Annotated in this window: 50 protein-coding genes, 1 other RNA gene and 1 pseudogene (2 of these 52 cut by a window edge); 33 read left to right on the plus strand and 19 right to left on the minus strand. The window is 61.1% G+C overall.

The window, feature by feature from the left end; translation table 11 throughout:
* The 4 genes from ACUIAD_RS05295 to ACUIAD_RS05310 form a co-directional block, all read right to left on the minus strand.
* Positions 1–584: the 5' portion of an ABC-three component system protein gene (locus ACUIAD_RS05295; RefSeq protein ID WP_445342988.1), read on the minus strand. Its footprint begins 379 nt before the window's first position; the window shows 584 of its 963 coding nt (coding positions 1–584); its start codon is at positions 582–584; its stop codon lies beyond the left edge, outside the window.
* A gap of 837 nt (positions 585–1,421) precedes the next feature.
* Positions 1,422–1,820: a transfer-messenger RNA gene (gene ssrA, locus ACUIAD_RS05300) on the minus strand.
* Positions 1,821–2,063: 243 nt separating this feature from the next.
* Positions 2,064–2,963: a carbohydrate kinase family protein gene (locus ACUIAD_RS05305; protein ID WP_110451889.1), complete on the minus strand. Its 900-nt coding sequence runs from the start codon at positions 2,961–2,963 to the stop codon at positions 2,064–2,066.
* Positions 2,953–4,230, minus strand: a complete 1,278-nt coding sequence (locus tag ACUIAD_RS05310; RefSeq protein ID WP_445342989.1) for an ROK family transcriptional regulator — start codon at positions 4,228–4,230, stop codon at positions 2,953–2,955. The genes ACUIAD_RS05305 and ACUIAD_RS05310 overlap by 11 nt, the downstream gene beginning before the upstream one ends.
* Positions 4,231–4,834: 604 nt before the next feature.
* Between ACUIAD_RS05310 and ACUIAD_RS05315 the strand changes: the two are divergent.
* Positions 4,835–5,257: pseudogene (locus tag ACUIAD_RS05315) on the plus strand (hypothetical protein); the annotation flags it as partial.
* A 220-nt stretch (positions 5,258–5,477) separates the two neighbouring features.
* Entirely contained in the window at positions 5,478–8,708 is a 3,231-nt protein-coding gene (locus ACUIAD_RS05320; protein ID WP_445342990.1) for a glycoside hydrolase family 2 TIM barrel-domain containing protein, read from the plus strand.
* A gap of 354 nt (positions 8,709–9,062) precedes the next feature.
* Here ACUIAD_RS05320 and ACUIAD_RS05325 read toward each other — a convergent pair whose 3' ends face one another.
* Together ACUIAD_RS05325 and ACUIAD_RS05330 are read right to left on the minus strand one after the other, a co-directional pair.
* The gene (locus ACUIAD_RS05325) at positions 9,063–9,599 is read right to left on the minus strand and encodes an NUDIX hydrolase (RefSeq protein ID WP_445342991.1); all 537 of its coding nucleotides are present in this window, start codon (positions 9,597–9,599) and stop codon (positions 9,063–9,065) included.
* A gap of 2 nt (positions 9,600–9,601) precedes the next feature.
* Positions 9,602–11,152, minus strand: a complete 1,551-nt coding sequence (locus ACUIAD_RS05330; RefSeq protein WP_445343805.1) for an aminopeptidase P family protein — start codon at positions 11,150–11,152, stop codon at positions 9,602–9,604.
* A 206-nt stretch (positions 11,153–11,358) separates the two neighbouring features.
* On the opposite strand from ACUIAD_RS05330, the gene ACUIAD_RS05335 reads away from it, so the two are divergent.
* On the plus strand, positions 11,359–12,780 hold the full coding sequence (locus tag ACUIAD_RS05335) for a bifunctional folylpolyglutamate synthase/dihydrofolate synthase (protein ID WP_445342992.1): 1,422 nt from the start codon (positions 11,359–11,361) through the stop codon (positions 12,778–12,780).
* Positions 12,780–16,421 carry a chromosome segregation protein SMC gene (gene smc, locus ACUIAD_RS05340; protein WP_445342993.1) on the plus strand — a complete coding sequence of 1,214 codons (3,642 nt, stop codon included), beginning with the start codon at positions 12,780–12,782 and terminating at the stop codon, positions 16,419–16,421. Before ACUIAD_RS05335 ends, smc begins: the two co-directional genes overlap by 1 nt.
* Here the strand turns inward: smc and ACUIAD_RS05345 are convergent.
* From ACUIAD_RS05345 to ACUIAD_RS05360, 4 genes are all read right to left on the minus strand, one after another.
* Positions 16,354–17,097, minus strand: coding sequence for an aspartate/glutamate racemase family protein (locus ACUIAD_RS05345; RefSeq protein WP_445342994.1), 744 nt, complete (start codon positions 17,095–17,097; stop codon positions 16,354–16,356). The genes smc and ACUIAD_RS05345 overlap by 68 nt on opposite strands.
* A complete protein-coding gene (locus ACUIAD_RS05350; RefSeq protein WP_445342995.1) occupies positions 17,094–18,338 on the minus strand; it encodes a carboxylate--amine ligase in 1,245 nt (414 codons plus the stop codon). The genes ACUIAD_RS05345 and ACUIAD_RS05350 overlap by 4 nt, the downstream gene beginning before the upstream one ends.
* Positions 18,339–18,424: 86 nt before the next feature.
* Positions 18,425–19,993, minus strand: a complete 1,569-nt coding sequence (locus ACUIAD_RS05355; protein ID WP_445342996.1) for a Mur ligase family protein — start codon at positions 19,991–19,993, stop codon at positions 18,425–18,427.
* 171 nt (positions 19,994–20,164) lie between these two features.
* Positions 20,165–20,923 carry an exonuclease domain-containing protein gene (locus ACUIAD_RS05360; RefSeq protein ID WP_110451898.1) on the minus strand — a complete coding sequence of 253 codons (759 nt, stop codon included), beginning with the start codon at positions 20,921–20,923 and terminating at the stop codon, positions 20,165–20,167.
* A gap of 154 nt (positions 20,924–21,077) precedes the next feature.
* On the opposite strand from ACUIAD_RS05360, the gene ACUIAD_RS05365 reads away from it, so the two are divergent.
* Positions 21,078–21,677, plus strand: coding sequence for a sigma-70 family RNA polymerase sigma factor (locus ACUIAD_RS05365; RefSeq protein ID WP_110452277.1), 600 nt, complete (start codon positions 21,078–21,080; stop codon positions 21,675–21,677).
* 61 nt (positions 21,678–21,738) lie between these two features.
* Complete coding sequence (locus ACUIAD_RS05370) at positions 21,739–22,026, plus strand: hypothetical protein (protein WP_258333124.1); 288 nt, start codon at positions 21,739–21,741, stop codon at positions 22,024–22,026.
* 129 nt (positions 22,027–22,155) lie between these two features.
* Here ACUIAD_RS05370 and ACUIAD_RS05375 read toward each other — a convergent pair whose 3' ends face one another.
* Entirely contained in the window at positions 22,156–22,230 is a 75-nt protein-coding gene (locus tag ACUIAD_RS05375) for a 50S ribosomal protein bL37 (RefSeq protein WP_099327425.1), read from the minus strand.
* Between the two features lie 85 nt (positions 22,231–22,315).
* Positions 22,316–23,284 (minus strand): aldose 1-epimerase family protein, encoded by a 969-nt coding sequence (locus ACUIAD_RS05380; RefSeq protein WP_445342997.1) that lies wholly within the window; start codon positions 23,282–23,284, stop codon positions 22,316–22,318.
* Positions 23,285–23,456: 172 nt separating this feature from the next.
* Here ACUIAD_RS05380 and ACUIAD_RS05385 point away from each other — a divergent pair, with 172 nt between their 5' ends.
* Positions 23,457–24,548 carry a 4-hydroxy-3-methylbut-2-enyl diphosphate reductase gene (locus ACUIAD_RS05385; RefSeq protein WP_445342998.1) on the plus strand — a complete coding sequence of 364 codons (1,092 nt, stop codon included), beginning with the start codon at positions 23,457–23,459 and terminating at the stop codon, positions 24,546–24,548.
* On the opposite strand, the gene ybaK is transcribed toward ACUIAD_RS05385, so the two are convergent.
* On the minus strand, positions 24,534–25,040 hold the full coding sequence (gene ybaK / locus ACUIAD_RS05390) for a Cys-tRNA(Pro) deacylase (RefSeq protein WP_445342999.1): 507 nt from the start codon (positions 25,038–25,040) through the stop codon (positions 24,534–24,536). The two genes, ACUIAD_RS05385 and ybaK, sit on opposite strands and share 15 nt — an antisense overlap.
* Positions 25,041–25,120: 80 nt before the next feature.
* On the opposite strand from ybaK, the gene ACUIAD_RS05395 reads away from it, so the two are divergent.
* Positions 25,121–25,717, plus strand: a complete 597-nt coding sequence (locus ACUIAD_RS05395; RefSeq protein ID WP_110451902.1) for a DedA family protein — start codon at positions 25,121–25,123, stop codon at positions 25,715–25,717.
* Between the two features lie 73 nt (positions 25,718–25,790).
* Here the strand turns inward: ACUIAD_RS05395 and gap are convergent, their stop codons facing one another.
* The 5 genes from gap to ACUIAD_RS05420 form a co-directional block, all read right to left on the minus strand.
* The gene (gene gap, locus ACUIAD_RS05400) at positions 25,791–26,846 is read right to left on the minus strand and encodes a type I glyceraldehyde-3-phosphate dehydrogenase (RefSeq protein ID WP_110451903.1); all 1,056 of its coding nucleotides are present in this window, start codon (positions 26,844–26,846) and stop codon (positions 25,791–25,793) included.
* 189 nt (positions 26,847–27,035) lie between these two features.
* Complete coding sequence (locus tag ACUIAD_RS05405) at positions 27,036–27,461, minus strand: arsenate reductase family protein (protein WP_445343000.1); 426 nt, start codon at positions 27,459–27,461, stop codon at positions 27,036–27,038.
* 40 nt (positions 27,462–27,501) lie between these two features.
* Positions 27,502–28,269 (minus strand): thiamine diphosphokinase, encoded by a 768-nt coding sequence (locus tag ACUIAD_RS05410; RefSeq protein WP_445343001.1) that lies wholly within the window; start codon positions 28,267–28,269, stop codon positions 27,502–27,504.
* 41 nt (positions 28,270–28,310) lie between these two features.
* Positions 28,311–28,667: a branched-chain amino acid transporter permease gene (locus ACUIAD_RS05415; protein ID WP_110451906.1), complete on the minus strand. Its 357-nt coding sequence runs from the start codon at positions 28,665–28,667 to the stop codon at positions 28,311–28,313.
* The gene (locus tag ACUIAD_RS05420; protein ID WP_181414428.1) at positions 28,664–29,401 is read right to left on the minus strand and encodes an AzlC family ABC transporter permease; all 738 of its coding nucleotides are present in this window, start codon (positions 29,399–29,401) and stop codon (positions 28,664–28,666) included. Before ACUIAD_RS05420 ends, ACUIAD_RS05415 begins: the two co-directional genes overlap by 4 nt.
* A 169-nt stretch (positions 29,402–29,570) precedes the next feature.
* Here ACUIAD_RS05420 and msrB point away from each other — a divergent pair, with 169 nt between their 5' ends.
* The 14 genes from msrB to ACUIAD_RS05490 all read left to right on the plus strand — a co-directional run bounded on the left by msrB (position 29,571) and on the right by ACUIAD_RS05490 (position 44,076).
* Positions 29,571–30,551 (plus strand): peptide-methionine (R)-S-oxide reductase MsrB, encoded by a 981-nt coding sequence (msrB, locus tag ACUIAD_RS05425; RefSeq protein ID WP_445343806.1) that lies wholly within the window; start codon positions 29,571–29,573, stop codon positions 30,549–30,551.
* A gap of 140 nt (positions 30,552–30,691) precedes the next feature.
* On the plus strand, positions 30,692–32,581 hold the full coding sequence (gene asnB, locus ACUIAD_RS05430; protein WP_445343002.1) for an asparagine synthase (glutamine-hydrolyzing): 1,890 nt from the start codon (positions 30,692–30,694) through the stop codon (positions 32,579–32,581).
* 235 nt (positions 32,582–32,816) lie between these two features.
* Positions 32,817–33,530 carry a translation initiation factor IF-3 gene (gene infC, locus ACUIAD_RS05435; protein ID WP_110451909.1) on the plus strand — a complete coding sequence of 238 codons (714 nt, stop codon included), beginning with the start codon at positions 32,817–32,819 and terminating at the stop codon, positions 33,528–33,530.
* Entirely contained in the window at positions 33,511–33,705 is a 195-nt protein-coding gene (gene rpmI / locus ACUIAD_RS05440) for a 50S ribosomal protein L35 (protein ID WP_015021617.1), read from the plus strand. Before infC ends, rpmI begins: the two co-directional genes overlap by 20 nt.
* Before the next feature lie 48 nt (positions 33,706–33,753).
* Complete coding sequence (gene rplT / locus ACUIAD_RS05445; RefSeq protein WP_110451910.1) at positions 33,754–34,137, plus strand: 50S ribosomal protein L20; 384 nt, start codon at positions 33,754–33,756, stop codon at positions 34,135–34,137.
* Positions 34,138–34,255: 118 nt separating this feature from the next.
* Positions 34,256–36,019: a spermidine synthase gene (locus tag ACUIAD_RS05450; protein ID WP_258333125.1), complete on the plus strand. Its 1,764-nt coding sequence runs from the start codon at positions 34,256–34,258 to the stop codon at positions 36,017–36,019.
* Positions 36,020–36,125: 106 nt separating this feature from the next.
* Positions 36,126–37,076, plus strand: a complete 951-nt coding sequence (gene xerD / locus ACUIAD_RS05455) for a site-specific tyrosine recombinase XerD (protein WP_445343003.1) — start codon at positions 36,126–36,128, stop codon at positions 37,074–37,076.
* A 45-nt stretch (positions 37,077–37,121) separates the two neighbouring features.
* Positions 37,122–37,961, plus strand: a complete 840-nt coding sequence (locus tag ACUIAD_RS05460; protein ID WP_110451911.1) for a ParA family protein — start codon at positions 37,122–37,124, stop codon at positions 37,959–37,961.
* The gene (locus ACUIAD_RS05465) at positions 37,958–38,761 is read left to right on the plus strand and encodes a segregation and condensation protein A (RefSeq protein ID WP_445343004.1); all 804 of its coding nucleotides are present in this window, start codon (positions 37,958–37,960) and stop codon (positions 38,759–38,761) included. The genes ACUIAD_RS05460 and ACUIAD_RS05465 overlap by 4 nt, the downstream gene beginning before the upstream one ends.
* Positions 38,758–39,420, plus strand: coding sequence for an SMC-Scp complex subunit ScpB (gene scpB / locus ACUIAD_RS05470; protein WP_445343005.1), 663 nt, complete (start codon positions 38,758–38,760; stop codon positions 39,418–39,420). Before ACUIAD_RS05465 ends, scpB begins: the two co-directional genes overlap by 4 nt.
* A gap of 115 nt (positions 39,421–39,535) precedes the next feature.
* The gene (gene typA / locus ACUIAD_RS05475) at positions 39,536–41,455 is read left to right on the plus strand and encodes a translational GTPase TypA (RefSeq protein ID WP_110451914.1); all 1,920 of its coding nucleotides are present in this window, start codon (positions 39,536–39,538) and stop codon (positions 41,453–41,455) included.
* A 70-nt stretch (positions 41,456–41,525) separates the two neighbouring features.
* Positions 41,526–41,990, plus strand: coding sequence for an alcohol dehydrogenase (locus tag ACUIAD_RS05480; protein WP_445343006.1), 465 nt, complete (start codon positions 41,526–41,528; stop codon positions 41,988–41,990).
* Positions 41,987–42,973 (plus strand): prephenate dehydratase domain-containing protein, encoded by a 987-nt coding sequence (locus ACUIAD_RS05485; RefSeq protein ID WP_445343007.1) that lies wholly within the window; start codon positions 41,987–41,989, stop codon positions 42,971–42,973. Before ACUIAD_RS05480 ends, ACUIAD_RS05485 begins: the two co-directional genes overlap by 4 nt.
* Before the next feature lie 65 nt (positions 42,974–43,038).
* Positions 43,039–44,076: a prephenate dehydrogenase gene (locus tag ACUIAD_RS05490; RefSeq protein WP_445343807.1), complete on the plus strand. Its 1,038-nt coding sequence runs from the start codon at positions 43,039–43,041 to the stop codon at positions 44,074–44,076.
* On the opposite strand, the gene ACUIAD_RS05495 is transcribed toward ACUIAD_RS05490, so the two are convergent.
* Positions 44,066–44,338 carry a DUF6725 family protein gene (locus ACUIAD_RS05495; RefSeq protein ID WP_445343008.1) on the minus strand — a complete coding sequence of 91 codons (273 nt, stop codon included), beginning with the start codon at positions 44,336–44,338 and terminating at the stop codon, positions 44,066–44,068. The two genes, ACUIAD_RS05490 and ACUIAD_RS05495, sit on opposite strands and share 11 nt — an antisense overlap.
* A gap of 84 nt (positions 44,339–44,422) precedes the next feature.
* Here ACUIAD_RS05495 and ACUIAD_RS05500 point away from each other — a divergent pair, with 84 nt between their 5' ends.
* The 11 genes from ACUIAD_RS05500 to ACUIAD_RS05550 all read left to right on the plus strand — a co-directional run.
* Complete coding sequence (locus ACUIAD_RS05500) at positions 44,423–45,388, plus strand: tyrosine recombinase XerC (protein ID WP_445343009.1); 966 nt, start codon at positions 44,423–44,425, stop codon at positions 45,386–45,388.
* Between the two features lie 172 nt (positions 45,389–45,560).
* Positions 45,561–47,231 (plus strand): peptide ABC transporter substrate-binding protein, encoded by a 1,671-nt coding sequence (locus ACUIAD_RS05505; protein ID WP_110451919.1) that lies wholly within the window; start codon positions 45,561–45,563, stop codon positions 47,229–47,231.
* 129 nt (positions 47,232–47,360) lie between these two features.
* Positions 47,361–49,022 carry a peptide ABC transporter substrate-binding protein gene (locus ACUIAD_RS05510; protein ID WP_445343010.1) on the plus strand — a complete coding sequence of 554 codons (1,662 nt, stop codon included), beginning with the start codon at positions 47,361–47,363 and terminating at the stop codon, positions 49,020–49,022.
* 190 nt (positions 49,023–49,212) lie between these two features.
* A complete protein-coding gene (locus ACUIAD_RS05515; RefSeq protein ID WP_445343011.1) occupies positions 49,213–50,139 on the plus strand; it encodes an ABC transporter permease in 927 nt (308 codons plus the stop codon).
* Between the two features lie 31 nt (positions 50,140–50,170).
* Positions 50,171–51,160, plus strand: coding sequence for an ABC transporter permease (locus tag ACUIAD_RS05520; RefSeq protein ID WP_445343808.1), 990 nt, complete (start codon positions 50,171–50,173; stop codon positions 51,158–51,160).
* 11 nt (positions 51,161–51,171) lie between these two features.
* Positions 51,172–53,169 (plus strand): dipeptide ABC transporter ATP-binding protein, encoded by a 1,998-nt coding sequence (locus ACUIAD_RS05525; protein WP_445343012.1) that lies wholly within the window; start codon positions 51,172–51,174, stop codon positions 53,167–53,169.
* A 37-nt stretch (positions 53,170–53,206) separates the two neighbouring features.
* Complete coding sequence (locus tag ACUIAD_RS05530) at positions 53,207–54,055, plus strand: DUF3710 domain-containing protein (RefSeq protein WP_445343013.1); 849 nt, start codon at positions 53,207–53,209, stop codon at positions 54,053–54,055.
* Between the two features lie 4 nt (positions 54,056–54,059).
* Entirely contained in the window at positions 54,060–54,746 is a 687-nt protein-coding gene (locus ACUIAD_RS05535) for a DUF3159 domain-containing protein (RefSeq protein ID WP_445343014.1), read from the plus strand.
* The gene (locus ACUIAD_RS05540; RefSeq protein WP_445343015.1) at positions 54,739–56,025 is read left to right on the plus strand and encodes a class I SAM-dependent RNA methyltransferase; all 1,287 of its coding nucleotides are present in this window, start codon (positions 54,739–54,741) and stop codon (positions 56,023–56,025) included. Before ACUIAD_RS05535 ends, ACUIAD_RS05540 begins: the two co-directional genes overlap by 8 nt.
* Before the next feature lie 28 nt (positions 56,026–56,053).
* A complete protein-coding gene (locus ACUIAD_RS05545; protein WP_445343809.1) occupies positions 56,054–56,671 on the plus strand; it encodes a substrate-binding domain-containing protein in 618 nt (205 codons plus the stop codon).
* Positions 56,655–57,671, plus strand: the start of a protein-coding gene (locus ACUIAD_RS05550; RefSeq protein ID WP_445343016.1) for an HAD-IC family P-type ATPase. It continues 1,470 nt past the right edge of the window; 1,017 of the gene's 2,487 nt are visible here — the first part of the coding sequence; it begins with the start codon at positions 56,655–56,657; the stop codon falls past the right edge of the window. The genes ACUIAD_RS05545 and ACUIAD_RS05550 overlap by 17 nt, the downstream gene beginning before the upstream one ends.

Here is a 57,671-nt window from a genome sequence, read left to right on the forward strand (position 1 = left end):
CGAGATTCGATCAGAGTGTATGTGTTGTCATTTCCGATTCTTTCAATGGCTTCTACCACGTCTTGGAACTTAGTATCCTCAGCATGAGGGGCAGGAGGTAGAACCTGGGACAGTCTTTCATCATCCAACTTGCAGAGTATTTGCCACAGACTTTGAGAATTCCAAATTTGAATGTTTAAACGCTTTGAGATATCCGACTGGAAATGTTGCTTTAGTTCCTTGTATTTTTTTGCGGTTTTTGGTCCAATTGGAGCATTTGTAATGAAACACCAAGTCTGGATATCAGGCCAGTTTCTTACAGCTTTTGTCAGATCAATTTCCATTTTTTGCGCGGTGTAAGCGTCGCGACTGTTTTGAATTGTTTTTGCTGATTTGCCATAACAAGCATATAGCGTCTTTCCGTCACCGGAAAGACCATCACAGCCTTCATCGCCAAGACTACCCATCGGATCGGGATCAATGAACTCCGGATCTACAAGTTTTAGGACTTTTGATACGTAATCTTCAAAGCTATTGCCTTGACGAATGTTGAACTCACGCTCGTGCTCATTTTGATACCACTCTCTCCAAGCCGAATCAAGCATTGTAGGCTCCCTTTCAACGGCCACTTCGCCTCTATGCATCAGAGTAATGTCAAGAAATGACAATGTGAAACGCAGACTGTGATACCACCCCCACGATTAATTATCGTAACTTGGGTTTTCATTTCAATCGGTTTTCATGAATAAACTAATTTCTTACTAGAGTGTCTTTTTGTAGCAAGCATGGGAACCTATGAATCTTGCGGCCGCTGACTGTTTAGAGAAAAGGGTAGAGTTCACGCGACTTGTATTATTACTTAGAGAGGCAGCTTTTTTACTTTTACAAATAATAATTAAAAAATAAATAAGAAGTGCTGGTCTGTGAATGCTGCACAGAAGCAGGAAATCTATAAGTCTCAGGGGCTTAAAATGAACATAAGGTGGTTTCTACCGGATTCTATGCAGAAAGGTAGGGACGGGGTTAACGTCTAATGGCATGAGTTAGGATTTGGCAGGTCACATCAAATTAAAGCTAATACCAGTATTAGAATAATTCCTGGATGTAACTTACGTAATAAATATTGATTTATTTCGAAATTCGCACACAAAGAACAGCATCGCTGTATCTAATACTCTCAATTTCAGAGACAGGAGATAACAGTAGCAATCAGAGGATGCTTGCTTCGACTTAATTAATAATTAATCCAATCCGTACATATATATTAGGAGAGCGGAATTGGTTCTTGCTGCAAATCACAATAATCAAGGTCATGCAATCCATTATTATAGAACTTTTCTTAAATCCGGTCGACTCTGCTTACTAACTGACCGACAACCAGATTCCCAATAGTCTAAAATTCAATTATAGACGTCACACTATGCGGAATGACGTTTCATGTCTTGTGGAGCTGCGGGGAATTGAACCCCGGTCCGGTGACCGCACCCTCAGTCTTCTACGTGCGTAGTCTGCTGGCCTTTGTGGCTATCTGTCTGCCCCCACCTATGTCGCAGACAACCGGTGGCGGGCATAGCCGCAGAAAAAGTCCCCGAACCGCTCTGTGGCGCGGCAATTCAGGCAAGTCTTCTTAATGACGCTCAGCATCCCCCCGAAGGCGAAGGGGAGTGAACGGAGCAGCTGCTCACTGATTAATCCTGGCGCGAAGCTCAGGCAGCGAGAGCGAACTCAGTGCGGTTAGATTTAGCACTTGTTGTTTGCGGGAGGACATTAACGAGCGGACCCCCGCGTTCTCGGCACGCTTCCCTGCGACGAACAGGTCACCGTCGAAACCGATCAGCCCCAATCTTGAATTATCAAGCTCCGCTGGTGCCATTATGGACCAGCCTCGCCAGTATACAACAGATTGACGCTGCAGGTATTCCCGCTTCTCCCTCGGCATTGACTTGAATCCTGGTCAAGCCACGAAGCCCAGTCGACCAAGGCTCATCAGCATCTGGTAAATTCCCAATTCCGAAAATATAAGTTTGATCCCGTCCAGTCGACAGTTCAACAGGGCGGGACCAAATCATGCGCAAAGGTGAGGGTCACTGACCCTGCTGGCCTAGATAGTCGGGGATATGCTCGGGATATTCGGGCCAGGCGCCCTGCTGGGTGCAGACGAAGGCGGCGGTATTGACGGCGGCCCGGTGGGCCTGAGTCAGGGAGGCTCCCAGAAGGCGGTTGATGGCGAACGTCCCAGAGAAGGCATCGCCGGCTCCGACCGTGTCGGCCACAGTGATTTCAGGAGTGGGCAGATGCGAGGACTGGCCGTCCGCCAGATAGATCGTGCTATAGTCGCTGCCAGCGGTCAGCACGATGGTGTCCAGGTGCCACTGGTCCATGAACCAGCGGCAGAGCTCGTCGTCAGTGGCTCCGGGAACGTGGAACATATCGCGCAGGGTGACCAGCTCCTCGTCGTTGAGCTTGAAGACCGTGGCCATGTCCAGCAGCTCCTGGATCAGATCCTTGCTGTAGAAGGTGCCACGCAGATTGATGTCGAAGAAGCGCATGGCGTGGCTCTTGGTGTGGCGCAGCACCTGCAGGCAGGTCTCGCGGGATTTGCCGCTGCGCATGCCCAACGTGCCATAGCAGACCGCATCGGCCTTGCTGGCCAGCCCGGCCAGGTCATCCGTGTATTCCAGATGATCCCAGGCCACATCAGGCTTGAAGACGTATTGGGGGATGCCCTCGGTCAGCTGAACCTCGACGGTGCTGGTGGGGTGGTCGTTGTGCTGCAGGACGGCGTCGACCCCGGCCTTGTGAACAGCCTCCTCAAGCTCCCGGCCCAGGTCGTCCCGGCCCACGGCGCTGATGGCATAGCCTTCCGCTCCGTTCTTTGCGGCGTGATAGCTGAAGTTGACCGGTGCGCCTCCGGCCCGCTTGCCTGTTGGCAGGACGTCCCAGAGGATTTCGCCGATGCTGAGGACCACGGGTTTACTGGTCATGGTGTTCCTTTCCTGACGACGGGTGATGCGCCCGCCTTGTGCTTATTGATTTCACAGCTGTGCGACCCATGCTGGCCGGGTGCTCCAAAAATTGGCTGGCTGCTACCGCCGCAGCGCCGGTCAGCGTCGCATCTGCTGGAAGGCGGGAGAGCAGGATCTGCGTGTGCTCGCGCAGGCCAGGCAGGGCGCGCTGGGACACCATGGTCTGAACCCGTTCCAGCAGGCGGGTTCCGGCGGCGGCCACCATGTCTCCGATGATGATTTGGGCTGGATTGTAGGCGTTGACGATGGTCACACAGCCGTAACCCACGTAATCGGCTATCTGATCCACTAGGGTCCGTGCGGCTTGATGGCCCGAACGCGCCTGGTCGAACAGGCACGCGCAGGCTTTGGCGTGGGTCATGGCTTTGACTCCGGGGAACTGAATCTGCATATCCGGCTGACACATGCGGCGGTGGATGGCTACCGTCGAGCAGTAGCATTCCAGGCAGCCTCGGTTGCCGCATTCGCATGGCAGGCCGTTCAGATCGATGCTGACATGGCCGATCTCGGTGGCTGCTCCCTGGCTGCCGTCCACCAGGGCGCCTCTGTCAATGACTCCAAGCCCCACGCCTTCGCCCACCAGGAAGTAGGCTATGCTGGATGCTCTTATGCGGGGATCGAAGAGACTCTGGGCCAGCGCGCCGGCTCGGGCATCCTGCTCGATAAAGGTGGGTACGCGGAAGGCCTGGCCGAATTCATGGATGAAGTCCACGCCACGCCAGCCGGGCATGTTGGTGACCAGGGCGATGCGGCCGGTCTCGCGTAGGTAAGGACCCGGCACGGCCATGCCTACGGCCACGATGGCAGGGTTTGTCTCCAGCCGTCTTCCCACTCGGGTTCTGACCTCGGCCACGGCTCCGGGGATGTCATCGGGGTCGACGGGGGGCAGCTCTTCCGAGTCCAGCAGGCGGCCGCTGATGTCGAAGAGTCCAATGCTGATCAGACTGCGGGCGAACTTGACTCCGATGACCTGGTAGCGGTCGGCGTTCAGGGTCAGGCCGATTGATCGACGGCCACCTTCTGAGTCCAGGCTGCCGGTCTCGCTGATCAGACCCAGGCTGACCAGACGGGCCACGAGCTTGCTCACTGCCGCCGGTGTCAGATTGAGTTCCCGGGCCATCTGTGCTCGCGAACTGGTGCCCCGCCGGTGCAGGTATTGGACGATCCGTGACTGGTTGAGCTCGGAGAGGGCCTTTGGCGTGCTGGCGTATGGGCTGCTTCGCATATCGGCCTCCTCCTTGAGCGCTACTGTCACGCGAACTTCGCATACTTCATCAACGGCGTTTATATATTAACATCGTTTAATCCCTGTGCAACTGGTTCGACACTGGTAAAGGAACTGATGGAGGATAGCCGTCGGATTTGCCTATATCTGTAGCTGGATCTGTAGCTGGGGAGGGTTGTGCTTTGTGAAAGTAGGATGTGCCGACGAGAAGGGCCTCGACAAGCCCATGGCACCTGAGGATTTGACTGATCGAGTGCAGAGTGATCGACTGCTGGTCTGCGACAGTGCTGCTTCATACCCCATCCCGTAAGGCTCTGGGCCGGGCGTACGCGCACCCATTGCGGGACACAAGCCCTGGCGATGGTGCAGACGGAACGGTCGGCTTGCGCAGGTGCCCTTGCAGCTTGAGCTCGAATCTTCAGACGGTAGTCATGGGGCTACCACTCAGATTCGCTTCATGAGTCTGCGTAAGCCCCATCTATATAATTTAACAAGATGATAAAAGCAATCTGTCTTTCTGCCCCTGCTGTTCAGCAGGCAGAAACTGATTTCCTCCCCTGTGAACGCCGTAACGGCAAATGCATGAGGCAAAGGAGCATTTCGGATCGGTCTGCGGGAGGGCGACAAGATTGAATACGGGGGCTGCCAGAGCATCAAGGAAGGCTTGGGCTTGCGCTACTACGGCAAGAACAAGGCGGCGGCCGGCAAGCACATGAAAAACTGGCTGCGTTTCGCCGTGGCCTGGTGGCGCACCTTGTAACCAGGGTCTGGTGGATCCCTTCGGCGATCCCACCTTGCGAAGGTCCTGCTACCGCTACACCGATCCCATAAATCAGGCGCTGACCAAGGTGGACTATGCCTTCGAGCTCTTCACTAATACGACTACGACGCAGCCACCACCATCAGCTTCCTGCACACTTACGATCTGCAGGATAATTTCAAGCTCAGCGTCGAAGACAACCACGCCAACCTGGCCATGCATACCTATCAGCATGAGGTCCGTGTGGCCCGCGAGGCCGGATACATGGATGCCTTTAAGACCGAAGCATTCATGCTGCGCTTCATCGTCGGCATCCCTGCCTCACTGAGCTGGTCATCCGCGAGAGCGTGGCCCATCCGGTTCGATGAGATCTGTGGCAACCGCTGAAATTGTGTGTCCCGTCCCGGTATCATGGTCGCGTGTAAACGTAAACAGTTACGCCTGTGAAACGTCTGCTGCCAAGGCCACCGAGGAGGATGGAGTCGTCATGTTCATACCACGGTATTATGAGGATCCAGCTACGCTGCATGTGGGGACTGAGCCCAACCATGCCTACTGCGTCCCGGCTAGCGTCTCTCTGGACACGCGTGGCGATCGGCGCAGGGACTCTGACCGGTACCTAGACCTGGATGGGGATTGGGATTTTCGTTATTATGCCAGCATCGACCAGCTGGATGCCGATGTCCAGTCCGCAACCGAGGCCAAGGACCCTGTCTTTTTCGAAGCCGACTACTGCCTTTCCAGGGATGCAGGACTAGGGGTATACAGGCCAATCCATGTGCCAGGAGTCTGGCAGACTCAGGGCTACGACTACCCCCAGTACACCAACGTGCGCTATCCATTCCCCTTCGATCCGCCCAGAGTGCCTGCTGACAATCCCTGCGGCATCTACCTGCGCGACTTCGATTACGAGCCTGATTCCTCAGCGCCCCGGGCCCTGCTCAATTTCGAGGGGGTGGACTCCTGCTTCTATCTTTGGGTCAACGGGGATCTGATTGGCTACAGCCAGGTCTCGCATGCCACCAGCGAGTTCGACGTGACCGACCATCTGAGGCAGGGCCGTAACCAGCTGGCCGTCCTGGTGCTTAAATGGTGCGACGGCAGCTATCTGGAGGACCAGGACAAGTTCCGTATGAGTGGCATCTTCCGCGATGTCTACATTCTGCGTCGACCTAAGGTGCGTTTGCGCGACTGGTTCGTCCACACCGACCTGGATGAGGGGCTGGAACATGCCAGCGTAACCCTGGACCTGGATCCGACCGGCGTATCAGGCCATGACGATGCCGCTCTAGACGTCCAGGCTCTGCTGACTGATCCCGATGGAGTTGAGGTAGCACGGGCCGAGCTGGCAGGTTGCAAGGGGCCTGCGCAATTGCTCATGGAGGTCGACCATCCCCGCCTCTGGAACGCCGAGGACCCTGAACTCTATCGGCTGACGCTGTCCACTAAAGCCAGTGCTCCTGGCTCCGGCGATTCGGATGAGGTTATCACCGAGTACATCGGTCTGCGCACCATCAGCCTGGACGGCCAGGTGGTCAAGGTCAACGGCAGCCCCATCAAGATCCATGGGGTCAACCGCCACGACGGGGATCCGTGCACCGGATTCGTCATCGACCAGGAGCAGATCATGCGTGACCTGACTCTGATGAAGGAGCACAACGTCAACGCCATTCGCACATCCCATTACCCCAACAGCCCCCAGTACTACGCCCTCTACGATCAGCTGGGCTTCTACCTGATCGCCGAGGCCGATCTGGAGGCCCATGGCATCGAAGGTCTTTACCACGGTCCGGAGTGGAAGGAGCCCGATTACTGGAACGGTCGCATCGCTGACGAGCCGCGCTTTACCGATGCCATCGTCGACCGGGTCCAACGCAGCCTGGAGCGGGACAAGAACCACCCTTCGATTCTGATCTGGTCCATGGGCAACGAAAGCGGCTATGGCTGCGGCATCGAGGCGGCGCTGGCCTGGACCAAGTCTCGGGACCCCTCCCGTCTGACCCACTACGAGTCGGCCATCCACGGCTCGCCCCGGGAGGATCTGGACTACAGCAATCTGGACATCACCTCGCGGATGTATCCCACCATCAAGCAAATCGAGGATTATTTCACGCCGGAGGGTCCTCATGGCATCAGCAGCCACGGGGACGACGGGGACGGAGGTCGTCGACCATACTTCCTATGCGAATACAGCCATGCCATGGGGCTGGGTCCTGGGGATCTGGAGGACTACTTCCAGGTCATTCAGGCGCATCCAGGGCTCCTGGGCGGCTGCATCTGGGAGTGGGCCGACCATGCCATCGACCAGGGCAGGGACCGCGAGGGCCGTCGGATCTATGCCTACGGGGGGGACCACGGCGAGTACCCCCATGATGCCAACTTCTGCATGGATGGTCTGGTCTATCCCGATCGGCAGCCCCACACCGGCCTCAGGGAGTTCAAGAACGTCTTCCGTCCAGCCCGTCTTGTCGGCTACGATCCGCAGACCCGGCTGCTCACCCTCCATAACTATCTGGACTTCACCTTCCTGGATGAATACCTGAGCCTGAAGTGGATCCTTCTGTGTGATGGGGAGCCGGTGGCCTCCGGGTCGCCGGAACTGAATAGGGGAACCGGCCTGCACATCGCCCCCCATGCTGAGGGTACCGTAGGCTTGCCGCCCATGGATCCGCCCGAGCGCGGTCGTCTGACCCTGCTGGTGGAGTATGCCCTGGCCAAGGCCGATCCGGTGCTTCCCCAAGGGCATCCGCTAGGCTTCGATCAGCTTGAAGCCGCGGACATGGGAATGCCTGAACGCCCCAACGGCGTGGCCAGAGTCATCAGTGCCGATCCTGGCAACGGAGCCCGGGGCGCCCATCGGCCGGTGGTCAGGCAGACGGATGCCCGCTTCGATGTTGAAGGGTCCGACTGGCGTTACGTCTTCAACCGCCGCACCGGCATGGTGGAATCCATGAGCATCGACAACCGTTCCCTGCTGACCGCCCCTATGGAGGTCAACCTCTGGCGGGCGCCCACCGATAACGATGCCACCATCAAGGAGGAATGGCGCAAGGCCGAATACGATCGGGCTAGCACTAGGGCTCTCTCCTGCCAGCTGCGGACTGATCAGAGCAAGGGGCTGACCACAATCAAGACTGGGCTTTCCCTAGTGGCCCCCTACATTCAGCCCATGGGCAGCATCCTTGCCACCTGGACCCTGAGCGACCAAGGTGGGCTGGATCTGAGCATGGAGCTGCATCGGAATCCTGAGTTCCCCTACCTGCCTAGGTTTGGTCTGCGGCTCTTCCTGCTCCGGAGCCTCCAGCAGGTTACCTACTGCGGTTATGGGCCCTATGAGAGCTATCGGGACATGCATCGTGCCAGCCACTATGGTGTGTTCCATGACACCGCGTCAGGCATGGTCGAGCACTACCTGCGTCCCCAGGAGAACGGCTCCCGCTATGGCTGCGACTACGTCCTGGTGGAGGATGACCGCTCCCTGCTGCAGGCGGCGGGGGAAGGGCCGATCAGCTTCAATTGCTCCCCCTATACGCAGGAGGAGCTGACCGCCAAGGGGCATGACCATGAGCTTGAGGAATGCGGCTCGACCGTGCTCTGCTTGGACTATGCCACAAGCGGCATAGGCTCCAACAGCTGCGGACCTGAGCTGGATCCCGCCTACCGCTTGGACGAAACCGACCTGGTCTTCGGACTGCATCTGCGAGTCCGTTCCAAGTGAAACAGAGACTGGCGGGGTCTTTCAGCCCCGCCAGCGCAGGTACTGTTGGTAGACCTGCTCGCATGGAGTTCGCGTCAGTGTGGTCTCGACGTCCACCGGCCAGTCGTGGGGGAGGCATATAGCCGCGATGCCCTGGGCGTTATCAGGCTCCGTCCGGCCCCCAAGGGGGCAGCTCTTGTGGGCCTGCGTCGCTTCATCGATGATCCGCTGGATTTCTTCGAGAACTAAACCATCCGAAGAATCCGTGGGTCGGCGGTAGCTATATCAGCGCAGGCGCTAGTCCTCTCATTCATCGAATAGTTGTATAGCCCATATGATGATTGGCTTCGCCCAGGTTTAGCGGTCAACCCGAGACTAGTCGGGATTGACTGGCAGCTCACTGCCATTGACCCTGAAGAGGGCGTGGGCATCTCCGCCATGCAGACGTTTCAGATAGGTTCGCGCTCGGGTCATGCGTTCCACAGTAGTCTGGGCCAGCGGGGCTGGAAGCCGATCGGGGTCGAACCATCCGACTGACAGGCTCTCCTCGTCTCCCACAAAGGGGTTGGCATTGCCGCTGGGATCAGGTCGGCAGATGAACAGATGATCCATGTACATGGTCTGATCCCCATTGGCATAGGTGACCGCCTCCCTGGAGGATGTAACCGCCGCCAAGGCAGTGACGATCACATCCACCCCGGTCTCTTCCCTGACCTCGCGAATCACGGTGTCGGCCGGATCCTCGCCTGGCTCATTGATCCCATAGACCAGGGCCCACTGTCCGGTGTCGGAGCGTCGGCCCAGCAGGACACGGCCCTGGTCATCGCGGACGAAGGCCGTCACGCCGTTCAGCCAGAGCAGGTCATGACCTATGGACTTGCGCAGTCTGAGGATGAAATCAGGGGTGGGCATAGTCAGTCCCGGTCCGGGTCGGCGAGCGCAGCCCGCTGTGCCATCCAGGCTTCCACATCCTCTACGGTCTTGGGGATGCCTGCGGACAGCCACTGGGGACCCTGCTCGGTCATGAGCACGTCGTCCTCCACGCGCACGCCGATGCCACGGAACTCCGGGGGCACCAGCAGATCGTTCTCCTTGAAGTAGAGTCCAGGCTCGATGGTGAAGATCATTCCCGGGGTAATTGGTGCACCCTGGTAAGACTCGTAGCGGGCCTCGGCGCAGTCATGCACGTCCAGACCCAGGTGGTGGGCGCAGCCGCAGGCGTGCCAGCGACGGTGCTGCTGGCCCTGAGGGGAGAGGGACTCCTCCACGCTGACCTTGAGGATGCCCCACTCATGCAGGGTCTGCGCCAGCACACGCATGACGGCATGGTGGATGTCCGAGTAGGTGGCCCCGGGCTTGGCTGCCTCGAAGCCGGCCTGCTGGGCCTTGAGCACGGTCTGGTAGATCCGCTTCTGCAGGGGGCTGAAGGTGCCGCCCACGGGGAAGGTGCGGGTGATGTCGGCCGTGTAGAGGCTGTTGACCTCTACACCGGCGTCGATCAGGAGCAGATCGCCCTTCTGGACGGTTCCGTCATTGCGCATCCAGTGCAGGATGGGGGCGTGCTTGCCCGAGGCGATGATGGACCCGTAGCCTACGTCATTGCCCTTCTCGCGGGCGTTGGCGTTGAAGACGCCCTCCAGCATCCGTTCGGAGCGGGGACGGCCCGTCACTTGCGGCAGATGGGTCAGAATTCGGTCGAATCCGTCCTTGGTGGCGGCGATGGCCTTGCGCATCTCGCCCACCTCGTAGTCGTCCTTGATCATGCGGGCCTCGGAGGTGAACTCCTCGAGCTTATCGTCCGCCTCCTCGTTACGGTCCGGACCGCCGATGCCGTTGGCCTTGCGGGCGGCCTCCACCTGGTTGAGGACCTCCTGGTCGGCGGTTCGGATCACCCTCAGCTTGACCGCTCCCTGGTCCGGTCCCAGGTCCTTGGCGATGGCATCGGGGAAGGTGGCGATGTCCTTGGTGGGGATGCCGGTCATGACGGCCAGCTCCCGCAGCCCGGCCCGGGGGCCTACCCAGTATTCCCCATACTGGGAGGACCGGTAGTAGTCGCGGGTGGACTGGTCGGCCCGGGGATGGACGAAGAGTTCAGGGGTATGAGTCAGGCCCTTGGCGGCTTCCGGACTGTCGGGGTCCACTGGGTCTAGGACCAGGATGGCTCCGGGCTCATAGTCCTCGCCCAGGCCCGTGTAGTAGGCGAAGGTGGTGTCTGGGCGGAAGGCGTAGTCATTGTCATTGTTTCGGGTCTTGTAGGAGCCAGCGGGGATGACCAGTCGTTCGCCGGGGAAGCGCTGGCCCAGCTCACGCATGCGGCGCTCAGTGTATTTGCTGGACTCCAGAGGCTCGATCTGCGGCTCCTGGGCCTGCCACCCGGTGGTCATGAACTTCTGGAAGGAGGGGGAATTGGGGCGCAGGGTGCGGTTGTTCACCCGGTCTTCCATGTTCTGCTCGTCCAGATCCACATTTTTGGGATCGGTGTCTCCTCGTAGATGCTCCTGTGCGGATGCGGTCACGTCCAGCCTCCTTGAAATCCCGGTTCTGACTATGTTGGTTCCATGCTAGTGCGTTCTGCCGATGTGGCGGTCAGCTGCCCTGGCCTTCAATCGGGGCCGGTCGCGCTTAGAATGGGCGGGAAGCATCCACCAGCAGCAGGAGGCGAAGGCAGAATATGTCATTCGAGCACCCCAACAGCAAGGGTCAGGACATCCGTGATGTCGAGCGGGCCATCATGGCGCGTCCCGCCGAGCATGACAGCACCAACCTGGACCTGGACAGGATGGGGATGATGCTGGACCTGCTGGGCCACCCCGAGCACAGCTTCCGGGTCATCCACGTCACCGGAACCAACGGCAAGGGCTCCACGGCTCGGATGGCCGAGGCTCTGGTTCGGGCCTACGGTCTGCGCACCGGGCTCTACACCTCGCCCCATCTGGAGCGGATCAACGAGCGCATCGCCATAGACGGTCAGGAGCTTTCAGACGAGGACTTTGTGGATCTCTACCAGCAGATCAAGGATTTCATTGCCATGGTGGATGACCGCTTCGCCCGGCAAGGCAGGGCTTCCATGAGCTTCTTCGAGGTCCTGACAGCCATGGCTGTCTGGGCCTTCGCAGATGCCCCGGTGGACGTGGCCATTGTCGAGGTGGGGATGGGCGGCCGTTGGGATGCCACCAACGTCCTCGATGCCGACGCTGCCATCATCGGGCCGGTGGACATGGATCATATGCAGTGGCTGGGGGACACGGTCGAGCAGATAGCAGGGGAGAAGGCCGGGATCATCAAACCCAAGTCCACGGTGATTGTTGGCGCCCAGCCTCATGAGGAGGCCGTCATGCCCATTATCGAGCAGGCCGTGCGCGAGCAGGGCGCACCCACCCTGCTCAGGGACGGCAGCGAGCTGGAGGTGGTCTCGCGCATGCCAGCGGTGGGCGGCCAGGTGGCCACGCTGCGTACGCCCCAAGGGCTCTACAAGGATGTGCCCATTGACAAGTTTGGTGAGCATCAGGCCCACAACGCCCTGGCGGCTCTGGCCGCTGCCGAGACGGTCATACCCGTCAACGGGGCCCTGGACCAGGATCTGGTGGCCGAGGCCTTCAGTCAGGTGCGCATCCCTGGACGGATCGAGCAGGTGCGCACCTCGCCCACCATCATCATCGATGGCGGGCATAACCTGAACGCGGCCCAGTCTCTGCGGGCGGCCATCGAGGAGAACTACGACTTCAAGCAGCTGGTGGGCGTGATTTCCATGATGTCCGACAAGCAGGTGGAGGACTATCTGGGCCTGCTGGAGCCCGTGCTGGACAGCGTTGTAGTCACCGAGAACTCCTGGAAGGGCCGGGTCATGCCGGCTGAGGATCTGGAGCGGGTCGCCGTGCGGGTCTTCGGGCCCGACCGGGTGGTCCGGCGCGACCGGATGCCCGATGCCATCCAGACGGCCGTCGACATGGTCGACAGCGAGGACCAGACCGGGGTGGGCTATGGACGCGGGGTACTGATCTGCGGCAGCTTCGTCACTGCTGGGGATGCCCGCACGCTGCTGGCCGAACGTCCCAATCCCGATCTGGCCAAGCCTAAGGCGGAGCGCGCCTGATGTACCTTAAGGAGCTGACCCTCAAGGGCTTCAAATCCTTTGCCTCGGCCACCACCTTGCGCTTCGAGCCGGGCATCACCGCTGTGGTGGGCCCGAACGGATCAGGCAAATCCAACATTGTTGACGCTCTGGCCTGGGTCATGGGAGAGCAGGGGGCCAAGAGCCTGCGAGGCGGTTCCATGGAGGACGTCATCTTCGCGGGCACCTCTTCCAGGCCCCCATTGGGACGGGCGCAGGTCACCCTGACCATCGACAACACCGACCGGACGCTGGACATCGACTACACCGAGGTGACCATCAGCCGGACCATCTACCGCAACGGCGGGTCCGAATACGCCATCAACGGGTCCGACTGCCGTCTGCTGGACATTCAGGAGCTGCTCAGCGATACCGGTCTTGGGCAGCAGATGCACGTGATCGTCGGCCAGGGGCGGCTGGATGCCATCCTGCGGGCTGATCCGGCAGGCCATCGGGCCTTCATCGAGGAGGCAGCCGGCATCCTCAAACATCGTAAGCGCAAGGAGCGCGCCCTGCATAAGCTGGCCAACACCGAGGCCAACCTGTCCCGTCTGGATGACCTGATCGGCGAGATTCATCGGCAATTGGGGCCGCTGGGCAGACAGGCCAAGGTCTCCCGTCGGGCAGACATGATCCAGGTCAGCCTGCGGGACGCTCAGGCACGCATTCATGCCGACGACGCCCTGACCTCGCAGAAGAAGATAGAGGATCTGCGCTCGCGGATGGTTCAGACCCGGGGGCGGCTGGCTCGGGGACAGGAGGACCTGACCAGGGTCAAGCTGCGCATTGAACAGCTGGAGGGGCTGGATCGACAGTCCAGTCCGGCTCTGGACGCCGTCAACCAGCAATGGAACGACCTGACCAAGCTCGGTGAGCGTGCCGGGTCTCTGGCATCTTTGGCCAGGGAGCGTAGCCGTTCGCTGGAGGCTGGCATGGTGGCCGATCAGGGCCAGGATCCCGGAGTGCTCAGGCGGCGGGCCGACGAGCTCAAGGGCCAGGCCGACCAGGAGGAGGGTCAGGTTGAAGCCGACCGTATCTCCCTGGATGGCTGTGTCCAAGCCCGTGCGGATCTGGAGCGGCGGCTGGCCGCTCACCGGCAGACCATGACCGAGCTGCGGCAGGCAGCCAGAAAGCGGCAGGCTCGACTGGGAGACCTGGCGCAGCTGGTGTCCAAGGAGGCATCGGCCCTGGATCTGTCCAAGCAGCGTGAGCATGATCTGGCTGGTCAGCAGGATCAGGCCAAGGAGGAGATGGAGAGGGCCCGAAGCCAGGTGCGCGACTTGGATAGCCGGGAAGAGAGCCCTGACCGCGATGGCAGACAGGCTCTGGATCAGGCAGGTCAGGTCAGGGATCAGGCCCGCAGCAGGCTCAATGAACTTGAGGAGCGTGAGCGTCGAATCCAGTCCGATGCCATCTCGGCTCAGGCCAAGGCCGATGCTCTGGCGGACACGCTGGATCATCGTAATGGCAGTGAGTCCTTAGCCCAGGACGAGGATCCTTCTCTATTGGGCGCGCTGACTGATTTCATTCGAGTGGAGGAGGGCTGGGAGGAGCCCTTGGCCCAGGCCCTGCACGACTATGCTTCGGCTTTGGTGGCCAAGGATGACTTGACGGTAGACCAGACCCTGGAGCGGGCCCGCCAGGATCGTCTGGGACGAGCGGCACTGATCTCGGCATCGGGCCCGCTTAAAGACTCATTCATAAGGCCTGGGGAGGGCCCCTGGCGCTCCGCTGCTGACTTGGTGGTCCTGCGGGAGCATCAGGCTGATTCCGATCGAGCCCAGGAGGTGCTGGCATCTGTCCGCTGTCTATTGGCTTCTACCGCTGCCGTCGACGACCCAGATCAGGCCCGCCATGCCCTGGCGGACGGATGGCAGCAGGCATTGACCCGCCTGGGAGATCTCTACGATCAGATAGGTGCTGTAGGCGGGTCTGCCCCTGCCACCAGCGATCTGGCGCTGACTGCGCGGCGGGATCGGGCCCTGGCGCAGGTGAAAGCCCTTCAAGAGGACTCCCGGTCCCTGCAGCCGCAGACAGAGGCAGCTCGTACCGCTCTTGAGCAGGCTGAGCAGAAGCTGCAGGAGGCGCGCAACTATTGCACCGAGGCTCGGGTCAAGGCCGAACAGGCCGCCCGGGAGCTGGCAGACGCCCGCAAGGAATCGGATCGGGCTCAGGCCGCAGTCAAGGATCTGGACAACCGGCTGGCCCAGGTGCGCGACCAGGTGCGCACCCACGAACTCAAACTAGAGGATCTCAAGGCCGGTCTGGCGCGAGCCCAGGAGGAGGACAGCGGGTCTGATCCTGATGACCCGGAGGGCATGGAAGACCGACAGCATGAATTGGAGACGGCCCTGGACCAGGCCCGCGCCGCCGAAATGGAGGCCAAGCTGACCTGGACCGAGAGCGATCGAAGGCGCGCATCCCTGCTGCGCCAGATTGATCTGCTGCGGGATCAGGCTGACCAGGCCGAACGCCGTCGTCAGCGAATAGCCGAAGAGAACCATCGTCGGAAGGCTGGCATGGCTTCTCTGGGGCTGATTGCGCTCAGGGCCGACCTGCTGGCCCGGCTGATCAAGGGGAGGATGGAGCATGCGGCCCGCCGCCGTGATCAGCTCAGGGCCAATGCTTCCGCCCACGACAAGGAACTGACCGACCTGCGCGCCAGCAGGGACGCTCTGGAACCCAAGGTGGCCAGTCTGCGACAGGATGAGCACGGTCTGGATCTGGAGCGGGAGCGCCTGGCCGGTGAAGACGGCCGCCTGCGCCAGCGCATCCAGGATGACCTGGGCATGGAGCCGGTGGAGCTCATCCGCGAATACGGCCCTGATCGTCCGGTTCCTGTTCTGGATGACGAGGGCAATCCGGTGCCTCTGGACCAGGATGCGAAAGACGAAGATGAAGATTCGTCAGCTTTCAAAACGGTGCCTTACCAGCGTGGGGAGCAGGAGAAGCGGCTGGCCAAGGCCAAGCGAGACCTGGCCGCCCTAGGCAAGGTCAACCCGCTGGCCACTGAGGAATACGAGGCCTTGGAGTCCCGCAACCGCTACCTGCACGAGCAGCGTCAGGATGTAACAGGGTCTCGGGACGATCTGATGGCTCTGGTCAAGGATCTGGATTCGACCATGGTCACGGTCTTCAAGGAGGCATTCGATGATACAGCACAAGCCTTCGAGCGCATCTTCGCCATCCTCTTCCCAGGAGGTCGAGGAAGGCTGCGGCTGGATGATCCGGACGATCTGCTGACCACCGGCGTTCTGGTCGAGGCCAGCCCGGCTGGCAAAAAGGTCCGTCGGCTCTCACTGCTTTCGGGCGGTGAGCGGTCGCTGACGGCCCTGGCTTTGCTTCTGGCCATCTTTACGGCCCGCCCCAGTCCCTTCTATGTCATGGACGAGGTCGAGGCCGCCCTGGACGATGTGAACCTGACCAGGCTGCTCAAGGCCTTCGAACAGCTGCGCGAGCATGCCCAGCTGATCATCATCACCCACCAGCAAAGGACCATGGGCATCGCTGACGCCCTCTATGGGGTCACTATGCGAGGGGATGGGGTGACGGCTGTCATTTCCCAGCGGCTGAAGGATCCGGATCCTTCAGGTCGCGAAGAGCCCGAGCGCGATCAAGAGTGACCCGGGCCAGAACTGCTTGGGAGTCCACAATGGGCAGCTGCGGCATGGGGTAGGCCTCGTTGAGCACCGATAGTTCGGTGCAGCCCAGCAGGATTGAGTCGCAGTGGTAGTCATCCAGGAAGGCATCGAGGACGCCCAGGTAGCGATCCCGGTCCAGACGGCCTTCCTTGACGTCGTCGTAGATCAAGGCGCTTACACGGTCCTGCAGGGCCTGGTCCGGATCCACCAGCAGATAGCCGGCCCTGTCGGCAGGGCCCTGGTAGATGGCGGCGTGACGGGATCCCTCGGTGCCCATGTACCCCATGCGCGGATGGGTTTGCGCCGGATATTGCTTATTCGCCCAGTCAATGGTGGCCTGAGGCATATCCAGAATGGGCACTGGGGTCAGGGCCTGGAGCCTAGGCAGTATCTGGTGGGCCGTGTTGCAGGCCATGACCATGAAGGAGGCGCCCATGGCTGTGGCCTGACGCACATCCTCGGCCAGATAGGGGAAGGGATCATCCTTGCTGCGGCCCAGAATGAACTCGGTGCGGTCGGGCACGGTGGCGTGATTGAAGACCACATAGTCCAGAAAGTCCTGATCCCTGCGCGCCCCGGTCATACGGTCCAGCACCCGGACGAAGCTTTCAGTGGCCAATGTACCCATGCCGCCTAGAACGACGAAGAAGTTTTTCATGCCAGTGTCCCCTTGTCGCGGAAGTAGCGCCGGTAGCGACGCCGATAGATTGAGAACATGTGACGGATCAGCGCCCAGCGTTTGAAATTGAGATCATTGCTGTACTCCAGGGTGGTGCCCCAGTCCCCGCGCCGGATCATGGCCATGGCCTGTCGCTTGTCCTCGGAGTCTGCGCAGTATTTGCGGAAGATGTCCCTGGGAATCTCCATCCATAGACGATGTCCGCGGCCGAAGACGGTGCGTCCGTTGAAGGGGGTGTCCAGGACCAGATCGTCCACAAAGCAGCGGGCCAAGTTGAAGCCGTTCAGGGTGACCACGTAGCTGCTGCGGCCTTGGCGCAGATTGATCTCGAAAAGCTTGTAGACGCCATCGCGCGGATCATACTTCATGTCGAAATTGGCCACGCCGCTGTAGTGGATGTCCTCGAGGAAGGCCTTGATCCGGTCGAAGATGTCCTGGTTGTAGTCGGGCATGATGGCCGCATAGTTGCCTATGGCTTCGGGCGTGGGATCCTCCAGCAGGGGATGGCCCAGGAACATCATGCGCACCCGGTGGTGACGGTCCACGTATGCATTGAGCACCCTCATGTTGTCATCGCCTCCGGGCACGAAGTCCTGGATGACCATCTGCGAAGTGTAACCGGCCTGGTAGGACCTGCGGATCATGGTGTCCAGCTCATCCGGATCGCTGAATATAAAGGCCTTTTTTCTCCCGGGGAAATGGATGTTCAGCCACTCGTCGCTGTCGGCTGCCTTCATGGCCACCGGATAGTCGAAGGGCAGATTCCGGTGGCGGCCGGCTTTCACGTCCTGGGCGTCCACCGACACTGTCTTCGGGTGGGGTAGGTCATAGCGATCGCAGAGCTCGTAGAAGGAGGATTTGAGCGAGAGGGACCGATTCAGCTCCTGGTCGATGGCGTTGAAGGCGAATCGCTCGCGCAGAGACTCGCCGAACTTGTCCAGCAGGTTGGCGTAGCTGTCCCCGCAGGGCAGAAGGAGCAGAGCGGCCCCTGGATGCTCCCGGTGATAGGCGTCAGCCCATTTATTCAGGGCGGGCACGAAGACCTTGGGATTGGTGAAGTCGGGAACCAGGTGCACGTCGAGGATCCGGCTGTACTTGGTGGGGGAGAGCTGGTAGTGGCCGAATACGGTGGATACCACCCCGTAGGCCTCATGGAAGGCCCGCGCCATCCCGTAGGCGTTGATGTCGGTGCCCAGTATGACCGGTTGGAACTCTTTCATATCTCTGAAACCACCTACCATGTGCTCGTGCACCCCATTCTGCCGTGGGGCATTCGGCTTTCCATATTAGGGAACAGTCGGGATCGTCAGCTGCGGGCTGTGCCTGTAGCTCCCAGGTCATAGCTTTCCGTACCCAGCAGACGTGCCACAATGTGGTCGTCGCCCTCATACGGCACGTGGCTGCCGTTCTTTTTGAACCAGCGTTCCTCACCCTTGCCGATGACCAAGGTGATTCGCAGACGATCCTCCGGCCTGCCAGGATCTCCCAGGGCCTGCTTTATGGCCTGGGCCCTGTCCGGCACAATACTGGCCTCCAGTTCCGGGTTGGTCACGAAGCCCAGCATCTGCCTGTCCACCTGGTCCGAGCTTTCTCCCTCCTCGTCGTCAGCGGTCAGGATCAGCCGGTCGACGCGGTCCTGTGCGGCGCTGACGATGCCCTTCCTGCGGTCGATGGCTTTGCCGCCTGCAGAGCCGGAGACCAGGGTGATCAGGGGTCTGCGATTGCCGTAGCGCTCGTTCACGAAGTCCAGCAGCGCCGTGACCGAGGCCTTGTTGTGGGCGTAATCGACATAGACCACCCGGTTGTCGGCCTTGAAGCGTTCCATTCTGCCGGCTATCCTCACCCTCTCCATGGCCTGGAGGACGTTTTCGTCAGGTTTCAGACCCAGCCGAATCAGCATGGCTAGGGCTGCGGCCGCGTTCAGGGCGTTGAAATTCCCGTCCATGGACAGGCTGACAGGCATCGTGACTCCGCCCGAGGGCCCTATCAGATAGTCGTCGCCCCCTCCAGGAGCCTTGCGGACCAAGACGTCGTCATGCTTGGAACCATCGCCGAAGGTGGTCACTGGAATGCCGACGAGCTGGGCATCCTGACGGATCAGGTCGGCTCCGCAGGCTTCGGCTCCCAGGACCAGCTGCCGGCTGTTGTAGGTTATGCGGCGCTTGCAGTAGAAATAGTCCTCGAAGCTTGGATGTTCGATGGGGCTGATGTGGTCGGGGGATATGTTCAGGAATGCTCCCAGGTCAAATGTCAGCCCGTAGACGCGATCCACCTTGTAGGCCTGGGAGGAGACCTCCATGACCAGGTAGCGCATGTTGGCGTCTGCCGCCTGGCGCATCATGCGGAAGAGGTCCAGCGACTCGGGTGTGGTCAGCTTGGACTCCTGGTAATGGCGGCCGTCCAGACAGTTGTCCACTGAGGAAAGCAGGGCCGCTCGGCCTGCGGAGATCCTGCCCAGCATGGCGTGCAGGAAGTAAGCGGTGGTGGTCTTGCCCTTGGTGCCGGTGATTCCTACCAGGGTCAGCTGTTTCTGGGGGTAATCGTAAAAAGCGGCAGCGAGCAGGCTCATGGACTTGCGCACGTCGTTGACGATGATCCCTGGCGCCCTGGTGTGGGCGGACAAGTCCTCCTGGGCCACATAGGCAGCCGGTCCCTCGGGATCGCAGACATCCAGATATTCAGGCAGGAAGTGGCCCTTGCAGAAGAGCAGACTGCCAGGTCCAGCCTGGCGGGTGTCGTAGGTGATGTCAGTGAAGGGCTTGGATGACTGGGCGTTCTCTTGGGTGTTTAAAGTCCATTGATCGCTCTGGATTACCTCGCGTAGCTGACCATGTTCGCGCAGCAGCTCCAGGGTTGAAGCCATCGTCAGCGCCATGCTGTCTTCTCCCTTGTCTGTTGGTTGTCGCCTGAGCCGTCCCGACACGATTGGTGACCTGGATCGAGACCAGACCCAAGTCTAAACCGCCTTGAGGCCAAGGCAGGAGAATCCGGCGACCCTTGACTGAATGGACAAAAGCGGGCGGCGGGTCGGCCTCGGAGCCGAGCCTCAGAGCCAGGAGTCGGTGACTGGACGGCGGCCTTGGGAGAGCAGGTATTGGTTGAAGTGGTCCCGCCACTTGGCCTGTGCCTGCCGCTGCCAGTCCATAAGGGAGTCCATGGTGATTCGCGCCACCTGGGGGAAGAGGGTGGTCATGGGCTTGATCAGGTCCACGGCCGCCACGGTATCCGCCGTAGCATCATGGAAGTTTCCATGGGGGATGACACCATAATACTCGCTGGTCAGCTCCAAGGTGCGGCGGCCCGACCGGTGGGAGATCTCCCTGTCCAGGACCAGAGGGTCCACTACCAGCAGATCCCCCTCGCCCAGGGGCTTGACTGATCCTGAGCACCAGTGGGCTATGTCCCCGTCCAGCATATGCACGTCGAAGGGGGCGTTGTAGGCCAGCAGGGGGATGCGCTTGTCCTGGGCGCGGGCAATGAACCCGGCCATCTGCGCGGTGGCCAGCTCGGGTTCCATGCCCTCGGCGGCCAGCTGCTGGTCGGTGAATCCGTTGACCCGGCTGGCCCCTTTGCTGATATGCCGGTGCGGGTTGACAATCCAGGTGGCCACCACATCCCCTGAATAGCCCTTGGCCGGGTCGCGCAGAACCAGGCTGGCCGAGACGATGCCGTCCTTGCCTGGTTTGGTGCCCGTGGTCTCGGTGTCGAACCCCAGAAGCCAGGAGTCTCCTAGGCGAGTCGACCCCTCCTGTTGCGGGGCGGACTGAAGTGCCTGTTCCATGCTGGTGTGCGCAGTGTCTTCCATAAATGTGATTTCCTCTCAGTCATCATGGTAACCGAGGGCCGGCCGACTGGCGACCGGGTCGAAACCGTCACGGGCGAGGGGGGATGGCACAATAGGGAGTGTGGCAGATACCAGCGAGCTCGAAAGCAGAAAACGTCAATTCGAGGCCCTGGCCATGCCTGCGGTGGATGTGCTCTATCGCCAGGCCATGCGCCTGACCAACAACCCCGACGACGCCCAGGATCTGGTCCAGGACACCTTTGAGCGAGGATTCAAGGCCTTCGACCGCTTCCAGCCCGGCAGCAACTTTGAGGCTTGGATGACCACCATCGAGCGCAACGCCTATTTCAACCAGTACCACAAGGCCAAGCGGCGCCCGCAACGGGCCAACGACTCAACAGGCGAGTACAACGACTGGGACATCTATTCGGCCTCGGAGCATGGATCCGAGGGGCTCAAATCCGCCGAGCAGGAATACATGGAGACCTTTGCTCCCGAGGAGATCATGGCCGCCCTGGACCGGCTCAGTCCGGAACGTCGACGGGTCTTCATCGACGCAGCCATCGACGGCAAGAGCTATCAGCAAGTGGCCGACGAGGAGGGCATCAAGATCGGTACGGTCATGAGCCGGCTGAACCGGGCGCGATCACAGCTGCGCCAGGAGCTGGAGCGGTATGCCAAGGAGCGCGGCTACCAGCACGAGCACGAGGCTGTGGACAAGCCCTCAGCGGAACGCCATAGACCGGTTGAGGCCGGACCTAGTATAAAAAAATAGAGATCAGCAGCAAGGGGCATCGAGGGCTCCGAGGATCAAATATCAGGAAGCGGGCAGGAGCATGGACCGACGCGTGGAGATGAGTCACTACGCCTACGATGATGGAGGCGCTGTCAGGGTGACCCACACCAGCCTGCGGATCTATCAGGATGCCTCCTGCGTGAATCCCAGTGACTGCTTCGATCCGGAATCCTGCTGCGACGAGCGCGAGCGCATGGTCATCGAGGAGCTGCGTCGGTATCTGCGCCCTGAATGCGCACCGGAGTGTCTGCTGGATCGGCTCAGGCATATGTTCGATCAGATGGATGAACTGGAGCAGGGGACGCCGGATCGCAGTATGGACAAGTAGGTCCAGTCGGTTTCCTTGGCAGGTCAGGAGTCCTGTCAGACTATTGCAGAGATCATGGTCGTGCTTATGCAGCCATGGTTTTTATTTATATATGCAAAACCCCGGCACCATTGGTGCCGGGGCAGACGATCAGGTATTCGGCCTCTTGCCGTGGTTGGCGGCCTTCTTGCGGCGATCCCTGCGCTTGCGTCCGCGCATGCCCATGATTGGTCTCCTTTGCTACTGATAATCCGATAAACCTTGTCGATTATCGCACACCGGGCTGACTGTTGTCGACCAGCTAGGCCTTTCAGATCTGTTGCGCCCGGTATCCCACCTGGGTGGTGTAGACGGCAGCAGGCTGCAGAATGACCAGGTTTCGGCCTGTCCGGAAGGCATTGGCGTAGGCGGTCATGGGTTCCACGGCAACGCCGGCCGGGCGCATGTCGGCGTAGAAGCCGGTCCCAGTGCAGACCTGCCAGGAGGTGATGGTGTCATCGCCCCAGAGCTGAATGCGGATGCCGTCCGGCCTGGTGAACCAGGCCGAACAGGTCCCGTCGTCATCACGTTCCACATCGGTCCAGGCATCGTCGAAGGCTGCATCTTCACCCAGCACAGTGCCTTGACGCAGATCAGTTCGTCCCTGGACGGGTTCGGTGCCGGTAGGCAGCAGTCTGTCCGGATCGACCACCACATGGGTGCTGCAGGGGATGGTCAGGGTGCAGGGGGCGTTGTCCTTCTGGATCTGGTCGCCGATTCCCTGCTTGCCGTTGGACAGCCAGGGGTGGATGCCGAAGGCCCAGGGCGCGGCCTCGTCACCCAGATTCACGGCTCGGGTGGTCATGGTCAGCCCCAGGTCGTCCAGGGTGTAGGTAACAGTGACCACGACGTCGAAGGGGTATCCGGCCATATCGGGCACTCGCCAGGATAGGCTGACGGAGTCCTCAGCCAGGACCTGCAAGTGCCAATAGGCGCGGTATCCGTAGCCGTGAATGGCGGTGCGCCGGTCGTGCTCGTCGATGGGCAGAGTGTAGGTGTGGCCCTGGAAGTCGTAGGTGCCGTCCTCGATGCGGTTGGGGAAGGGGACCAGGACGTTCCCGTTGCTGCATGGTACGGTTCCATCCGGGTCGAATGAGGCAAGCAGATCCTTTCCCCGGTATTTCAGGACACGCAGGATGGCTCCCAGTTCGGTCACCACTGCTTCGTAGTCCCCGTGACGGATGCTGTACTGCTGTCCGGTCCGGGGCACGGCCCCGCCCATTATCTTGTTCGTGTGCATGCTCCCACTTCCATAGTGCCGTTGATGCTTGGTACGCCACCATCCTAGCGCCTGAGCGGTCTTGGCTTCTTGGTGAAAGAGTGGCAGATGGGCTTCCGGGTTCCGCCCTGGCTTTCTACCATGGTATTGCAGCGTCCGGGACCGTCCGGATTGACATCGATAAGGAGCGGCAGTGTCAGGATTTCGGACCACCGTGTGCGAACAGCCGACCCAGCAGGGGCAGGGGCGCGTCGTCTTGGCTGATCCGCGCGGGTTCTGCGCAGGGGTGGACCGGGCCATCCAGACTGTGCAGACCATCCTGGATGCGGACAACCCCCACCAGGGACTGCCGCCGGTCTATGTGCGACGGCAAATAGTCCACAACCGGCATGTGGTCGAGGATCTGTCCCAGCGAGGGGCCGTGTTCGTGGACGAACTGGACCAGATTCCCGAGCGGGCTGTTCGTGCCGGGGTGCCCGTGGTCTTCTCGGCTCATGGAATCGCTCCCTCGGTGGTCAAGGAGGCCCAGCGGCGGGGGATGCGCGTGGTTGATGCCTCATGCCCCCTGGTCAGCAAGGTCCACAGGGAGGTTCAGCGCTTCGTGCGGGACGGCTACTCGATCATCTATATAGGCCATCGGGGGCACGACGAGGCTGTTGGAGTCATGGGGGAGGCCCCGGACCGGGTTCACCTGGTGGAGCATGAGGCCGATATCGACGCTTTGAGCTTCGGGCCGGACACGCCGCTGGTCATGCTGACCCAGACCACCTTGAGCCTGGATGAGACCGCCGATCTGGCTACGGCCCTGCGTCTACGATTCCCCTGGATAGAGGAGCCGCCGGGATCCGACATCTGCTACGCCACTCAGAACAGGCAGCAGGCTGTCAAGATGGTGGCGGGCCAGGCGGACTGCATGATTGTAGTGGGGTCGGCCAACTCCTCCAACTCGGTGCGTTTGGTCGAGGTGGCCCGTCAGGCCCTGGAGGTCCGCTTTCCAGGTCAGGGCGGGCAAAGGGCTCATCGGGTAGACGATGCTGGTGAGCTCGATCCCGCCTGGCTGCAGGGCATGGATTCCGTGGGGCTCACTTCGGGTGCTTCGGTTCCTGAGCATCTGGTTCAGGCGGTGCTGGAGACCTTGGCCTCTCGGGGGTTCACCCAGGTGACTAGAGCCCGGGCAGTCGAGGAGCATATGCATTTCGTCCTGCCTGCCGCCCTGCGCTCTGCACGGGTGTCCAGGAAGGTTGGGCAAGCCACAGGGCTGACGAACTCTTCAGTCAGTGGCTAGAGGCGCGGTTTTGGCCTTGAGAACCCGTATCAGATCTTGCGGATCCAGTCCCAGGCTGATGCCGCGCTTACCGCCGGAGACCATAATGGTGTCGAATTCCAGTGCGCCCTGGTCCAGCACGGTCATGTGTGCGGTGCGCTGGCCGAAGGGCGATATGCCACCCAGGACGTATCCGCTCTCCCGTTCGGCCTGGGCCTTGTCGGCCATGCGTGCCTTCTTGGCTCCTACGGCGGCTGCCAGGTGCTTGAGGTTCAGGTGGCCGGTCACCGGTACAATGCCGATGACCCGCTCCCTGCCCGTGTCAGCCATTAGGGTCTTGTAGACCATGCGCGGATCCAGGCCCAGCTTTTTGGCCGCCTCGATGCCGTACCCCTGGTCCATATGGTCGGCGCTGTGATGATACTCGTGAATGGTGAATGGAATCCCCAGACGATCCAGCTGGGCCATGGCTGGAGTCGCAGCCTCCGAGTCCGCCCGTTTCTTCTTGCTCATGACTCCATGCTAAGGTACTGACCGTTTATATAGGCTTTTAGGGGGTGTCTTTAGCGCCACTTGCGCGGAAAGGGTAGTCCATGACCGCAGTCAATGCCTGGCTGCTCGATGCGGTGACGGGCGGATGGGGGCTGGCCGTGCTTTTCCTGGCCGCCTTTTTGGATGCCCTGATCATTCCCATACCCACGGAGCTTATGGTCCTGGCCACGGCTTCGGCCTTTCGAGCTTCTGGTCGACCCCTGCCCGTATTGGTCTTCCTAGTATGCGCTTTAGCTTTTGCGGGCGGCGATGCCTGCACTTATGAGCTGGGGCGATTGGTCCCGCTGAATCGTCTGGCCGTCTTTCGCGGGGCAGCAGGCAAGGCAGTGACTTCCTGGGCTCACCGGGCTCTGCTGCGGGGAGGTGGCTTCTTCACGCTGGCCTCGCGTTTCGTGCCCTCGGGCCGGACTGTGGTCAATCTGACTGCCGGGGCGGCGCGGTATCCGCTGAGCCGTTACCTGCCCCTGGCTGCACTGGCCGGTCTGCTCTGGTCGATCTATATGTGGACCTTGGGATATCTGGCTGCCTCTTGGCTGGAAAACAATCCTCTGGCCGTCATGGCCATCGGTTTTCTGGCAGGCATGGTCGTCGGCCTGGTCTGCGACCTGGCCATGCGGGCGCTCACCCGGAGGCGCTGATCACAGCAAGGGGTCCGTCCCCCGTAGGGAACGGACCCCGTAATCGCTATATCCGGAAGAACCGGCTGGATGCTCAGTCGCCCAGTTCGGCGAAGTAGAGCAGGGTGCGGATCATGTTGCTGGTGAAGCCGTACTCGTTGTCGTAGAAGGCAACGGTGCGGACCAGCTGATCGTCCCCGTGGGTGTTGACATCGGTCTGCGTGGGATCGAAGATGCCGCCGTGGGTGTCGCCGATCACGTCGGAGGAGACAATGCCCTCGTCGTTGTAGCCGAAGTAGTCCTTGCCCTCGAAGGCCTTCTTGGCGGCGTCGTTGATCTCGTCGACGGTGACCTTCTTGTCCAGGACGCAGGTCAGCTCGGTGACGGAACCGGATGGAACGGCCACACGCTGCGCATGGCCCTGCAGCTTGCCGTCAACAGAGGGAACGACCTTGCCGATGGCCTTGGCGGCACCAGTGGAGTGCTCGATGGTGTTGATGGCGGCGGCGCGAGTGTTGCGCGGCTTGTTGCCCTTGGGGCCGTCCAGCAGCATCTGGGAGCCGGTGTAGGCATGGATGGTGGTCATGTAGCCGATGCGGATGCCGAAGTTGTCATCCAGCATCTTGACCATAGCGGCCAGAGATCCGGTGGTGCAGGAACCGGCGGAGATGATCTTGTCGGAAGGCTTCAGGGTCTCCTGGTTGACGCCGTAGACCACGGTGGGCGTGGTGTCGTCCTTGGCAGGGGCGGAGATCAGAACCTTCTTGGCTCCGGCATTCAGGTGGGCCTGGGACTTCTCGGCCGAGGTGTAGAAGCCGGTGCACTCCAGCACGTAGTCAACGCCGTCGTTCTTCACCCATGGGATGTTATTGGCATCCTTCTCGGCGTAGACCGGGTACTCCTTGCCGTCCACCACGATGGCGGTGTCGGTGGAGGTGACCGAGACAGGGGTGCCGTCGTCGTGACGGAAGGTGCCCTGAGTGCTGTCGTACTTGAGCAGATAGGCCAGAATGGCCGGGGTGGTCAGATCGTTGATGGCGGCAACCTCGATGTTGGAGGCGTCGCCGCCACGGGCCTGGAGCTCAAAGATGCGCCGGAAGGCCAGACGACCGATACGTCCGAATCCGTTGATGCCAATCTTTACTGTCATTCAATTCTCCCTTGGAGATTGGCCGTATACAGCACAAAAATTACCGGACCGTATATGGCCGATTACTGATAACATCTCATAGTTTATAGAACCCTGTGTACTTATAGCAAGCGATTACACGGGTTGTGCCGAGGAAAAAACGAACAAAATTCTTGGTAGGTTTTGTTGTTTGTTTGCACAACAAAACGATCAAGAATTGTGAGAATTTTCGTTCGTATCGGCCAGCCAATCCTCCCACTGCTGCTGACGGAATCCGACCAGGACATGCCGGCCATCCAGCAGGATGGGACGCTTGACCAGCATGCCATCGGTGGACAGCAGCTGCAGAGCTTGCTCCGTATCCATCTGCGGCAAACGCTTGCTCAGTCCCTGGCTGCGATAGGCCTGACCCGAGGTATTGAAGAATCGTCGGATGGGCAGGCCGCTCATGTCCAGCCAGTCGGACAGTTCCTCCTGGGTGGGGCGGTACTCCTTGATGTCACGCTCGGTGAAGTCCACATTGTGATCACGTAGCCAGGCGCGGGCCTTGGCGCAGGTGGAACAGCGGCTGTAGCAGATGAAGAGCGGGTGTTCGACTGTCGGGATCGCTGATTGCGCGATTGATGCTGCTGTCATAGGTCTTCCTTTCCGGATAGGGCTTGCAGGTCAAGCGGGCTCAGGCCAACCGCTGGGAGGGCCGGGTCTCCAAGGATCCCAGGTTGGCCTTGGGTTCCAGACTGGTGCTCCAGACTGGCGCGGGTGCTGAAGTGGGATAGGTGACGAACACCGTTCCCTGCTTCAGGGCTATGTGGGCCGGTCTGCCGGGCAGGAACTCGTTGCTGACGCCGTTCACCTGCTGGTTGGTCATGGTCATGTCGTCCGTCTGGTATTTGAGGCCCTGTTCGACTACGCCCAGAGCCTGGTCGTCGGCCGACAGGACGGAGACCATGGACCTGGGCGGGCATTCCCAGGCGGGAAAATCCAGACTTCCGGAGCCAAGGGCCGTGACCAGCATTCCCTGGCCCCAGAGTTCGGCCCGGCCTCCGCTGGCGGCAATCAGATGGATCAGATTCAGGTTGGCCAGCGTATGATCCATGCGTCCGCCCAAGCCGCCATATATAAGAAATTGTCGGCAACCGCGCTGCCAGCCAACCTTGACTGCTGCCAGCAGGTCCGTATCGTCCTTTTCAGCAGGCAGGACGCGTCGGGGGATGTCGGTGCGCAGCCTTCGGCTGCCAGCGGGCAGGGAGTCGAAGTCCCCCACGACCAGGTCCGGCTCGTCCCCGTGCTCCAGAGCCGGCTCAAGTCCACCGTCCGCCGCGATAACCAGGGCCTGTCCGCCGCGAGTCGTCTCTTTTCCAAAGTACTGGCCGGCGCCCCAAATCCGGCAGAGCGGCGCTTGACCCGCTTGGCTCGTACGGTCCGGCTGACCGACATCCTGCATAAGATTCTCCTTTCTGTGCTCGTCCTTTGGAGGCGCCTTCATCATCCCAGACCAGCCAGACTGACCAGGAAGGCCAGCCAACCCTGCACCAGGGCCATGTAGGTCAGGGTGCCGCAGGCAATGCTGACCATCATGTTCCGCCAGTGTAGGTGGACTAGGGTCGTGACCAGCAGAGCCAGTGCCTCATAGATCCCGTGGTCGCCTCCGACCAGGTTGGTGTGCCTGAGCGAATAGACCACCAGCAGACCCATGACAGCGGCTGGCAGCAGACGTCCCAGCCTGGTCACCAGTGCCGGCGGCCGACGCCCCTCCGGCCAGATTATGAAGGGCAGGAATCTGGTGGCCATGGTTCCCAGGACCACAATGCCTATGGTGATCAGTTGCTGTGCAGTGGTCATGAGGTCTCCTTGCGGCTGCGGAAGTCCAGCAGGATAAAGACGATCAGTATGACCGTCATGGATGGAATGATGAATCGATCGGGTCCGAAGACCAGCAGGCAGGCCAGCGAGGCCAGCAGACCAATCATGGCCGGCAGGCGGGCTTCAGCCTGCCGCCACTGCTCCAGAAAGAGGACTAGGAACATGGCGGTCAGCACGAAATCCAGCCCCCTGGTGTCGAAGTTCGCCAGGTTGCCCAGCACAGCGCCCAAAGTGGCGCCTCCAACCCAGTAGATCTGGTTGAGCAGGGTGACGAAGAACAGGTACCAGCCCTTGTCGGTTCCTGCCGGGTGAGGCTCAGCGGATTCCAGAGCGAAGGTCTCGTCGCACATGCCGAAGATCAGGTAAGGCTTCTTACGGCCCGTTCCTCGAAAGACCGGCAGCATGGCCAGGCCGTAGAAGAGGTGCCGCGCATTGACCATTAGGGTCAGCATCAGTGCGCCCCAGGGGTTGAAGGTGGACATGAGCAGATCCACGGTCACGAACTCCATGGATCCGGCGTAGATCAAGGCGCTCATAGCCAGCGGATAGATCACCGGGAATCCGCGGCTGGTCATCAAAAAACCGTAGGAGATCCCCAGCACCAGGAATCCGGCCATGATGGGCAGGGTCCGGGGAAAGGCCGCAGCCAGAGAGCCCAGAATGGTCCCGGAGGGCTTCGCATCTTCATCTGCGTCTTCCTGCGCTGGCTGCATGATCTGCCTCCTGGCTTCGATTTGGAGATGGTCACATGATAATCGCCTCTTGCGGTGCAGGAGCAGGCTGGTCGACAATGTGAGAAGGCTGTTAAGACGCGACAGGGGCGGAATAGGTGCTCTTCGGCCCATGTTGAGCCCAGTGAAAGGCACTGGTATGTGAGGAGGGATCATGGACGAGAACAAGATTTCGACCAGCAACCCGGCCACAGTCGTCCTGGCGGGGGGATGCTTCTGGGGCATTGAGCGGTTCTTCCAGGAGGTGGACGGGATCATCGACACCCAGGTGGGATATGCCCAGTCCACAGTGCCCGACCCCAGCTATGAGCAGGTCTGCAGCGGTGTCACCGATGCCGTGGAGAGCGTGCGGCTGACCTACGATCCTCAGATGGTCAGTCTGCGAACACTGACCCTGCTTCTGCTGGATCTGATCGACCCCTTCTCGGTGGATCGGCAGGGCAACGACCGAGGCAGGCAGTATCGCAGCGGCCTCTATTGGGATCCCGAGCATCGCGAGCAGGAGGAGCCCGTCTTTCGTCGCGCCTTGGAGGAGCTGGAGCGCAGGACCGGCCGTCAACCCGCTGTGCAAGTGGAGGCTCTGATCAACTTCTATCCGGCTGAGCAGTCCCACCAGGACTATCTGCTCAAGCATCCCGACGGATATTGTCACATTTCTTTGGATGCCATTGCCAACGCTGCCTCCCGCCAGCGCTACATCGAGCGCATCTGGTCCCTGGACCCTGAAAGCTACGAGGTGACTCAGCATTCGGCTACCGAACGGCCCTTCGCCAACGCCTACGACGGAGAGTTCCGCCCGGGCATCTATGTGGACGTTGTCAGCGGGCAGCCGCTCTTCTCCTCGGCCGACAAGTATGACTCGGGCTGTGGCTGGCCGGCTTTCACCAAGCCCATTGACCCTCAACTGCTGGTCAACCGCAAGGACTACAAGTTGCTGGGCCGGCCTCGGATCGAGGTACGGACGGCACAGACCGGCATCCATCTGGGGCATGTCTTCGACGATGGCCCGGCTGACCGTGGCGGGCAGCGCTACTGCATGAACTCCGCCGCCCTACGTTTCGTGCCGCGGGACCGGATGGAGGCAGAGGGCTACGGAGACTACCTGCCCCTAGTGGACGCGGCAGCACGCTGACAGTTCTGCTTTCGGCGGCATGCCGGAGTCTCCAGTCCATGGGAGTTCCGGTCTAGTCCACGCATAAGGTCCTCTTGTTTTTTTCTGCTGTCCATTTGGTCTATTGTGGGCTGATGGTGGACCAATAAGGAGCTAGGCCAATGTGCGGGATTGCTGGGTTCGTTAACGACGCCTCTGCCGAGGAAAAGACGACCGTGCTTAAGCGGATGACGGACATCATCGCTCACCGTGGCCCTGATAACGAGGGTCATTTCGTCGACGGGCGGGTGGCCTTGGGCTTTCGGCGCCTCAGCATTATCGATTTGCAGGGCGGAGACCAGCCCATCTTCAACGAGGATTCCTCCATGGCCATCACCATGAACGGGGAGATCTACAACTACCGCGAACTGCGCCGCCAACTGATCGATCTGGGCCACAGTTTCTCCACCGAGTCGGACACCGAGGTCATTCTGCACGGCTACGAGCAGTGGAGTCACCAGGTGGTCAACCACCTACGTGGCATGTTCGCTTTCGTCATCTGGGACCGCGGCCGCGGCGAGCTCTTCGGAGCCCGGGATCACTTCGGCATCAAGCCCTTCTATTACGCCCAGATGGGCGGCACCTTTATGTATGCCTCGGAGATCAAGAGCCTCCTGCAGCATCCGGACTTCCACAAGGAGCTCAACACCCAGGCCCTGCGTCCCTACATGACCTTCCAGTACTCGGCGCTCCCCGAAACCTTTTTCAAGGGAGTATTCAAACTTCCCGAGGGCCATTGGTTCACCTTCCGGGACGGGAAGATGGACATACACCAGTATTACGACCCGGCATTCGGAGAGAGCAAGCAGAATCTGAGGGACTTGGTCGACTCAGTCGACCAGACTGTCCAGGATTCGATCAAGGCCCACCAGGTGGCCGATGTGGAGGTAGGCTCCTTTCTCTCTTCAGGGGTGGACTCCAGCTATGTCGCAGCCCTAGCACGCCCCCGTCATACCTACTCGATCGGCTTCGGCAAGGGGACCTACAACGAGTCCGACCAGGCAGGCGAGCTGGCATCCATACTCAAGCTCAACAACACCGCTGAGTCCTTGGACGGCGACCAGGCCTTCAGCTACTTCCCGCAGATCCAGTGGTACATGGACGAACCAGACTCGAATCCTTCCTGCGTGCCGCTCTTCTTCCTTTCCGAGCTGGCCAGCCGAGACCTGCGCGTAGTCCTGAGCGGGGAGGGCGCCGACGAGCTCTTCGCTGGCTACATAGACTACGGTGTGCATACGCGCTCGCGCATCATCAAGGACGTCACCCGCCTTCTGGGCCGATTGCCCCGCAAGGCCCGGTACGCTATTGGACGCTGGGCCAAGGGCAAGCACTTCCACGGGGCCTGGCACCTGTATGCCAGCCTGGCTCCTGCCGAGGAGAACTTCATCGGTCAGGCAAAGGTCTTTGACGAGGACGAGGCCGGCAGACTGCTCAAGCCGGCTTATCGCAAGGCTCCACGGGTCTACGAGATCACAGGAAGGATATATTCCCGTCTCAAGGGGCGCAGCCTGTCCGAGATCAAGAAGAAGCAGTATCTGGATATGCATCAGTGGATGCCCGGGGATATCCTGCTCAAGGCCGACAAGATGACCATGGCCCACTCCTTGGAGCTGCGGGTTCCCCTCCTGGATCGCAAGCTGATGGATGTGGCTGAGAAGGTGCCTACCAAATACCTGATTACTGATCAGAACACCAAGTTCATCTTCCGCAAGGCTGCAGACCGCCATATTCCCAGGGAGTGGTCCTCCAGGGAGAAGCTGGGCTTCCCCGTGCCCATCCGGGACTGGCTGCATCAGAAGCGTTATTATAAGCTGATCCGTAGCTTGTTCGAGCAGGAGTGGGTGGGCGAGTTCTTTGACCAGGAGGCTCTGCTGCGCATGCTGGACGACAACTATGCCAAGCGTAACGACGCCCGCCGCAAGATCTGGACTGTCTACTCCTTCCTGACCTGGTATGACGTCTATTTCATACACGACGGGACCAAGCCAGATTTGCTGGATCTTCAAGCCTAGCGGTCTGTCTTGAGGGCTGTGCTATACTGCTACACGGCTTGAGAAATCAAGAAAGCGGATGATCCCACCTGGGAGCCTTCCATGGCTTCGGGTTCGACCTGCGTCGATGACGGCTGGCCGTCATCATTAAGATGCAGACATTGGCGGTTTCAGCGCCATACGGCTGTGACGGTCATGTTCGAAACCCATGGGTCCTTCGCCTGGCAGTGGATGTTGTGGTATTTGAGAAGGAGTCATCATTAGCGACGAACCAAGGATTAACGACGATATACGAGTGTCTCAGGTACGCCTGATCGGGCCCAACGGCGAGCAGGTGGGAATCATTGCGACCTCCGTCGCCCTCAACCTGGCCAAGGAGGCCAATCTTGACTTGGTCGAGGTTGCGCCCAAGGCCAAGCCTCCGGTCGCCAAGCTTATTGATTACGGCAAGTTCAAATACAACGAGAAGATCAAGGCTCGTGAGGCGCGCCGTAATCAGAGCATGTCGGAGATCAAGGAGATCCGTTTCAGACTGAAGATCGACGACCATGACTTCGAGGTCAAGGAGGGGCATGTGCGCCGCTTCCTGTCTGCAGGAGACAAGGTCAAGGTCACTATCATGCTGCGTGGGCGCGAGCAGTCCCGGCCCATCGGCGGCGTGGAGCTCCTGCGCAAGCTGGCTGACGATGTCGCGGATCTAGGCTCCATTGAATTCGCCCCCAAGCAGGAGGGGCGTAACATCATCATGACCCTGTCGCCCAAGGGCAAAAAGGTCCACACCCAGTCCGAGCAGCGTCGGCGTGGCGGCCAGGCCCGTGCTGAGCGCAAAGCCCGTCAGGCGGCTCATCTGGCTGCCAAGGCTGACGAAAAGGAGACCGCGCGCACTGTCCAAGAACACGCGGGATCCAGCAATACTTCTCCCAAGCAGATGAAATCCAAGGAGGGCAGCAATGCCGAAGATGAAAAGTAACTCCGCCGCATCCAAGCGCGTCCGGACCACGGGTTCGGGCAAGCTCATGCACGCCGGGACCGGTATGCGCCACAATCTGGAGCACAAGTCGGCCAAGAAGCGTCGTCACCTGTCCACTGACGAGGTGCTCGCTCCGACCCAGTCCAAGAACATGAAGAGGATGCTGGCCCGCTGAGCGGGCGCTGTCGCGTCGAGTGAGATTTTAGAAAGCTGAGGAATATCTATGGCACGAGTCAAGCGGGCTGTCAACGCGCATAAGAAGCGTCGGGTCGTCCTGGAGCGGGCATCAGGCTACCGTGGCCAGCGCTCCCGTCTCTACCGCAAGGCTAAGGAGCAGCTGCTTCATTCATATACATACAACTTCCGGGACCGCAAGGCCCGCAAGGGCGACTTCCGCAAGCTGTGGATCCAGCGCATCAACGCCGGATGCCGCGCCCAGGGAATCACCTACAACCGCTTCATCCAGGGGCTGCGCCTGGCCGGGATCGAGCTGGACCGCCGCGCCCTGGCTGACCTGGCCGTCAACGACATCGACACCTTCAACGCCATCGTGGCCGAGGCCAAGAAGGCCCTGCCTGCCGATGTGAACGCTCCGGTCGCTGCCTGAGTCAGCGAAGCCAGGCAGCGCATTGTAAGAACCTCGCCTTTAGCGAGGTTCTTTGCATAGTTGACCATTGCTCAGGGGGACGGTAAGTTGATTGACGACAATGATGCCGGGAGCTGCTATGAACGATGATCAAAGCATAGATGCATCAGCTGCATCGGCAGAATCGGCAGGTCAGGCCAACCCATCACAAAGCGGTGGCACCTCTAAGCTGACCAAAATCAATCAGTCGCGCCCCATTCTTCGGTCCAGGATTTTTCTCTATGTCACGGAGTTCTTCTCGGGAATGGCCGTCATGGCCGCCGAGCTGGGTGCCTCTCGTCTGTTGGCTCCATACTTCTCGTCCTCCCAGATCGTTTGGACCATCATCATCGGGACCATCATGATCGCCCTGGCCTTGGGCGCCGTCGTCGGTGGGCGCTGGGCCGACAGGAACCCCGACCCTGACAGGCTCTACCTGTGCATTATGGCCGCTGCCGTCTGGATAGCCCTGATCCCCCTGGTAGGCAAGTATCTGATTATTCTGATCTCGGGGCTGCTGATCGTGGCCGTCTCTGCAAATTTCCTGGTCCTGGCGGCATTCATCTCCTGCCTGATCATCTTTGTTCCGCCCCTCTTCCTCCTGGGCACCATCACCCCCGGCCTGGTCAAGAGCGCCACTGTCTCCTTGGACGACAATGCTTCGGTGGTCGGTCGGCTCAGCGCCTGCAACACCGTAGGCTCCATCCTGGGCACCTTCCTGCCTACTTTCGTGACCATTCCAGCCGTGGGGACCTTCGTCACCTTTCTGATCTTCTCCGGAATACTTCTTCTGGTGGCCTTGGTCTACTTTCTTTTCTCCCATGTGCACCGCTTGATCTGCTTCATGGCCACGGCGGCCTTTGTGGTCTCGGCCGTCCTGTCGCCGATGACGGGGTTCGCCTTCTGGCAGAAGGGTCTGGCCTATGAAGGCGAGTCCATTTACAACTATCTGCAGGTCAAAACCCTGGCGGACAGAACCATCCTTTCCACCAACGTCCTTTTTGGCGTCCAGTCAGTGACCATGAAGCATCCCGGGATGACCGGCATGTACTACGACACGGCTCTGGCGGCACCGCTCATGGCTGAACAGGCCCGCTCTGCCCTGATCCTGGGGATGGGGACCGGAACCTACGCTCGGCAGCTGAAGCGGTACTATCCTCGGATGGCCATCCAAGGGGTGGAAATCGACCGGACCATCAGCGACCTGGCCCTCACATATTTCGATCAGCCTGCTGACATTCCGGTTTCCACCTATGATGGTCGGGCCTGGCTGGCAGCCAATAGCCAGCGCTACGATCTGATCATGGTCGATGCCTATCAGGACATCACCATTCCCTTTCAGATGAGCTCAACTGAGTTCTTCGACCTGGTCAGGGATCACCTGAATCCTGGCGGGGTCATGGTGGTCAACATGAACATGATCGACGACGGTCAGGGGTCCATCAATGCAGCCCTGACGAGTACCATCACCAGGGTCTTCGGAGCCAATGCAATCCTGACGGCCGACGTGCCTCAGACCACCAATCGCGAGCTTTTTGCACGTCACCCGACTTCAGGGAAGTCTTCGGTCTCAGGAGGAGGGGACAAGAAGGAGCCTATGAGGGATTATCCGGGTTCTGACCTTCTGGCGGAGGCTGCCGCCAGGGTCAGCCCTGATCCGGATTTGTCGGACATGATGGAGAAGGTTAGCTCGCGTCTGAGCGCGGTTCAAGATTCTAAGGGGAGAATATTGACCGATGACAATGCGCCTGTGGAGCTGCTGGGCATGCACGCAATTGACGGAATCATCACCAGGGAGGCCGGCCCATATCGACGCATTCTTCAGCAAAAAGGAATCCAGGGGCTGATCAAGGAGATCTCTTAAGCGATCCGTCTTTATGCCAAGCGCGTTGGAGGCAGGGAAGAGGGGCAGAGCGTTAGAATGTGGCCTGAGACCAGCATTGATGAACAGAACCGGAGGTTGAGCGGGAGTGGACGGCAAAGGCCTTTCGTCATCGTCCGATCATCAGGATGGACTGACTGAACTGCTGGATCAGTTCCTGGCCTATACCGGCCTGGAGCGGGGTCTCGCCCCTGCCACGGTCAAGGCCTATCGTTCCGATCTGAGCATGTACATCAGCTGGCTGTCCGGTCGTGGCATCACCTGTCTTGAGCAGATCCAAACCGCCGATGTGGAGGGTTTTCTGGCCCATCTGGCTGGTGAGAGTCCAGCCAGTCGCTCACGAAGGATGGCTGCGGTCCATGAGTGGCATCGGTTCGCTCTCAAGCAGGAGGTGACCGACCAGGATGTCTCCCGTACCGTCAAGGCTCCCAAGGGCTCCTCGGCCCTGCCGGATGTGCTGGACGTGGAACAGGTGTCCCGGTTGCTGGATGTGGCCGCCATGGGCGGGTCCAAGGATCCGGTGATCCTGCGAGACAAAGCCCTGCTGGAGTTCATGTACGCCACCGGTTGCCGGGTCTCGGAGGCCGTGGGCGCCGATCTGGAAGACGTGGACCTGCACGAGCGGGTGGCCCGTCTGACCGGCAAGGGCGACAAGCAGCGTCTGGTGCCTATAGGCTCCTACGCCTGCCAGGCCATGGAGGCCTACTTGAATATGGGGCGGCCCAGCCTCTGCGATCGAGCCGCCAAGGGTAGGGAGCTGCGGGCCGTTTTCCTGAACAAACGAGGCAAGCGGCTGACCAGACAAACCGTCTGGCAGGTGGTCAGGGATGCCGGCCGCCGGGCAGGTCTGAATAGACCCCTGCATCCTCATACCTTGCGGCACTCGTTTGCCACTCATCTGCTGGAGGGAGGAGCCGATGTGCGCTCTGTCCAGGAGCTGTTGGGCCATGCCTCGGTGACCACGACGCAGATATACACACACGTCAGCCCTCAGGCCTTGATCGAGACCTACCAGACGGCCCATCCCCGTGCCCGTTGACCCGCCAACCCGCGAATGCGGTCGGAAACTTGATAGGGTAGAGGCATGCCTACGGATTTGTTAGGGCGCGAATATGAGACGTTCGTTGCCCCGGAGCCTTTGAAACAGCACGGCCCGGCCCGTGTCCTTGCTATGTGCAACCAGAAGGGCGGCGTGGGCAAGACCACATCATCCATCAACATCGCTGGAGCCCTGTGCCAGTATGGACGACGCGTTCTGATCGTGGACTTTGACCCCCAGGGCGCGGCTACCGTGGGTCTGGGCATCAACGCCAACAGCGTGGACAACACCATTTACACCGCCATGTTCGATTCGTCCCTGGATGTCCACAAGGTGGTCCGACACACTCGTTTTGACGGTCTGGACATTATCCCGGCCAATATCGATCTGTCGGCCGCTGAGATTCAGCTGGTCACGGAGGTCGGTCGAGAGCAGGCCCTGTCGGCCGCCATTCGGCCTCTGCGTCAGGAGTATGACGTCATCATCATCGATTGCCAGCCCTCGCTTGGACTGCTGACGGTCAATGCACTGACTGCTGCGGACGGGGTCATCATTCCCGTCGCGGCTGAGTTCTTCGCCTTGCGCGGTGTGGCCCTGCTCATGCAATCCATTGAGAAGGTCCGTAGCCGCATCAACCCCGACCTGCAGATCTATGGGGTGCTGGTCACCATGTACACCAAGACCCTGCATTCTGACGAGGTGCTTCAGCGTATCTATGAGGCCTTCAAGGACAAGGTCCTGCACTCCATCATCAGCCGGTCCATCAAGCTGCCCGACGCCACGGTGGCCGGCGAGCCCATCACCATGTTCGCCCCCGAGCATAAGACCGCCAAGGAGTATCGGGAGGTCGCCCGGGAGCTGATCGACCGCGGCATTGTGGCGTGAGGGGATCAACGGACGGCTTCGCTGTCGACCTGGATGTCTACCAGGGACCCTTCGATCTGCTGCTGGGCATGCTGGCCAACCGAAAGCTTTCCCTGACGGAGGTCTCGCTAGCCTCCATCACCGGGGAGTTCCTGGGCTATGTACGCACATTGGACTTCAGTCAGGGACTGGACCAGGCCAGCGCCTTCCTGGACGTGGCCTCGGTTCTGGTGGAGGCCAAGAGCGCCGCTCTGCTGCCTGTAGAGGACGAGTCCATGCGCGACCAGGCCTCAATGGACGCCCTCCGGGAGCGTGATCTGCTCTTCGCCAGACTCCTGCAGTACAGAGCCTTCAAGCAGGCAGGGCAGGACTTTCGGGCCAGGCTGGCCGCCAACTCCGGCCGCTACCCGCATCCCGGCCATCTGGAGCCTCAGCTGGCTCATCTGCTGCCTGATCTGGTCTGGACGCTGAAACCGGAGGACCTGGCCCTGCTCTGCGCTAATGCTCTGGTCAACGCTCCCGCCTCCCAGGTTCGTCTGGACCAGCTGCATGTGCCACTGGTAGATCTGAACAAGGAGGCCGACCAGGTTCGCCGGGCCCTCCTGGCGCAGCCAGGTCACCCGGTGGCCTTCGCCGATCTGGTCGCTTCCTCAAAGGGTCGAGCGCAGGTGGTGGCTAGATTTCTGGCCGTGCTGATCTTCTTCCGGCAGGAGCTGATCCAGTATTATCAGGATGGTCCCTATCAGCCGCTCTATCTACGCTGGGTAGGGCCGACCCGGAAGTCGGAAACGGCCTTGATCAGTGAGGGGGACTTCGCATGAGTCACTCATCGGCTCCTGACACCCGTCCCGAGTACGTGGACTTCGACGTGCAGGACTTTCCCGGTGGACTCTCTTCCTGCCTGGAGGCCATACTGGTTGCCACGGATCGGCCGCTGACTGCAGAGGACTTCTCCCGGGTGCTGGCCGTGGATGCTGACCAGGTCAGTGCCGCCTTGGAATCGCTGGCCGAGTTCTATAGCGATCGAGGATTTGAACTGCGTCGGACTGCCCGGGGCTGGCAGCTGACCAGCCGGGCCGCCTACCAGCCTGTCGTGGCAGCCTTCGTCAAGGATGGACAGACGGCTCGGCTCTCCCAGGCAGCCCTGGAGGCCCTGGCCATCGTGGCCTATCGCCAGCCCATGACCCGAGCCCAGGTGGGACAGATCCGCGGGGTCAACTCGGACGGGGTCATCCGGGCTCTGTTGGTGCGCGGCCTGGTCCGCGAGGAGGGCCTTGACGAGCAGACCCACGCCGCGCTGCTGGTCACCACCGACCTCTTCCTTGAGCGGATGGGCCTGCAATCCTTGGAGGACCTCCCATCCCTAGCCCCCTTCCTGCCCGATGAGGACTCGGCTCTGGCTGAGGCCCGCCAGGAGCTGTCCGACCAGCTTCAGTCCCCGGATCCGGCCCAGGGTTCGCCCAAGGGCGTGGAGCAGTGATCGTCTGTCATCCAAGGCGGTTACACTTGTCTCTGTTTGTCCAATTCCGGGACCGTGCCATCCGACAGAAGGACGGTAGCGGGCATGAGGAAGCATTCACGAGAATGAGGTTTTGATGGCGGTACGCGGCGATATACGAAATGTGGCGATTGTGGCACACGTTGATCACGGCAAAACCACTCTGGTCAATGCCATGCTGCAGCAGTCGCACGTCTTCTCGGAGCGGGAGGAGGTGCCCGACCGGGTCATGGATTCCAACGACCTGGAGAGGGAGAAGGGCATCACCATCCTGGCCAAGAACACCGCCGTCAAGTACACAGGTCCTCTGTCCGCCAAACTGGGCGAGCCCGATGGCATCACCATCAACGTGGTGGATACCCCGGGCCACGCTGACTTCGGCGGCGAGGTGGAGCGCGGCATCTCCATGGTCGACGGGGTGGTCCTGCTGGTGGATGCATCAGAGGGCCCCCTGCCCCAGACCCGATTTGTCCTGCGCAAGGCCCTTGAGGCCAAGCTGCCGGTCATTCTGGTCATCAACAAGACTGATCGGCCCGATGCCCGCATCTCCGAGGTGGTCTCAGAGTCCACCGATCTGCTTCTTGGCCTGGCCCAGGACGTGAGCGAGGAAGGAGTGGATCTGGACCTGGATTCCCTCTTGGATCTGCCAGTGATCTACTGCGCAGCCAAGGCTGGCAAGGCCTCTGTGAATCAGCCAGCTGATGGAGCCGTGCCTGACAACGACGATCTGGAGCCACTTTTCGAAGCCATTCTGAACAATATTCCCGCCCCGGTGTACGAGGAGGGTGCCCCCCTGCAGGCCCATGTGACCAACATCGACGCCTCCGACTATCTGGGGCGTCTGGGCCTAGTGCGCATCTACAACGGCACCCTGACCAAGGGCCGCCAGTACGGCCTGTCGCGCGTGGACGGGTCCATAGAGAACTTCAAGCTGACCGAGATTCTGCGGACCAAGGGCCTGCAGCGCTTCCCCGTGGATGAGGCAGGCCCTGGCGACATCGTGGCAGTAGCTGGCGTTGAGGACATCATGATCGGCGAGACCATCGTCGACCAGGACGATCCCCGCCCTCTGCCTTTGATCCATGTTGACGACCCGGCTGTCTCCATGACCTTCGGCACCAATGATTCGCCCCTGGCTGGCACTGAGGGCAAGGACCACAAGCTGACCGCTCGCATGCTCAAGGATCGCCTGGACCGCGAGCTGATCGGCAATGTCTCCATCAAGGTGCTGCCCACCGACCGGCCCGACGCTTGGGAGGTACAAGGTCGTGGCGAGCTGGCACTAGCCATCCTGGCCGAGCAGATGCGCCGTGAGGGATACGAACTGACTGTGGGCCGCCCCCAGGTGGTCACCAAGACCATTGACGGCAAGCTTCAGGAGCCCATGGAGTCCGACACCATCGACGTGCCCGAGGAATACATGGGCGCAGTCACCCAGCTCATGGCCGATCGCAAGGGCCGCATGGAGACCATGACCAACCATGGTTCCGGCTGGGTCAGGATGCAGTTCACGGTGCCTTCCCGTGGCCTTCTGGGCTTCCGCACTGCTCTGCTGACCGCCACCCGCGGCACCGGCATCTCCTCGTCGATCTCCGCCGGCTACGCTCCCTGGGCAGGCGACATCAAGACCCGGCAGAACGGATCCATGGTCTCCGATCGCTCGGGCAAGGCCAGCCCCTACGCCATGCAGAAGCTTCAGGCCCGGGGAGACTTCTTCGTCAAGCCCCAGTCGCCCGTCTACGAGGGGCAGATCGTGGGCATCAACAACAAACCCGGCGATTTGGACATCAACATCACCCTGGAGAAGCACATGACCAATATGCGTTCCTCCACAGCCGACGTGCTGGAGACCCTGACCCCGCCTATCGACATGAGCCTGGAGGAGTCTCTGGACTTCGCCAACGATGACGAGTGCGTGGAGGTGACCCCGGAGTCCATCCGTGTGCGCAAGATCATCCTGGACAGGGATGCCTGGTACAAGTGGAACGCCCGCCAGCGCAGGGCCAACAAGAAGTAATCTTCTCTCATCATCAGACTAGTCCGACCCGGCCGTCCCGCGGTGACCGGGTCGGACTAGTCTTGAACCCATGAAGAGACAGGTTTCGACATCCGAGGATCAGACCTCCTCCCATTCGATGAAGGAGGTCGGCAAGGCAAGCCCCTTCCGTTGCCTGCTGAGCCTGCCCATCGGTCTGGCGGTGGGCGTGCTGGGGACCCTGGTTCAGCGTTCCGGAGCCGCTCAGGGTCTGCCCTGGGGCATGATCCTGGCCTATCTGCTGGTGGCTCTGGCCTCCTGGTGGGTTCGTTGCGATAGCGGCACTATGGGGTTGGCCTTGCATCTGGTGGCCTCGACGGTCATCGTCTGGCTGCTCTCCATGCGGGGGCCGGGCGGCGATGTTCTCATGCCCTATGCCAATTTCCCCGCATTCTTTGCCAAGTATGCGGTCTTCCTCTGGATGGGTGGGCTGATCCTGATCCAGACCCTCGCCATCTGCCTGCCGGCCTCCTGGTTTGCGGACGGCCCTCTGCGTCGTGAAGGGCGATCAGCATGAGCCGGGATCCATCAGAAAGGTCTGGGACTCTACCTGACCGGATCCTTCTGCACTTCTTGGGTCCTAAGGGGACTTTCACCCATCAGGCCGCCCTTGAGGCCGCCAGTCTCGTGGAGACGAGGCTGGGCTGCAAGGCTGACTTGCGACCCTGCCCAGATGCGGCTTCCATCGTGGCCGCCGTGGAAGAGGGCCGAGGCTGGGGAGTGCTGGCCTGGGAAAACAACGTAGAGGGCCATGTGGTACCCAATATGGATGCTCTGATTGACGCTCAAGCGGCAGCGGGCTTCGGCATGGTCCGCCTGCCCATCGTTTTCGATGCCTTCGTCCGGGCCGACCATGGCCCCCTGCGCCAGGTCGGCGCCCACCCCCACGGACTGGCCCAGTGCAAGGGCTTCATCAAAGAGACCGGCCTCAATCCTGTGACGGCCAACTCCAACGCTGCGGCCTGCCGTGATCTGGGCCCTGATCAGGTGGCTCTGGGCCCACGCATCTGCGGGAGCCTTTACGGACTGAAGACCTACCGGCGGGAGGTGCAGGACTATCAGGGAGCCCGAACCGACTTCCTCCTGCTGGCTCCTCGGGATCAGGCCGCCTGGCTGGCGCGCCGCCTGGCGCCGGGCGGGGATTTCGAATCCATCGTCACCTTTATTCCCTTGAATACCGGGCCGGGCGTGCTGGCCGACCTGCTGGACCGCCTGCGCGATGCGGGCCTGAACATGACCTCATTCATGTCTCGTCCTATCAAGGGGCACGACGGGACCTACAGCTTCGTAGCCAGCATCGATGCCGCACCCTGGCAGAGGGGTCTGCATCAGGTGTTGGCCGACCTGCTGGACAGAGGGGACTGGCTGAAGACCCTAGCGGTCCATCCGCGCACACCGCATCCAGCCCCACCCATTCGCGAGTGGATGCTGCCCAGAGCAGGGGCCTTCCGGGGTGAGGACCCCGATTGCGAGACGATCAGCAAGGAGTTGTTATGGTAGATGGATCCGTGCCTTTCGTGCCCATGGACCTGTCCGGACCCGAGCACATGCACCCGATGGCGGGTATGGCCGCCTCGCCGGTGCTAACTTCGGCCCACAAGATCGCTGTGGCGGGACTGGGACTGATCGGCGGATCGTTGGCTCGTCGCCTGGCTGCCCGGGGTCGGTTCGTGATGGCATGGAACCATAACGACCGCCCCTACGAGCAGGCCCGCAGCCAGGGGATCCACTGCGTGGGCACTCTGGAGGAGCTGGCCAAGGGCAAGCCCGACGTACTGGTGCTGGCCACACCTCTGCGTGCTATGCCTGACGTGCTTCAGGCCCTGGCTCCTGTACTGACTCGGGGCACCACCCTGACCGATGTGGGCAGTGTCAAGGGTCCGGTCCGTCGTCAGGTTGAGCAGGCCGGTCTGGCCGATCGCTATGTAGGTGCCCATCCCATGGCAGGCAGCGAGGGTTCAGGCTATAAGGATTCGGACCCGGCTCTTTTGGAAGGCGCCCTCTGGGCCCTCTGCGTTGATGAGCACACGGATTACAGCCGCTTTTTGACTGTGGCTGACATGGTCACCCAGGGGCTGGGCAACCGCCTGATCGCCTTGGACGATGCCACTCATGACCGTGCTGCGGCACTGATCTCGCATATGCCCCATGTGGTGGCGACTGCCTTGGCCGACATGCTGGCGACATCGCCTGACCGCCGGGTGGCTTCGGCTCTGGCAGCCGGGTCCTGGCGGGACATGACCCGGGTAGCCCTGACCGACCCGGAGCGGACCCGGGCCATGGTGGAGGAGAACGCCGACCAGGTGGCTGACCTTTTGGATACCCTGGTCGAAAATCTGCAGGGCATGGCTTCTCTCCTGCGGGACCACGAGTCGGAAGCCGACGCAAATCGTCGGGACTTCTTCCTCCAGGCTGATCCCTTCCGGCGCTACAAGGCCGCCCTAGGTGATCAGGAACAGATTCCCTCCACCGACCTTGAACTGGACCCGCAGAAGGGCAATTGGCGGCAGGAGCTGCTTGAATCGGCCCTGCGGGGCGAGCAGGTATCGGCCTTCCTGACCACCAGTCGGGCCCGGGTGTTGCATCCTCCGATCATCGATTGAGATCCGGAGGGTCCGAGCGGGGCGAACGGCGTTCCGGGACCGGCTTCAGAGCCACCACGTCTTCCGCTTGGAGTTTCACGCGCTCTCCGGGACGTGAGCCATTGGCCGCTGGGTCCCTGTCCAAAATCAGCCGCTGTCCATCCCAGTCGACCACATGGCCCACGTAGTCTCGGAACTTGGGCCTTCCGTCTTCCGGGTCCGGCCCAAGGGCAATCCTGACCACCAGCCGCGCTCCGGCCGGTATGGTTGCTGGCAAGCGCATGGCTATCCACCTCCCGGGTCAGTATCGCCTGCGGCTTCGACGATGGCGAAAGGGCCTAGACTGTATTGCACATGTTGCGTGGATATGCAGCACAGCGAAGCGAAGGGAGAGCCCGCAGTGGATCAGGATCTGCAGGACTTTACCGACTATCTTTCCCGGGTGGCAGGCAAGAGTCCCAATACCGTGCGGTCCTACCGGGCCGATCTGGCGGGCTTCCTGCATCTGATGCACCTGCATGGCATCGATGACCCCTCGCAGATCGACCTGGCCACCATCAGGTCCTGGCTGGCCCACGAGGCATCGACCCACGCCCGCTCCACCATGGGCCGGAAGACTGCCGCACTGAGGTCCTTCTTCGGCTGGCTCAGCCGGCATGGCCGGATCAAGACCGATCCCACCCTGGCCCTGAGCAGTCCCAAGCAGTCCGAGCACCTTCCTCGGATTCTGACGCATGACCAGGCCAACACTCTGATGGATACGGTTGACCAGGATCCGGTCGAGCCCCGTGAGGACCAGGACGTTCAGGCGGCATTGCAGGTGCGTGACGCGGCCATGCTGGAGCTGCTTTACGCGACAGGCATGCGTGTGGCCGAGCTCTGCGGACTGGACTTGGAGGATGTGAACCGGCACAGCCGCACTGTAAAGGTCCTGGGCAAGGGGTCCAAGGAGCGCGTCCTGCCCTATGGCCTGCCCGCAGATCGTGCTCTGGACCGCTGGCTAGGGGAGGGGCGGCCGCTCCTGACGGGCGCAACAGTCAAGTCGGCCCGTAAACCAGGTCAGGCCCTCTTCCTGGGTCAGCAAGGCGGCAGAGTTGGCCAGAGGCAGGTCCGCAAGGTGGTTCATCAGGCAGCTAGTCAGGCCGGGGTGCCCGACATCGCCCCCCATGCTCTGCGTCACTCGGCCGCCACGCATATGCTGGATGGGGGAGCCGACCTGCGCGAAGTTCAGGAGATGCTGGGCCACTCCTCCCTGCGGACCACCCAGCGTTACACCCACGTTTCCATCGAGCAGCTGCGGGCCCGGTACAGACAGGCTTTTCCGAGAGCCTGAGACCGGCAAATGAGACGAGGCTTGCCTTGCGAAACATCTTCGTACCAGAATATGGCGTATTGTGGCTTACACGTCAGCCAGGGATCTTTGAGGTTCGGTCATCCTAGCGTCCCGGTTGCAGACGTGACGTTGACACTCAATGAATATATGGATTAAGGGAAAGGGAGCAGCGATGAAGAAGGGTTCACAGCTTACGCTCGTGTCCGCGGTCATCTGTGCCTTGGCGCTTTTGGCCAGCGGCTGCGGCAGCGGTTCGGACACCAAGGGCGCACAGCAATCGTCCAGCAGCCAGTCAGGCAATAACACCGTCGTTTCGATTCGTGGATGCGAGCCGGCCAAGCCGCTCATTCCCAGCAATACTGTGGAGAGCTGCGGCGGGCTGGTCGTGGATGCCATTAATGCCAAGCTGGTCTGGTTCGATGACCATGGCAAGGCCCACAATGATCTGGCCTCGGAAATCAAGGCCGATGATGACATGACCCAGTACAAGGTCACCTTGGTCGATGGGCGCAAGTTCTCGGACGGCACTCCCATCACAGCCAAGTCCTTTACGAGGGCCTGGTCCTGGGCGGCCAATGTGAACAACGGCCAGCTAGGCTCCAGCTTCTTCTCCAACATCAAGGGCTATGACGATCTGCAGAAGCAGGGCGTGTCTGCCGATGCCCAGCTGTCCGGGCTGAAAGTCGTGGATGACAAGACCTTCACCGTGGATCTGAGCTCGCCATCCTCCACCTTCCCCATCCAGGTGGGCTACACCTCCTTCGCGCCACTGCCCGACTCCTTCTACAAGGACACCAAGGCTTTCGGCGAGAACCCCGTCAGCTCGGGCCCTTATAAGCTCGATTCCTGGCAGCACAACACCATGGTCAAGCTCCGCAGGAACACCACCTACAAGGGTGATGTCAAGATCCAGAACGGTGGCGTCGACTACAAGATCTACACCGATGTCGGCTCGGCCTACGCCGATGTGCAGGCAGGCAATCTGGATGCAATCGATACCATCCCTACTTCGGCCCAGAAGACCTTCATGAAAGACAGTCTCGTCAAGGGCTACAACGAGCCAGGTTCCGTCCTGCAGATGTTCACCATCCCCACCACCATGGAGCACTTCGGCCAGGACGAGGAGGGCCACCTGCGCCGTCAGGCCATCTCCATGGCTCTGGATCGCAAGATGCTGATCGACAAGGTTCTGGGCGGTCTGGGCGTGCAACCCACTGACTTCACTGCACCGACCATCCCTGGTTACTCCAAGAACCTTAAGGGTTCTGATAACCTGAAGTACGATGCCAAGAAGGCCAAGGATGCCTGGGCCAAGGCCGATGCCATCAGCAAGTGGCCGGCTGACAAGAGCTTCCAGCTGGTCTACAACGCCGATGGGGGCGCCAAGGACTTCTATGACGGCATGGCCAACTCCATCAAGAACACGCTAGGGATCAATGCCGTGGCCACTCCTGTGCCCACCTTCAGCGAGTTCCGTGGCAACGTCAACAAGCGCGCCTACAAGGATGCGGCCTTCCGGTCGGCCTGGTCGCCCGACTACCCCTCGCCCGAGAGCTACCTGCTGAGCAACTTCGCCAGCTCGGCGGCCGATGGCAACGGGTCCAACGATGGCGATTACAAGAACCCCAAGTTCGACGACCTGCTGAAGCAGGCTGCCAAGGCTAAGAACACCGACGAGGCCAACAAGCTTTTCCAGCAGGCCGAGGAGATCCTCCTGCAGGATATGCCTGCGGTTCCGCTCTACTACTCCAACAACAAAGGTGCGTCAGCCAAGAATGTGCAGGGACTGGCCATTCGCTGGGACGGCCAAGCGAACCTTGCGGAGTTGTCCAAGAAGCAGTGATGATCGTGCCGGAAACGGCATAATCCGTCGTCACCGGCCCGGCCGAATCCGCAACAAAGCGGATTCGTGCCCGGGTCTTATGCACTGGCGGCGGATTTGGGAAATCAACCAAAGGAAAGAGCAGTATATATGAAGAAGCAATCGGCCCTGACCATTGCTGGCGCCGGAATGTGCGTCATGGCGCTCACGCTTGGCGCCTGCGGCGGATCCGGCGGATCCGATTCCTCTGCCAAGGGGACCAGCGACGGCAGCTCGGATGCCGTCATCTCGGTCTTCAACCCGGAGCCGGCCAATCCACTCATCCCCAGCATGACCAACGAGGTGGGCGGCGGCAACCCCATCGACGTCATGTTCTCCAAGCTGGTCCGCTTCGACGACAAGGGCAAGCCAGCCAACGAGATTGCCAAGCGGATCAAGGCCAACGACGACAACACCCAGTACACCGTGACCATCAACGACGGCTGGAAGTTCTCGGATGGCACCCCGGTAACCGCACAGTCCTTCACCAAGGCTTGGTCCTGGGCGTCAAGCATTGCCAACAAGCAGTTGGGCTCCAGCTTCTTCGCCAACATCAAGGGGTATGACGATCTGCAGAAGGAAGGCACCCCTAGCGATGCCCAGCTGTCCGGCCTCAAGGTCATCGACGACAAGACCTTCACCGTGGATCTGAGCTCGCCATCCTCCACCTTCCCCATCCAGGTGGGCTACACCGCCTTTGCGCCGCTGCCCGAGTCCTTCTACAAGGACACCAAGGCCTTTGGCGAGAAGCCGGTGACCGTGGGGCCCTACAAGTTCCAGTCTTGGGAGCACAACAAGGCCATAAAGGTCGTCAAGGACCCCGCTTACAAGGGCGGTATCAAGGTCAAGAACGGTGGTGTGGAGTTCCGCTCCTACACTGATGCCACCGCAGCCTACCGGGACGTGCAGGCCGGCAACCTGGATGTGCTGGACACCCTGCCTGCTTCTGCTCGCAAGACCTTCCAGGCCGACAACACGGTCCAGGCCATCAACGACCCGGGCTCGGTCATCCAGATGTTCACCATCCCGACCTATATGAAGCACTTCGGCCAGGATCAGGAGGGCAAGCTCCGTCGTCAGGCCATCTCCATGGCCATCGACCGGCCGACTATCATCAAGAAGGTGCTGTCCGGAACCGCCAAGGAGGTCCACGACTTCACGGCCCCCGTCATCCCCGGCTATTCAACCAGCATCAAGGGATCCGACGTGCTCAAGTATGACCCGTCCAAGGCCAAGGAGCTCTGGGCCGAGGCCAACAAGATCTCCCCTTGGGGCGAGGGCGACACCTTCAAGATCGCCTTCAACGCCGACGGCGCCCACAAGGAGATCTACGACGCCGTCACCAACTCCATCAAGAACGCCCTAGGCATCCAGGCTGCGGGCAATCCTCTGCCCACCTTCAGCGAATTCCGCTCCAACGTGCAGAACCGCAAGTTCACCGACTCGGCTTTCCGCTCAGGCTGGCAGCCTGACTACCCTTCGCCCGAGAGCTACCTGTCCAGCAACTTCGCCAGCTCGGCCGCCAACGGCAACGGGTCCAACGACGGCGACTACAAGAACCCCGAGTTCGACGACCTGATGGACAAGGCAGCCTCCGCCAAGAACATCGACGAGGCCAACAAGATCTACCAGCAGTCCGAGGAGCTGCTCTTCCGCGACCTGCCCGCAGTTCCGCTCTACTACCAGAACTCCAACGGCGTGGCTGCCAAGAACATCAAGGGATTCTCCTTCAATTGGAAGGGTGTCCCTGCCTACTACAACATCAGCAAGTGAAATGACGGGAGTCTGAATCCCGCACCTGAACACTGACACCGCCCGGGCCGGCGCGGAAGGATTCATTCCGTGCCGGCCTCGGTGTCTCTACACCTCTGTTGAGGTGTGCTGGTAGACTCAAACAAGAATTTTTGCGGCGACCCTGATCCTCATGCTGATCCCGGTCGCGGATAACAAAGGAGAATAGCCGATGGGAAAATATCTTCTGCGACGTATTCTGCAGATGATCCCCGTCGTTCTCGGCACGACACTGCTGATATACGCGCTGGTCTTCGCGCTTCCTGGCGACCCTGTGGCCGCCATGTTCGGGGACAAGGCGGTCAACCAGTCCGTTGCCGCACAGATACGCTCGGAATACAATCTCGACAAGCCCTTCATCGTGCAGTACGTGCTCTTCCTGAAGAACGCGCTGACCTTGAACTTCGGTAATACCTTCGCCGGCCAGCCTGTCATCAGCGTGATCGGCAGGGCCTTCCCGGTGACCATCAAGCTGGCCCTGATGGCCTTCGTGTTCGAAGGCGTCTTCGGCGTGGTCTTCGGCATTATCGGAGGCCTGACCAAGGGCAAGTGGTCGGACAGCATCATCCTGGTTTTCTCCCTGCTGCTGATTTCGGTGCCTACCTTTGTCACCGGCTTCATCCTGCAGTATCTGTTAGGCGTCAAATGGAACATACTGCCAGTCACAGTCTCACCCAATCCGGGCTTCATTGATCTGCTTATGCCAGCCGTTGTACTGGGGTCGGTATCCATGGCCTCGATCATCCGTCTGACCAGGACGGAGATCGCCTCAAACATCTCCGAGGATTATGTGCGCACGGCCCGCGCCAAGGGCATGAGCAACCGATCCGTCATCGTGCGGCATGTGCTGCGCAACTCCCTGATCCCTGTGGTTACTTATCTGGGCGCCGACATCGGCGGACTCATGGGCGGGGCCATGATCACCGAGCGCATCTTCAACATCCAGGGCGTAGGCAACACCCTTTACCAGGCCATTTATCGGGGCGAAGGCCCCCTGGTGGTCTCCATCGTGACTATTCTGGTCCTGATCTTCGTCATCACCAGCCTCCTGGTCGACCTGCTCTACGCAGTGCTCGATCCGCGAATCCGGTATGCGTGAGGGAGAGGGACCGACTATGAGTGAAACGGCAATGAACGAGTCAAGCGAACAGAACGAAAGCCAGGCCCGCGCATACTTCCCCGATCCCTTGCCGGGGCAGGAGCGGTTCGTGGCCCCTATCGACGAGACGCCCCTTCGCGAAGTGGACTCGGTGGATGAGGACGTGCCACCTGCCAGCATGTGGGCCGACGCCTGGAAGACCCTGAGGCGCAACCCGCTCTTCATCATCTCCGCAATCCTGGCGATCGTGGTCATCCTGGTGGCCCTTTTCCCCAACCTCTTCGCCAAGCAGGATCCCATGGCCTGCAACCTGTCCAACTCCGTGGAGCCGGGTCGGCCGGGACACCCCTTCGGCTTTGACCTGCAGGGCTGTGACATCTATAGCCGCGTCATCCACGGGGCCCGGACCTCGGTGGCCATCGGCATCATGACCACTATCCTGGTTACCGTCTTCGGCGGACTCATCGGCGCAATCGCTGGATTCTTCGGTGGCTGGGTCGACGCAGTGCTCAGCCGCATCACCGACATCTTCTTCGCCATCCCCATGATCCTGGGCGCCATCGTGCTCCTGCAGATGTTCCGTACCTCCACCTCACTGTGGAAGATCATCCTGACCCTGACCCTCTTCGGCTGGGTCAACATGGCGCGTATCACCCGAAGCGCCGTCCTGGAGGCCAAAAATCTGGAATTTAATACTGCATCCACGGCCCTGGGCTCCACGCCTCTGCGCAACCTCTTCCGGCATATCCTGCCCAACTCCCTGGCCCCGGTCATCGTCATGGCCACTATGTCGCTGGGCACCTACATCGTCTCTGAGGCCACGCTGAGCTTCCTGGGCATCGGCCTGCCCTCCACCGTGGTCTCCTGGGGCGGGGACATCTCGACGGCCCAGACCCTCCTGAACACCAATCCCTCGGTCCTCTTCTATCCCTCCGCAGCCCTGGCCATCACCGTGCTGGCCTTCATCATGATGGGCGACGCGGTCAAGGATGCATTGGATCCCAAGAGCAGAACGGCCTGAGCGGAGGAAGCATGACTGAAGCAGACAAGAACATGACCACCAATCAGGAGCAGCAGCCTCTGCTCGACGTACGGGACCTCCAGGTGGACTTCACCGCCGACGGGCGCACCGTCCACGCGGTTCGCGACGCCTCCTTCAACGTCTATCCCGGCCAGTGGGTGGCCATCGTGGGGGAGTCCGGCTCGGGCAAGTCCACATCAGCCATGGCTGTGCTGGGGCTTCTGCCCGGCACCGGCAAGGTGACCGGCGGCAGCATCCGGCTCAAGGGCCGCGAGCTGGTGGGCCTGAACCACAAGGGCTACGAGGCGCTGCGCGGTTCCCAGGTGGGCCTGGTCCCGCAGGACCCCATGAGCAATCTGAACCCAGTCTGGCGGATCGGTTCCCAGGTCAAGGAGGCGCTGACCGCCAACCATATGGATGTCTCCAAAGAGAAGCGTTCCCGGCTGGCCAAGGCCCTGGCTGGTGACGAAGAGGTGACGGTAAAGAAGTCCGACGACGAGCTCTTCATCTCCTCCAAGGATCTGTCTGGCCTGCTCGAGGCTGCCCGTAAGGCCCTGAGCGATGCCGGGGTCGCCGACGTGGACAAGACCATGGAGGCCATGAAGGCCGAGTGGGATGTGGGCTCGGAGACTCGCTGGGGCGTAGCCAAGTCCCTGATTGACGCCGGCGTGGATGACGACAAGGCCTGGACGCTGGCCAAAGAGCACGTGACCGGCTCGGACATGAACGACCGGATTGCCGGCCTGCTATCCGAAGCCGGATTGCCTGAGGCCGCAACCAGGGCCCGGCAGTATCCGCATGAGTTCTCCGGCGGTATGCGTCAGCGCGCCCTGATCGCTATCGGTTTGGCATCCCGTCCTGACCTGCTGATTGCGGACGAGCCCACCAGCGCCCTGGATGTAACTGTCCAGAAGCGGATTCTGGATCACCTGCGCGGCTTGACCGAATCTCTGGGCACTGCTGTGCTTTTCATCACCCACGATCTGGGTCTGGCCGCTGAACGAGCCCAGCACATCGTGGTTATGTACCGAGGCCAGGTAGTGGAGTCCGGACCCAGTCTGGAGGTCCTGCAGCACCCCCAGCACCCCTACACCAAGCGGCTGGTCCAGGCTGCGCCCTCGCTGGCCTCCCAGCGCATCATCTCCGCCAAGCAGCGCGGCCAGGATGCCGAGGGCCTGATGGAACACCAAGTCAAGGGCGAGAGCACCCTGGAGCGCAGCGAGCACGTCATCACCGTGGAGCACCTGACCCGCGAGTTCAGGCTGCCCCGTCGCAAGGAAATGTTCAAGGCCGTGGACGACGTCTCCTTCTCGGTCAAGCGGGGGACCACCCTGGCCATTGTGGGGGAGTCCGGCTCAGGCAAGTCCACCGTGGCCAACATGGTCCTGCACCTGCTCAAGCCCACCTCGGGCCGAGTGACCTACGAGGGCCAGGACATCGCCGGCTTCGGCAGCCATCAGCTCATGGAGTTCCGTCGGCACGTGCAGCCGGTCTTCCAGAACCCCTACGGCTCCCTGGACCCTATGTACTCCATCTACCGCTCCATCGAGGAGCCTTTGCGCATCCACAAGATCGGCAACGCCAAGTCCCGGCAGCAGCGAGTCAAGGAGCTGTTGGACATGGTGGAGATGCCCGAGTCGGTCATGGGGCGCTACCCCAACGAGCTCTCCGGCGGTCAGCGTCAGCGCATCGCCATCGCACGGGCCATGGCCCTGAATCCGGATGTGATCATCTGTGACGAGGCTGTCTCCGCTCTGGATGTGCTGGTCCAGGACCAGGTGCTGCGGCTGCTCAATGACCTGCAGGCTGAGCAAGGTCTGAGCTATCTGTTCATCACCCACGATCTGGCTGTGGTCAGGCAGATCGCCGACGAGGTGGTGGTCATGCAGCACGGTCGGCTGGTGGAGCACGCTACCACCGACGAGGTCTTCGATCACCCGCAGCGTCAGTACACCAAGGATCTGCTGGACGCCATCCCCGGCGGCCGGCTGCGCCTGGGTCTGGACTAGGTATCCTTTGCACAGGCTCACAAGGAAATGAGGCATCATGGGATTGTTCGGTTTCGGCAGGAAACACGCCAAGCAGCAGACCGAGGGGGATGTTGAGGATCAAGAGGACCAGTCCAAAGGGCTCCACGAGTCCGAGAGCACTGAGGAATCCGCTGCAGAATCCGACCAGACTCTCCAGGCGGACCGCGACGAGTCGGCTGCGGAGCAGGATGAAGCCGAACAGAGCGGGAAGGGACCCTGGGACAGCATGGACCCCCAAGCCCCCGACACCGATGAGTATCTGGACATCGGCGCTCTGATGCTGCCCTTCCTGCAGGGCAGCGAGCTAAGGCTCAAGGCCAACTCGCAGACAGGCGACGTGCTGGGAGCCACCATCACCTATGGGTCCTCCAGCCTGGAACTGGAGCCCTTCGCGGCCCCCAAGTCGCTAGGCTTGTGGGACGAGGTCCGGGCTGACCTGCTGAAGGCCAATTCCGCCTGCAAGGAGGTGGACGGCGTCTTCGGCAAGGAGCTTACCCTGCCTGTCAAAGTCAAGGGCAGGAACCTGCTGACCCGGGTGGTGGGCATCGACGGACCCCGCTGGATGCTGCGAGGCATCTTCTCCGGCCCGGCGGCCAAGGGCGGCAAGGAGAAGGATGTGCTCGACGGCTACCTGGCCGACCTGGTAGTGAGCCGTGGCGATGAGCCTCTGGCCCCACGTGACCTGGTTCCCATGCACGCGCCTCTTACCCCCAATCAGCGTCGCGGACAGGACGAAGACCAGGTGTCCAAGGACAAGCAAGCTGCTAAGATTCCCGATAGGCCGGAGGGCCCCTTCGATTCGGATCAGCAGACCGAGGTGAAGACCACACTGTCGCGCGGACCCATGTTCTCGGAGATCCGCTAAGGCTGTGAAGCAGAAGCATTCCGGGCTGGCGGCGCTGGCCGACGATGATTTTTCCGTCATGGAGGCCATCGGCGGATGGCGTGGCATCGTCGAATCTTTGCTGCCAGGACTGGTATTTCTGGTTTTCTTCCTGGTGACCGGCCGTCTGGGCCTGACTGTGGCGGTTTCGGCGGCCCTGGCCCTGGCGCAGCTTTTAATTCGTCTGGTCCAGCGGCAGTCCTTCCTAGGGGCGCTGACCGGTCTGCTTTCGGTGGGCATCTGCCTGGTGGCTGCATGGCTGACCCGGGATGCTCGCAACTATTATCTGCCCGGATTTCTGACCAACGGATTCTGGATTATTGTTCTTGGGGCCTCGCTGTTGGCGCGGATGCCCGGCATAGGCTTGCTGGTGGAGTATCTGCGCCGACCTGTCGCGTCAGGCTGGAGACAATGGCTGGCTTCCTGGCGCAGTGAACCGGATCTGGTCCAGGCCTATACTCAGACCACCCTTGTCTGGATCGCCATCTTTGCGTTGCGCCTGCTGGTTCAGGTGCCGCTCTACCTGGCTGGTTTCGTCGGGTTTCTCGGCGCCGCACGCCTGATTCTGGGACTGCCCCTGTTTGCTCTGGGCATCTGGATCAGCTGGCTGCTGATCGGCGGCCCCTACCATCGTCGCCAGGCTGATCAGAAGGTCCACGTCGATCATGACTGAGACCAAGGTTCGTCTGCGTATTGAACGTTATGCCGACCAGGGCCGTTGCGTGAGCCACCTGGAGGATGGTCGAGTGGTCTTCGTCCGCTTCGCCCTTCCCGGGGAGCTGGTGGATGTCCTACTGGATGAGCCTCACGACCGGACCAGCAGATTCGCCACGGGCGAGGTCACCAAGGTGCTGGAGGCCAGCCCTGACCGCCGTGAACTCGTCTGGCCCCTGGCTGGCCCGCTTGCCTGGGGAGGAGGCTTGGGCGGCGCCGATCTGATTCATGTGAGTCTGCCCGGTCAGCTTACCTGGAAGGCTGATCTGATTGGTCAGCAGATGGCCCGCCTGGGCGGGGTGGACATCCAGGTGCCGGTAGCCCGGGTTCCAGGTGATGAGGAGCTGGGCGGTCTGCACTGGAGGACCAGAATCGAGCTGGTGGCCGACGACCAAGGCCGTCCCTCCATGCGTCGGCGTGGATCGCATGACCGTCTGCCGATTCTGACCATGCCCCTGGCTACTCAGGAGCTGCTGGATCTGGCTGACGAACTGGGCATCTGGGAGGGCGGTCTGCCCGCGGGAGCCCGCATTCGCCTGGCCGTACCCCAGCCGCGGGATGGGGGACCGGTCGGCGGCAACTTCGCCCTGCTGGTGGATGGCCATCTGAGCCAGGGGAGTCGCCGGCTGACAGAGCGTCTGGAGGCCGGGGCAGGACCTGAGTACCAGGTTCGGGCTGACGGATTTTGGCAGATCCACCGTAAGGCACCAGTCGTGCTGACCAAGGCGGTCATGGACCAGGCCAGGCTGGCCCTGGATGGGGTGACCGAACCGGTCATCTGGGACCTCTACTGCGGATCAGGGCTCTTCACCCTGCCCCTGGCTGCTCTGGCTGACGGACGGACCCGGCTGCTGGCTGTGGAGGGGTCCGCCGGAGCCATTGCCACTGCAAAAAACAACGTAAAGCGTGCCGGACTGGACCGGGTGGTCCTGCGTCGAGGGGACGTGGCCAAGGTTCTGGCCGGCGATGTTCCCAAGGGGCTGGGCCATCCCGATCTGATCCTGCTGGATCCGCCCAGGGCCGGCGCCAAAGCTGCGGTTTGCCGACTGCTGGCCGCCAGCGGGGCCGGGACCATCATCTATGTGGCCTGCGATCCGACCAGCTTGGCCAGGGATACAGCCACCCTGATCTCTCTGGGCTACAGCCCAAAGCACCTTGAGGCCTTCGATATCTACCCGATGACCCACCATGTGGAGACCGTGGCAGTTTTCACCTGCAATGCGGGAAGACAGCACTGACATGAGCCGCCCAGGACGGGTCTTGACGGTGTACAGGCGGCTGGCGTGTCTGCTGCTGACGGTCGCTCTGCTGGCAGGCATGCCCATGCTGACTGGCTGCGCTCCCAAGGACAGGGCCGTGGGCGACTCCTGGCATGAGGGTACAGTGCCCCATGACGGTGTGGATCGGTCTGATACTTTGGTGGCTTTGATTGGCTGTCCGAAGAAGGGTGACAAGGACCCAGACGCCGGTCTTGACAGTCGCATCCTGTCATCGTTGCAGGCGGAGCGCATGAAGGGCTATTTTTCCTCAGCTCAGTCCACCAGCGATCAGCAGGATGGCGTGCAGGATGCCATCAACCGCGGGGCCAGCCTGATTCTGATACGCCAACCTGGAGCCGGCGACTGGACCCCCGCCCTTAAAGCGGCGCGGAAGGCGGGCATCCCTGTGGTGGAGTTCGCTCAAAGCGGCAAGGCTTGGACTCCTGACCCGGGTAGGCTTTACTATGCGGCCACGGTCCACCCGGTGGATCCTGCAGGAAATCCGCACGCGCCCTTGCTGGCCGACGCCCTGCAGACCATTGTGGACGACGGACCGCATGCCAGGATCATGGCCGTGCGCTTCAGCGCCGACCGAGAGGGGACCGAGGATGAGCACAGGCAGTGAGCAAGAATCGACAGTGGGCACAGGCTTTCCGAACACTGACCGGCCGGGGCTGAGCTCACAGGAGGCGGAGCAGCTGAAGGCCCGGGGCCTGGTCAACGTCTCCCAGGACCAAACCTCCCGCAGCCTAGGCCAAATCATCCGCGACAACGTCTTCACCCTTTTCAACGGGATCATTCTGACCGCCATGGTGGTGGTCCTGCTGACTGGCCAGTGGAAGGACGCGGTCTTCGGCTTGATCATCATCATCAACACCGGCATCGGCGTGGCCACCGAGCTCAAGGCCAAGCACACCCTGGATGGGCTGTCCATCCTGGTGGCTTCCGACTACACGGTACGCAGGGATGGGCGCAACCTGACCGTGCCCCACGATGCCATCGTCAAGGGGGACCTGCTCTGGATCCGCTCTGGGGACCAGGTGCCCGCTGATGCGCAGATCATCGATACCTACGGCCTGGAGCTGGACGAATCCATGCTGACCGGCGAGTCGCGCACGGTCAGACACAAGCCGGGGGATCAGGTCTATTCGGGATCCACAGCCGTCTCGGGCATGGCTCTGGCCCAGGTGACCGCCGTGGGGGCTGACTCCTATGCCGCCACGCTGACAGCCAAGGCCAAGGTCTACAAGAAGGTCCACTCCGACCTGAACGAGGGCATCAACACCATCCTCAAGGTCATGACCGTGGTGGTCATTCCCCTCTGTCTGCTGCTCATCTTCACTCAGATGCGGACCGTAGGCGGCTTTCAGACGGCGCTGACCACTGGGGCCTGGCGGCAGGCCGTGGTGTCTGCCGTGGCCGGGGTCGTGGGCATGATTCCCGAGGGTCTGGTCCTGCTGACCTCCCTGAACTTCGCCCTGGCTGCTATCCGCCTGGCCCGGCACCAGACCCTGGTCCAGCAGATGGAGTCAGTGGAGACCCTGGCCCGGGTGGATGCCTTGAATCTGGACAAGACCGGCACCATCACGGACGGGGGCATCGTCTACGACGGCCTGCATCCGCTG

Source organism: Bifidobacterium sp. ESL0819, from assembly GCF_052606245.1.

Bases quoted from the DNA above. Each gene is read 5' to 3' on its own strand.
- ACUIAD_RS05305 (WP_110451889.1), bottom strand. From the start codon at position 2,963: ATGACCAGTAAACCCGTGGTCCTCAGCATCGGCGAAATCCTCTGGGAC.
- ACUIAD_RS05310 (WP_445342989.1), bottom strand. From the start codon at position 4,230: ATGCGAAGCAGCCCATACGCCAGCACGCCAAAGGCCCTCTCCGAGCTC.
- ACUIAD_RS05320 (WP_445342990.1), top strand. From the start codon at position 5,478: ATGTTCATACCACGGTATTATGAGGATCCAGCTACGCTGCATGTGGGG.
- ACUIAD_RS05325 (WP_445342991.1), bottom strand. From the start codon at position 9,599: ATGCCCACCCCTGATTTCATCCTCAGACTGCGCAAGTCCATAGGTCAT.
- ACUIAD_RS05335 (WP_445342992.1), top strand. From the start codon at position 11,359: ATGTCATTCGAGCACCCCAACAGCAAGGGTCAGGACATCCGTGATGTC.
- smc (WP_445342993.1), top strand. From the start codon at position 12,780: ATGTACCTTAAGGAGCTGACCCTCAAGGGCTTCAAATCCTTTGCCTCG.
- ACUIAD_RS05345 (WP_445342994.1), bottom strand. From the start codon at position 17,097: ATGAAAAACTTCTTCGTCGTTCTAGGCGGCATGGGTACATTGGCCACT.
- ACUIAD_RS05350 (WP_445342995.1), bottom strand. From the start codon at position 18,338: ATGAAAGAGTTCCAACCGGTCATACTGGGCACCGACATCAACGCCTAC.
- ACUIAD_RS05355 (WP_445342996.1), bottom strand. From the start codon at position 19,993: ATGGCGCTGACGATGGCTTCAACCCTGGAGCTGCTGCGCGAACATGGT.
- ACUIAD_RS05360 (WP_110451898.1), bottom strand. From the start codon at position 20,923: ATGGAAGACACTGCGCACACCAGCATGGAACAGGCACTTCAGTCCGCC.
- ACUIAD_RS05365 (WP_110452277.1), top strand. From the start codon at position 21,078: ATGCCTGCGGTGGATGTGCTCTATCGCCAGGCCATGCGCCTGACCAAC.
- ACUIAD_RS05370 (WP_258333124.1), top strand. From the start codon at position 21,739: ATGGACCGACGCGTGGAGATGAGTCACTACGCCTACGATGATGGAGGC.
- ACUIAD_RS05380 (WP_445342997.1), bottom strand. From the start codon at position 23,284: ATGCACACGAACAAGATAATGGGCGGGGCCGTGCCCCGGACCGGACAG.
- ybaK (WP_445342999.1), bottom strand. From the start codon at position 25,040: ATGAGCAAGAAGAAACGGGCGGACTCGGAGGCTGCGACTCCAGCCATG.
- ACUIAD_RS05395 (WP_110451902.1), top strand. From the start codon at position 25,121: ATGACCGCAGTCAATGCCTGGCTGCTCGATGCGGTGACGGGCGGATGG.
- gap (WP_110451903.1), bottom strand. From the start codon at position 26,846: ATGACAGTAAAGATTGGCATCAACGGATTCGGACGTATCGGTCGTCTG.
- ACUIAD_RS05405 (WP_445343000.1), bottom strand. From the start codon at position 27,461: ATGACAGCAGCATCAATCGCGCAATCAGCGATCCCGACAGTCGAACAC.
- ACUIAD_RS05410 (WP_445343001.1), bottom strand. From the start codon at position 28,269: ATGCAGGATGTCGGTCAGCCGGACCGTACGAGCCAAGCGGGTCAAGCG.
- ACUIAD_RS05415 (WP_110451906.1), bottom strand. From the start codon at position 28,667: ATGACCACTGCACAGCAACTGATCACCATAGGCATTGTGGTCCTGGGA.
- ACUIAD_RS05420 (WP_181414428.1), bottom strand. From the start codon at position 29,401: ATGCAGCCAGCGCAGGAAGACGCAGATGAAGATGCGAAGCCCTCCGGG.
- asnB (WP_445343002.1), top strand. From the start codon at position 30,692: ATGTGCGGGATTGCTGGGTTCGTTAACGACGCCTCTGCCGAGGAAAAG.
- rpmI (WP_015021617.1), top strand. From the start codon at position 33,511: ATGCCGAAGATGAAAAGTAACTCCGCCGCATCCAAGCGCGTCCGGACC.
- rplT (WP_110451910.1), top strand. From the start codon at position 33,754: ATGGCACGAGTCAAGCGGGCTGTCAACGCGCATAAGAAGCGTCGGGTC.
- ACUIAD_RS05450 (WP_258333125.1), top strand. From the start codon at position 34,256: ATGAACGATGATCAAAGCATAGATGCATCAGCTGCATCGGCAGAATCG.
- ACUIAD_RS05460 (WP_110451911.1), top strand. From the start codon at position 37,122: ATGCCTACGGATTTGTTAGGGCGCGAATATGAGACGTTCGTTGCCCCG.
- scpB (WP_445343005.1), top strand. From the start codon at position 38,758: ATGAGTCACTCATCGGCTCCTGACACCCGTCCCGAGTACGTGGACTTC.
- typA (WP_110451914.1), top strand. From the start codon at position 39,536: ATGGCGGTACGCGGCGATATACGAAATGTGGCGATTGTGGCACACGTT.
- ACUIAD_RS05480 (WP_445343006.1), top strand. From the start codon at position 41,526: ATGAAGAGACAGGTTTCGACATCCGAGGATCAGACCTCCTCCCATTCG.
- ACUIAD_RS05485 (WP_445343007.1), top strand. From the start codon at position 41,987: ATGAGCCGGGATCCATCAGAAAGGTCTGGGACTCTACCTGACCGGATC.
- ACUIAD_RS05490 (WP_445343807.1), top strand. From the start codon at position 43,039: ATGGCCGCCTCGCCGGTGCTAACTTCGGCCCACAAGATCGCTGTGGCG.
- ACUIAD_RS05495 (WP_445343008.1), bottom strand. From the start codon at position 44,338: ATGCGCTTGCCAGCAACCATACCGGCCGGAGCGCGGCTGGTGGTCAGG.
- ACUIAD_RS05500 (WP_445343009.1), top strand. From the start codon at position 44,423: ATGCAGCACAGCGAAGCGAAGGGAGAGCCCGCAGTGGATCAGGATCTG.
- ACUIAD_RS05505 (WP_110451919.1), top strand. From the start codon at position 45,561: ATGAAGAAGGGTTCACAGCTTACGCTCGTGTCCGCGGTCATCTGTGCC.
- ACUIAD_RS05510 (WP_445343010.1), top strand. From the start codon at position 47,361: ATGAAGAAGCAATCGGCCCTGACCATTGCTGGCGCCGGAATGTGCGTC.
- ACUIAD_RS05515 (WP_445343011.1), top strand. From the start codon at position 49,213: ATGGGAAAATATCTTCTGCGACGTATTCTGCAGATGATCCCCGTCGTT.
- ACUIAD_RS05520 (WP_445343808.1), top strand. From the start codon at position 50,171: ATGAACGAGTCAAGCGAACAGAACGAAAGCCAGGCCCGCGCATACTTC.
- ACUIAD_RS05525 (WP_445343012.1), top strand. From the start codon at position 51,172: ATGACTGAAGCAGACAAGAACATGACCACCAATCAGGAGCAGCAGCCT.
- ACUIAD_RS05530 (WP_445343013.1), top strand. From the start codon at position 53,207: ATGGGATTGTTCGGTTTCGGCAGGAAACACGCCAAGCAGCAGACCGAG.
- ACUIAD_RS05540 (WP_445343015.1), top strand. From the start codon at position 54,739: ATGACTGAGACCAAGGTTCGTCTGCGTATTGAACGTTATGCCGACCAG.